Below are 57,671 nucleotides of genomic sequence, written 5' to 3' on the forward strand. Positions count from 1 at the left end.
TCGAGGGTATCCCGATGTTCTTCGCTTTTCACATTCCAATACCTCCAAATTCGGAGCCCTTGCCTTGATAATGTTAGAGCATGGGCAGGTCTTAACTCTTGGATATTATGAAAAACACCGGAACCTGGCTTTCGGGATGGGCCCACACCAAAAACTTCAGCCAACCCGTCGCGGTCGATCTCCGTTTTAACATCCGGGTGGGCTAAAATCGCCTTCAATTCAGAGCCAAAAATAAATCCCCCGTCCCTTTCTGCATAAAAGAGTGGCTTTACCCCCATCCGATCTCTTGCAATGAATAATTTCTGTTCCTTTTCATCCCAAATTGCAAACGCAAAAATCCCATTGAACAAGTCAATGCATTTTTCTTTCCATTCTATATAAGAAGTAAGTAAAACTTCTGTATCAGAATGACCCTTAAAGGAATATCCTTTTAATAATAGCTGTTTTCGAATATCTTCGGTGTTATATAGCTCTCCATTATAACAAAGCGTATATCTGCCGTTTTTTTGATCTTTCGACATCGGCTGTTTTCCGCCTTCCGCATCGACAACCGTTAACCGTTTATGACCAAAGGCAACATGGGCTTCGCTCCAAACATTTTCCTCGTCTGGCCCCCGCTTTGCCAACGTTTTTGTCATATTTTCAACTGTTTTTGTTTCCTTCCGTAAATCTTTTTGAAAATGCACCCAGCCTGTTATCCCACACATTTTACACTTCATCCTTTCTATCCGGACTCTCAGAAAAAAATATTGGCTCCCTGTCTTAAAAAGATTTACAGTCCCTTATTTGTAAATTCGAAGATCAAGCAAAGAAGGTTTAAGTATCGAACAGCAACATTCCGTAGGATCCCGCCCAAAACGCCAGGCGTTGATAATGAATTGTTGAGCAAAGCATCCCGTGTTTAACATAGCCTATGCAAAGACGGAAAGATGGTTATTTGTCCATAATATTTTAAAATATACAGTTATATTTTCATTGGATTTTGACTAAAAAGTAGGTGAGGATTCCACTATTGGAGGTATATGTATGAGTCAGCAACAACGAACCAAGTTAATGAACAGGCAAACAAGAGCTTTTACCGAAGGAACAGTGGAAAATATCAATCAACAATGGATTTTTTTCGATGATGAAACAGATGAGGCCTGCTCCATCGAAGACCATGTTGATAGCATCATTGAAGTTTACAGGGGTGGGCGCTGGCAGCAAGGAGTTGTTGAAGAAGAGGGAAAAATCCTGCTTCACCGGGAAATCACCTTCTTAAGGGAAAATGAGCCCATTCGGATCCGCAAAAAGCTGCTTTACTCTTTTGAACGTTTATTGGAAGAATTGAACGACGATTCCTTTTTCCAATTTGTAACGACCTTGAATTCACTTGATTTTTCTATTTATGATTGTATATATAGCTATAATCAGCTCACTTTTTTAAGGGCTGTCCCTAACCAGTCCGGCGTGAATTTCTTCACTTTTGATAACGAGAGCCAAATATGTCTCGTTCAGCACCACTTTTCTTATGGGAAGAAGGATCACGATCGTTTTGAATTCACCCTGAACACCGGAAAAAGGATCGTCATTGAGAAAGTGAATTCACAATAACGGGTAAAAAAAAATGGGTAAATGAGATTTCCTCATTTACCCATTTTCAATTCTGTATTAAAAAAAGTCCATTCCTTGCGGCAGGGAAAGCCCTAAATAAAGGACGAATACAAGCGCAACGATGAACAATATCCACATGGCACTTGTGCTTTTACCTTTTTTCGTACGGACCAACACCATTTCCATCGCCGCAATCACGATGATGCCAACAATCATTTTTACTGCGTAAGCACCAAAATCCGTGATCAGCATTCCGCCAGTAAGGAAAATCAATAGATAGAATAAACGTGTTATCATATGTAGCATTTTCGCTTTCGGATTTCCACCTTTAAGCATCGAATATGTGACAAAGAAAAGAATGATTCCGATAACCCAAGCTGTAATATGCATATGTGTCATTTTTTTGCCCCCTCGTTCAGTTTCCTTTTAATCATATCATAGGCTTTTACAAAATAACAAAACTAAGGATTCATCTGAATAGGTAAAATCAACAATTTAATGAACATCATTTACATTTCTTCTAAACTGGTCCTCTTCGACGCATAACTGGCTTTTTACCATATGTAACAAAACGCCATACATATTCAACCGGTCCGTAATTAAACAGACCCATCCACAATAAGGAAAGCAGAATTTGCAGGCAAAAAAGAGCTATTAGGAAAACAACCCCTGTCGTGTAAGAGACAGATCCATATAAACCAAGGCCATATGAATAAAAAATGACCGTGCATACTATCGATTGGAATAAGTAGTTACTCATCGACATCCTTCCGATATACGAAAGGGGGTGGAACAGGCGGGAAGCTCCTGGCTGTTCCGCCAAAAGCGTTATTGCCGTGATATAAAAAATCGTAAGTAACGGTCCGCCAAAATAATCCTGTACGAATATCGTGCCAAAATGGTATACCGTCACATATGGCAATATCTTCATTGACATGCCCAACAGTAAGCTTACAATCAATATCGCTTTGAATTGTCGTTTATATTGACTTGGATTTTGGAGAAAGCCTTGCTTTGCAACGCCTGCTCCAATTAAAAAAAACGGAAAAATCGATAAAAAAAGGATAATGGCATTAAAGAGGTTGTTCACCATATACCAATCTAGTGCTCTTTGACTCATTATTTCCGTAAATGTACCAGATTGATAAACTTCCAAAGACTGTTTCATCATCGCAGAATCAGTCGTTATCGCCATCCCTTCCCTATCAAATATGCCCATTATAAGAAATAGTGAACCCAATATAGCAAATGGCAGGACATAACAAACCGAGCCTAGCAGAATTAGATTCCTGCCCTTCATCTTATAAAAAAACAAAAATGCAAACCCAAATACAGCATAATTAATGAGGATGTCCCCATGCCAGATGAAAAAAGCATGAATGCACCCAAGCACCAGCAGGAAACTTAGCCTTTTCGTAAATAATAAAGGAAATGAAATACCCTTTTCTGCACTCCTTACAGCAAGTATGATGGCCCCGAAACCGAACAGGAATGCAAATAACGGATAAAAGCTGGCCTGTGCGACAATATCACTGAATCTGTACAAAATCCTGTCCCATCCTTCGGACCATCGCTCAGTACCATCTATGTACAAAAGCGGAGAGTGGAAAGAAGGCATATTCACTAAAAAAATCCCTAAAATGGCTAATCCACGTAAAATATCGATGCTTACGATCCGTTTACTTTCCTGCAATGGTACCATCGTGCCCTTCATTGGTTCACCTCTTTCATCCATACAGATTTAACGTCTCTTCTATAACCTGATTTCATCATCTTTAACCACTATGGCAGCTTTTTGCTTTTTTATTAGTATGACAAACAAGCTACCCAATAAGCAAAAGATTCCCGCAAGGAAGAATGCCCATGTATAGGAGTTGAATATGTTGAAAATTAGCCCTCCACCGTACGCGGCCACCGCTGCACCCATCTGATGCGCCGCGAATATCCAACCGTATACAATCCCACTTTTCTCCATTCCAAAGACTTGTCTTGAAATGCTTATGGTTGGAGGGACAGTAGCTATCCAATCCAATCCGTAAAAAACGGAGAAGATGATCAATAGGGCGATTGAGCCTTCATTTAGTGCAAAAGGAAGTAATACGAGGGAAGCACCCCTTAGACCGTAATACCAAAACAACAACCAACGGTTATCAAAACGATCTGATAACCACCCGGATACAGTCGTACCAATCAAATCAAAGATCCCCATGAAAGATAGCAGTGAGGCTGCCGTAACAACCGGTAATCCAAAACTAATACAATAAGAAATGAAATGTGTGCCGATCAACCCGCTCGTTGAAAGTCCGCATATAAAAAAGCTTCCTGCCAATAACCAGAATTCCTTCACTTTCACTGCTTCAATCAACGACTGAAAAGCCATGGCAATGGGGTTCTTCTTTTGGACTGTAACAGCCTCCTGACTTTCCTCTTCTAATCCATATGGAAGAGTGCCAACTTCCTTCGGATTGTTTTTCATGAATAAAAGGATGATTGCCAGCATGATCAAGCTAAGGACCAAAATTAATCCAATCGCCCATCTCCACGAGTGATTCTCAATGATGATGGCTAAAACCGGAAGTAAAATGAGCTGACCTGTGGCCGTACTTGCCGTCAGTATCCCGACCGCCAGCCCCCGCCTCTTCTCGAACCAACGATTTGCCACATATGGGCTCAATACCGTTAAAAACACTCCAGAACCCAATCCAATGATGATTCCCCAAATTAGAATGAGCTGCCACTCATGCTCCATGAAGAAAGTGAGGAAAATCCCTGCCAATAAAGTGGACATGGCCAATACCATCATTTTCTTCAATCCAAGCACTTCAATTAGGGCGGCCATGAATGGACCCGATAATCCATAAAGAAAAAGACTTATGGCGAAGGCTAAAGAAATGATGGACCGGTCCCACCCGAACTCATTTTCAAATGGTACGATGAATACTCCCGATGATGACCTAACGATTCCGGCTACAATGATCGAGAAGAATGTTATGATTAAAATGACCCAGCTATAATGAATACGTTTCAATTCTCTCCCCCACAATCCAAAACTCTTAGAATCAACAAGATTTAAAAAGAATTATTATAATAATTTGAAATATTTTATAATAGTAACACTTTATCGTTAAACAGGAAGCTTTTTATCGAAACAAATTTGAGTGCTTCTCTTAAAAAGTCAAAATGAATGAGTTGATATCAAACAATGGCATGAGTTCCTGTGGCTGTATTTACGGAAAGGGACACCTGGTCAAATGGAGCTTCCTGACATAAGGTCCCTCTCTCAAGCTTCGTTCCCTATCTTCATAGCTTAATATGAAACCGAATCGACCGGGCAAACAGAAAAAAACGCTGATCATTTCTGAACAGCGTTAACGAGCATCAATTGACGAATCTGCCTGTTTTCCCCTTAGAGTCCCAGTAATCATTACGGAGATGGATTTTTTGTATTTTACCAGATGCCGTTTTTGGAAGCTCACTGACGAACGACACGCTCGTGACTGATTTGAAATGAGCTAAATTTTCCCGTGTGAAGTTCTTTATATCATCTTCCGTTAAATCAGCACCCGTTTTTAGCACAATGAAAGCATGCGGCGTCTCCCCCCACTTTTCATGCGGAACGGCGATGACTGCCGCTTCAAGAATGTCCGGATGTTCATAGAGGATTCCTTCCACTTCTATGGAAGAAATATTTTCTCCGCCACTTATGATTATATCCTTTTTGCGGTCAACGATATCAACATTCCCATTTTCATCGATTGTTGCCATATCCCCTGTATGCAGCCATCCATTTCTAAGTGTCTGGCTGGTCGCTTCTTCATTTTTCCAATAACCTAACATCACTCCATGACTGCGGACGATGACCTCCCCAATATCCACGCCATCATGGACCACTTCCTCACCATTGTCATGGATAACCCTTACCTCACTGCCTATGATGGGATATCCGGCTTTCGCCTTCATTCTGTATTTTTCTTTTTCCGAAAGATCATCGAATTCAGAACGAATCAGCGATATCAGACTAACCGGAGTTGATTCGGTCATTCCGTATATTTGAATGAATTCCCAGCCTAACTCTTTTTCTACCCTTGTAACGAATGCTGGAGGCGGAGCGGAACCTGCAACAACGATTCGGATATCCTGCTTGATCATCGGAACATTCCGTTCATAATATTGAAACAGTGAATTCAGAACCGTTGGTGCCATATGCATTATGGAAACCTTATGATTTTCAAGTGCATCAAATATCACTTCTGGGGTGGTTTTCCTCAAACAAACTTGAGTGGCACCATTAGCCGTATAATAAAATGGGGCACCCCACCCATTCACATGGAACATCGGCAGTACATGCAAATATGTATCGCGGTCATTGACCCTGAAATGATGCATCGCACCTAGGGCATGCAAATAGTTGTTGCGGTGAGTCAGCATCACCCCTTTGGGATTTCCTGTGGTCCCGCTTGTATAAAGGAGGCTCGAAACATCATTTTCATCCACCGACTCCCGATTAAAGATTCTGGTATCAAAAAGGTCCAGCCAATGGTTGTAATCGGTTTCATTTATCTCTTCCTTTTTATAATGTACAATTATGTGTTCCACCGATTCAAGTTCATCCTTGATAGGAGCAATTAAATGATACAATTCCTGATCTACAAAAAGGACCTTGGACTCACTATGGTTCAAAATGAATACATAATCGGCAGGCTTCAAGCGGATATTCAATGGAACGATTACGGCCCCAAGCTGAAAGACCCCATAAAAGCCTTCAAGCATTTCAATTGAGTTTGGTGCCAAATATGCCACCTTATCACCCTTTTTGACTCCAAGATCCCTTAAACCATTTGAAAGCTGGTTTACACGGCCGTTCAACTCTGAGTAGGTTATAACCTTGTCATCACCAATGATGGCTTTCTTATCGCCATATAGTAAGGCTGCTCGATCTAAGAAATGCGATAAAACTAATGGTACGTTCATTTCCTCACCCCTCATTTTATTTGAAAATTCTGAATTAGTAATTATTTTACCATATCTGTTTCCAATTATTCAATAATTTCCACTACTGTTATATAACAATATATTGATAGGCAGATGAATCACATCAATCATGAGTCAACATACAATACATTGAAACTCCCTTCGGTGATAGGCTCATTGCCTAATATTCAAGGGAAAATCAGAATAAAAAAAGGGTGATTTTCTTGCCGGCCATCGTAGGAGTCGTTCAAGTCATCAACGTCGGTAGCAGTGGAATTGTCCATATTGGTGACGTCTTTAAAATTAGTCCATATTCAACTTCAAAGACTTTTGCAGGTGCTGGCTCGTTTAATACAGGTGAATCCATATCCCTTTATAATGCCTATAGCACCACAAATACAAATGATACAGATGGTGTTGATCAGCCACTGGTCTTAAATCTCTAATGTTTTTAAGAAAGGAGTCCGCATGATCTTCAATATTCACCAGACCATACAAATCAATATGATAAAAATTGAAAGCATCGCCAATTCATCCGTTTTTCAAATAGGAAGTGCCGGGGTGATTAAACCATATTCCACATTGGCCAATACCGGTGGATTCACTGAGCCTGCTCCTGAAATCGAAGCTGATGTAGTACCATTAACCAGTTTCGTCCCGTTTACACCTTCCTAGTTCATAGGCATTCACCTACCTCCAACTTTTTCATATACTGTCTTATATGAAATTAACTTATTGTGAAGGCGGGGTGTTGAATCGTGAATCAGGATCTTTATTCATATTCCATACAAATGCAGCGTTTTCTTGAAGCCCAGGATAAACGGATCATGAAACTTGAACACGAACTCAAACGCCTGACAGATGAACTAGCCGAGCTGAAAAATAAACCGCCAATCCATGTTGATAAAATTGAATATAAATTCGATCAGTTAAAAGTCGAATCTCTAGATGGAACATTGAATATCGGTTTAAATCCCAATGATCTTAACAACATTGACGAATTTGCCGTCAACAACCAACCTGTTCAACCTGCCCCTAACCTATTTCCAGGCAGGGAGATCGTCGTCCAGGAAATTCACAACGATATCCTTTCAGACTTGGAAAATATGATTCACGATGCGGAAAACCAGCTGAAAATATCATTGGAACCCTCTTATCATGACTTCATTAAGCAGGACGTCGAACGCCAGCTTCATCAACGGATCAATATGTATTTCGATAATCTTTCGTACGCTGAACGTGCTCCGCAGCAAAGGGATAATATCAAGGAAAAGATCAGGGAAAAGGTGAAATCCGATATTCAAACTGCATTATTACAATTCATTACCCATTCACAAGCCGAGACAGGAGGAAATCCAAATGGAGTTTAATGTAACCAATCACCAGCTTTGTGTAGGTGATATTAAAATTACCGGTGTAGCAAGCTCTGCTTTATTTCTCATAGGGGATGTACAAACGGTCCAGCTATCCTCAGCATTCGATACCCCGCCGGAATCCCTTATCATCGGGCCACTCGTGCCGCTTTCTCCAGGAGGATAAATAACATGTTTTCTAGAATATCAAAAGTAAAATCTTTATTATCCGACACGGTATCATTCAGCTCCACTCTGCAAATCGGGGATACTTCATATATAGACGGTAATTCCCAGGCTTTAGCGGTCCAAAAGAGAAGTGAAACTTTCCAGTCAGTCGATATTCATTTCGAAGATTATGAAATTTTCAAGAGACCATTTTATATTCCGAGATTGACTGAACCAGTCATATCAAGTTTTTCAAATCCGAATCCCTTCATACGGGTCGGCAATATCAATATAATCGGGATATCATCCTCATCTGTGGTTGGTGTGGGAAACGTAGGCCATGCACGTATGGAATCAAGAGTGAAACATATTCGGGAGGTTCCTAAAGAAATCGAAGAGACACCAATCGGGGATTCGACAAACAACAGTTAAACTTTTATAGGAGGGGTTCATATGCCCGCTATTATCGGCCCAGTTCAAATATTTAATGTCGCGCAAGGAAACCTGTTATTCGGTGATTGCGCCGTCATTTCCCCTAAGTCTTCCTCCAAAACCGTTACCGGATCCGGTTCAGGGAACACAGCTGCAATCGTCTTCACGGCCAATGGTCTGAACGGTAGCAATGTCCTTGATGTCAATGGGGTCGACCAGCCCATTACAGGGAATAATTAGTCAAAGAAAAAGCCTCCCAATTCCAGGGAGGCTTTTAAATTCGACCTATTTTTCTATCATGTTAAATACTTGCTCGACATCCTTGTCACCCCTGCCTGATAAATTAACGATCAGTATATCATCTCTTGTTAACTCTTTTGCCAGCTTCATGGCGTAAGCTAAAGCATGTGAGCTTTCGAGAGCTGGAATGATCCCCTCTGTTTTGGATAATACCTGGAAGGCCTCAAGAGCTTCTTCCCCTTTTACCGTCACATACTCCGCCCGCCCGCTATCTTTCAAAAAACTATGCTCGGGTCCCACACTTGGGTAATCCAAGCCGGCTGCTATGGAAAATGTCGGTTTTGGCTGCCCATGTTCATCCACTAACGTCAAACTTTTAAATCCGTGCAATACTGCCGGGACACCTTGCGAAATACTTGGGGCTTCAATTGGTTCTACACCAATTAAACGGACATTTTCTTCTTCGATATAATGTGCAAAAGCACCAATCGCATTACTTCCCCCTCCTGCACAAGCAATGATGGCAGTTGGGAGCTTTCCTTCCTTTTCAAGAATCTGGCGTTTTGATTCTTCACTTATGATCGCTTGAAAATGCTTAACGATCGTTGGATAGGGGTGTGGTCCCACTGCTGAACCAAGCAAGTAAAAAGTATTTTCATAGTTTTGCACCAAATCATTCAATGCCTCATCAACTGCATCCTTTAATCGACCCTGTCCCTTTTCGACCGCTACAACTTTTGCCCCCAACAATTCCATCCGAAAGACATTCAATGCCTGCCTCTCCGTATCCAGCTTACCCATATAGATTACACACTCCAAGCCAAACATCGCACATGCCGTCGCAGTCGCTACACCATGCTGTCCAGCGCCAGTTTCTGCGATGATGCGGTTAGCACCCATCCGTTTAGCGAGCAAGATTTGTCCGATCGCATTATTAATTTTGTGAGCACCTGTATGATTCAGATCTTCACGCTTCAAATATATTTTTGCCCCGCCAATCTTTTTCGTTAAATTCTGTGCATGGGTTAACGGATTTTCGCGTCCGACATATTCTTTCAGATAGTATTGAAACTCCTCAATGAATTCCGGGTCATCCTTATATTTCAAGAATTCCGTTTCTAAAATATCCATTACTTCCTGAAGTTCTCCCGGTACAAAGCTTCCACCGAACTCACCAAAATATCCCTTGCTCTTGATCTCACTCGTCATACTCTACTCTACTCCTTTAAAAAAGGTATTTTTTCTCCCCTAGTATATAGTAAGCTTTTGTATAATTTCAAACTATTCTGTTTATTCAATCAAAAAAAGGAGCGCCCCTCATCAATGGGACACTCCTTCTCTGTTATACTTCCAATAAATGCGATCCGTCAAAGAAAAACAAGTAACGGCTTGTCACTTTCTTATTCATTATCCCTTCAACAGCCCTCGTATAAAGCTGTAGCTGCATACGGTATCGATCGGCAAGAATCTCTTTAGCCCCTTCATACCCGCTAGTAAAACGGCCGGTAATCGTATCCGTTTTATAATCCAGAAGCACAAGACCTTGTTCATCTTCAAAGATACAATCAATCACACCTTGGATAAGGATCTCTTCATCTCCAGCTGCCCAATCGCTGTAAGCTTCCTTTGCAGGCAACGACATCGTAAATGGCACTTCACGGCGAATGCTCTCGGCCCTCTGCATTCTTTGGCCGATTTCAGTGTCAAAGAAATCGACGATCGTCTCAGGATCCACAGCTGCTTTCTGTTCCTCTGTCAACAACTCACGCTGAATCAAGTCAACCATCAGTTCCTGAATCGTTTGAATGGTAATCTCTTTAGATAGATCAATATGCTGCATGACTAAATGTGTAATCGTACCCCTTTCAGCAGGAGTAAGTGACTTTTCTTGCATGAAAGTCGGCCGCTTCGTGATGGGTCGCTTAAATTTACGCAACAACTCTGTGGAGCTTTGCTCGTCCTTGAGTTCATATTGACGTTTAAGTTCAGAAACGGATTGCTTGGAACGATACACCGTCGCCTCATGCTCGGGGTACTCCCATTCGAGCTGTTCTTTGATATCATCATAAAACTCGGAAACGATACCGACCTTCTCCGATTTCTGGACATGATCAAGTATTTGTTCCTGAACTAGTGCCTCTTCCTCATCCAGAACAGCAAGCTCTTCACTTGGAATGACGGAAATGGACCAATTCGATGGATGCGACTCCATTTCCAAGCCTTGGCCAGCAGCACCAAGAGAATCCCGATGTCGGACAAGGGATGGACCAATCCAATCAAGATAGCTTTTTGCACCTGCCCGTACATAGTCCTTTAAAAGCCAATCTCCATGTGCCGCATTACTTGCCCAGTTCTGCTGCGTTTTTTCTGCATCATTGATACTGGCAATTAAATATAGCTTTTCCTTAGCTCTTGTAAGCGCCACGTAGAGGACACGCATCTCCTCGGCAATCAATTCAAGCTGCTTTTTTTTCTTAAAAGCCAATTGAGGGAGGGATGGATATGTAATCCGTAATTCGGAATTCACATACTTTGCCGCAAAGCCATAATCCTTATCCAGTAAATACGGCTTGCGTAAATCCATCATATTGAATTGCTTGGAAAGACCGGCAATAAACACGATCGGGAACTCAAGACCCTTTGACGAGTGAATCGTCATCAGGCGGACTACATCCTCCTGTTCCCCTAAAGCCCGAGCGGCCCCTAAATCATCTCCACGTTCTTGCATCCTTTCTATGAAACGCAAGAAACGGAACAGACCGCGGAACGAACTTGCTTCATATTGCCTTGCCCTGTCATACAACGCTCTTAAATTGGCCTGACGCTGTTTGCCACCCGGCATCCCTCCTGCAAAATCATAGAACTGCGTTTCGCGATATAGAAGCCAGATCAAATCTGATAATGCCTCCTGCCTGGCAAGCTTCCTCCACTTCACTAGTTTTTTATAAAAAGCTGAGGCTTTTTCATAAAGTCCCGGATGTTCTTCGGGGTCACTCTTTCTGTAAAAATCAGCGAGTGCTTCATAGTAGCTCCCTGTATGGAATAAACGCACCTGTGACATTTCTTCTTCATCCAACCCGACGATAGGTGAACGAAGAACGGAAGCCAATGGGATATCCTGTTGCGGATTATCAATCACCTTCAATAAAGAAATCATGATGGCCACTTCGGTCGCTTCAAAATACCCTGTCGACAAATTGGCATAGACTGGAATCCCCTGCTTTTTAAATTCCTCCATGATTTGCGGTGCCCATGGCATCGAACGGAGAAGGATGACCATGTCCCGATAAGTGGCAGATCGATACTGTTTGGTTTTCGTATCATATATCCGATGCTTTTCGCTTATAGCCTTCTTAATGAGCTTGGCCATTTGTCTTGCTTCGAGCTGTGCTTTTTCAAGTTCCTCGGCCTCAAACCCGCCATCCGCCCCTTCTTCCGATTGAGCTTCTGGATCGGCTGTTCCATCAATTAAAAGGAGCTCGATTGGGTTTGGATCGTCTTCGGGATATGGGGCACCTTTTTTCAATTGGGCATCTTCATCATAATCAATCTCACCGACTGTAATGCCCATCAATTGTTGAAACAAGAAGTTCGTACCATCGAGAACTTCCTTTCGGCTCCGGAAATTACGGTTTAAATCAATTTTCAGTCCGGATTCAACACCATCATGGGTGAAACGTGTGTACTTTCCAAGGAAAAGATTCGGTTCCGCAAGCCTGAACCGGTAAATGGACTGCTTGACATCGCCTACCATAAAAAGATTCCCATTATATTCGCCGTCAGCTGTCACCAGTTTTAAAATGGATTCCTGAACAAGGTTCGTATCCTGATACTCATCTACGAGTACTTCTTTGAACTGGTTCCTGTATTCGACGGCAGCCGCTGAAGGTTTTCGTTCACCATCCACAGTTTCCCCTGTCAAAATCCGAAGACAATAATGTTCCAAATCAGCGAAATCCACTAAATTCTTTTCTGCTTTTGCAGCGAAGAATCTTTCGTTAAACCGTTTAACAAGCGTTACAAGTGTATCGACATAACCCTTGAGTTCCCTTATATCACGCAGGTAGCTTTCCGGTTGACGGGAAAATAACTCTTCCTGTAACGATTTGATGATTTTTTTCGCCTTATCACGATACTTGGTAGCCTCATCCGCTACTTCTTTGATAAAATCGGCACCAGTAAGGCGTTTTGCCGTTCCAAATTTCACGTTTTGGATTTCTTCATAAAGTGCATTCCAGGATTGGTCTTTCACTTCGGAAAGTTTAGCAACCAGGGCAAGGTCGGCTAAATAGTTCTCAGCCCTTGGTGCAGGCCCCCCAGGGACTTTTGTCAACGCAAGCGACCGTTCCAATAGATCCCTGGCAGTGTCCAATTGTAAACCAATATCGAATTTCAATGAATCGATAAACGAAAGATCATCAATCCCATCATCATCAGCCAACTCATACATGCTGGCTGCATCCTGGAGCCATCGGTCCGGATCAGGATTCGATTGCGAAAAATCATACAGTGATCGAACTATATTCTGAAGTGCATCATCGTTTCGATCGCTTGTGAAAGCATCAACCAAATTAAAGAACTCATCATTATCACTTTGTCCATACTGCTCCTCGAAAAGTTCTTCCATCACTTCATCACGGAGTAACTGGACCTCTGTAGAATCTGCAATCCGGAAGCCCGGATCGATTTCCGTCAGATAATAATACTTCCTGATCACCTCTAAACAAAAGGAATGAAGTGTGGAAATTGAAGCGCGATTTATCAAGCTCAACTGCTTGCGCAAATGCTGTGAATGCGGATTATCATTGATCGCTCTTTCTAATGCCTCACTTACCCTATGGCGCATCTCGGCAGCCGAAGCATTGGTGAAAGTAACGACAAGAAGTTCATCAACATCGATTGGATCTTCTTCCGAAATGACTTTTTGAATGATCCGATTGACCAGTACCGCCGTTTTCCCTGAACCTGCAGCGGCCGCAACCAGAATATCCTGATCTTTAGCCCATATCGCCTTCCATTGATCTTCCGTCCAGGTCACGTCTCCTGGTAGAGCAGGAATTTTCGTTTTACTCATCGCTCTCCTCCTCCCCCCTTAATAGCTCAAGAACATCATTTTGTTTCTTCTGTGCTAAATTCCTAAATTGATTCTCCTCCAGTGACTGGTCGAATTGGCATACGGATTTAAAGGAACAGAATGTACACGGGGTTTTTTCCTTTAATTTATATGGCGTTATATCCACATCACCATCGACCATTCGATCGCCAGCCTCCTGGTAAACGCGGCGCACATGATGATTCAGAAGCGAAAACTCTTCCCTGCTGGCAACTTTGGAAGCCGCCAGGAGTGATCCATCCTTTTTAAATCCAGCTGGAATGATATCCGACTTACCCGAATTTTCAATATCGAGCGAATTATCCATCATTTGAATGACATTTGAATGATCTAGTACAAGTCCATTCATTTTAAAACTTTTATAAATTTCTTCTTCAATTTTATCCAAACTGAGCATTCCCTTTGATTTGACAACTGGATTATGCACATGAAAATACAAAACGCCGGCTGGAATGGCTTCCTTGCCTATAAGCGATTTGGAATGGGTGACGACGATATCAAGGTATGTCAACATTTGCAGCGCGAGTCCATAATATACTTCACTCATGTTCAGTTCCTTTTCACTCGACTTATAATCGAGCACACGCAAATAGACACCCTCACCTTCTTCCGCTTTATCCACACGGTCGATTCTCCCGATCAATTCCATCTTCGTACCGTTTTTCAATGTGAATGAAAGTGGCGGCAGCTCTCCATTTTTCCCGAATCCGAGTTCTAATCCAATTGGAGCAAAACCGCTCACCTTTGCATGTTCACTTAATACGATTGAGGCCCGTCCAATCACGTGTTCCAGTTTCCTGCGTAAATAGTGATGGCGGTTCGTACTTAACAAAATCTGATTTTGAAGTTTGGGAGCAAGTCTCTCCACAGCAATTCTAGCTAACTCCAAGCATTGTTCCTTTGTCAATGTAGACCAAGGAATATCATGTTCCTTTAAGTAATCGGAAATCATTTTCAACGCTCCATGGAACATCTCGCCAATATCCGGTGCATCCAAACGGAAAATTTGCCTTTCCCTCAATTTCAAGCCATGGGCGGCATAATGGGAAAACGGGCAGCTATTGAACATTTCCATCCGGGATACACTCGTAAGAATGCTCTCACCATATAATTGCTTACTAGTTTCCTCAGATAATTTCTTCGTTCTATTTTGATAAAACAGGCTCGATAAAACCTTGGTTGCCGACGGACCGACCATTTCATCCTCCATAATGGCATTATATACATCCCACCAAAGTGAATGGATTGGATAGTTCCTTTTTTTCAGCTGCAATTGGGCAGCCAGATACGATAGTGCCACATCATAATTCGCCGCATATTTCACCTGTTCCTCGGCAGAAAGATCGGATGGATCGTTCATATAATATACATCTGAAACGTTAGGCAATACGTCCCTTACCCGTTTCAAATAGGATGAGGGTAAAAGTGCCTTTCCTTCCTCGTCGGCAAGCGGATATGATAGATAAAGGGCCTCAGCAGGTGTAGTAAAAGCTTTATACGCTGTAAACTCCTCATCAAGGAGGCGCACTTTTGAACTTGGAGCAACATCAAGCCCACCAGCCAGCAGCATCTCACGATCACTATCTGAAAATATCCCGTCAGATAAAGCTTTTCCTGGCAAAACCCCTTCATTCAAACCGATAACAAAAGCTGTCTTCACATCATCGAGGCGGGATAAATCCAGATTAGCGACTAGGACTTGGTCAATTGCAGGCGGTACCAAAGAAAATTCAAGAGATTCCAGGCCAGCTTCAATGATTGACGCAAACTGTTTCATGGACAGCTCTTCCCCGCTCAGCAGTTCAACGAATTGGTCCAATAGGTCGACAACCGCGTTCCACGTTTGCTCATGCTCTCTAGCCGATACCAAATCACCTGATTCTTCTGCCTCTAGTTTCAGCTTTTCCAATTTTTCCGGTACATGCAATTCTTCAAGATATAGATAAAGGGCTTCACACAATTCCCTGCCATTAGCAGCCTTCTTAACCCGTTTTGAGAGCTTCAAGATGGGCTCGGTAAATAATTGCTTCATCTCATTCAACTCTTGCTCAAGCTTCATTTCCTTATCCGTTTGGTTCCGGTCCTCGAGTTCAAGTCCGCGGAAGCGCCGGTAGGTCCAACGATCTTTGGACGTCCACCTGCTTCCTTTAATTCCACGGGCGAGCACATAGTTTTCCAGCTTATCTACCTGTTCGCGCATCCTATCGTGATTTTTTTGCAGAGGAAATAGAAGCTCCGTCTTGATTGCACGAAATACCGGCTCATAACGCCAATAGCCATTGATGATCTCCAAGGTGGAACGAATCAGTTCAATCAGGGGATGATTCAGCATGGTCCGTTTGGAATCGACGAACAATGGAATTTGATAATCCCTAAACACGGTTTGTAAAATATCTGCGTATGCTTCTCCATTACGGACTAAAATCGCAATATCACGGAAACGGTGCTGTTTTTGTCTGACCAGCGACAAGATGTCCCGGGCAACTCCTTCAATCTCAGCCCTGCGGTTAACTGCCTGGGCAATCGTTACATCAGGTGAATGCTCAAACGTCCGTGCAGGACGAATGGCAAAATAAGTTTCCAGATGATTCAGCCCCGGACTCTTTCCGAACCTCTCAGTCCCTTTTAAGATTCGATCTTCTGTAATTGGTATACCGTTCCTCAATCCAGCCTGATAAAGGTGATGATACAGATTCCCCGTTTGCCTGAACAATTGCAAATCATCAGGAGCATATTGCCTGTAGGGCTGATCTAACGTCAGCGAGATCGTTACACTCCTGCACAGCTTCATCATTTCTTCCACAATCAATAATTCCTGTGGCGTCAAGCTATAAAAACCATCGATATATATATCCGCTTTCCTTATATATGAAGACTCTGACATTTTCTCGATAAGCAAAGTGAAATAGTCTTCGGAATCTAAATATTTATCAACCATTTCATCCTCAAAAGCCTGATAGACCAATTCAAGATCATGCAGTTTATCCTGAATGCCGCTGCCGGACGGTGATGTTTCGGCCAAATAATTTTGAATGTCATCAGGTTGGATGCAATACTGCTTGAACTCAGCCAGCATTAGTTCCATCTGTGCAATGAACCCCTGCTTATCAGCAGAGCGGCGAAACATCTTTAAATCTTCCTTTTTATCATCCATGATCTTCCGTATCAACATATTAACGCCAACGCTGTCCAAATGTAGCCGGCTCATTCCCCCAGTTTCCTGAAGAACGCGCCAAGCCAGCCTGCTAAAACTGAAAACCTGTGTCCGGATCATTCCGGCAAGGCCTGGTGTTTTAATTAATTTATATTCAGATAGAAACGTCATCTGATCAGGAACGAGGTAGATAATTGGATTGCCTTCGGGATCTTCTGCCAATTTGGAGCGAATTTCGTCCAATATATGCGAAGTTTTCCCTGCACCCGATCTTCCCAGTAAAAAACGGAGTGACATCTCTTTTCCCCCTTATACAACATAATATCTAGATCTATCATACCAGAAATACTTTCTTTTTTATGACTAGGTTTCTGTTTCCAATTAGACACACTTTCTATTATTTTACCGTTTCCCTTTAAAAAACACCAATCGTACGTTCGCGTTTTCCCCAAAAGAAAAAGCCCTCATAATTTTCGGGCTTCGAATCATTCACCTGTAAATCTATAATTGAATTCTTTGAGCGGCCAATATCGAACATCGACTTTACCGATAACATTTTCAACAGGTATATAACCAAAGTGACGGCTGTCCGCACTTTCAAGACGATTATCACCCATGACAAAAAGCTTGCCCTCCGGGACTGTGGTCATGTCCGTCAATTCTTTTAAGGTAAAATCACCCGTAAAATCCTGTCCCGGAAAACCTTCCTTATATTTCTCAAGATAAGGCTCATCCACTTTCTCACCATTTACGTAAAGCCAATCATCTTTATAACGAATGCGGTCACCTGCAATCCCTATAACTCGCTTAACATAATCTTCTTGTGAATTCGCATGAAAAACAATAATGTCAAATCGGTTGATATCATGAATCTGGTAATTGATTTTATTCACGACAAGTTTATTGCCATCTTCAAGGGTCGGCTGCATCGATTTTCCTTCAACATCATAACTTGAAAAGAAAAAAGTACGGATTAAGATGTAAATAACAAAAGCTATCATGGCTGCTTTTATCCAATCGGATAAAGTATTCTTGTTTGTTTTTTCCATCTAGTTCAACCCCTACTACATTTATATACTAATTTATTGTCCTTCTTCTCTCTTCATGCTTTTATTTAACCGGACTTCCAGTCTTTTTCCTACATACCACAGGATAAAGATGACAATCCCGATAATGATCGTACGCACAGGCTTATGTATTAAGGACACTAAATCGTAACCTACGAAGCTGATCGTAAAAATCATCACCGCTTTCCCTCCTACGACTGCAAGTCCATATTGCAAAGGACTGACTTTTGAAAGTCCTGCCACGATATTCACGATAGCCGATGGAGTAAAAGGGAAGCAGAGCAGTATGAACATGGGACCGAATCCATGGCTTTCCACCCAAACCATCAACCTCTGCACCTGCTTATGTTTTTGCAAAAATCGAAAAAACCTCATTTGACCATATCTTCTAATAACTAAAAAGATAAAAAAAGAACCAGCTACAGCACCAATCCAAGAAAATAAAAACCCCCACCAGAGACCAAAAGCCGTTGCATTAGCAAGCACGAACACCACTAAGGGCAAAAAGGGCAAAAAGGCTTCCAGCATCGGCAGTAAGATCCCAGGAATTGGACCGAATGAGCGATATTGCTGAATAAGCGCCGAAATATGATCAAGTGTAAACCACTCACGTATAGTATCCAAATCCATAATTATCTCCCTCGACATGCTACTATAAAAGTAGCATAAACTTATTAAAAACCGTTTATTTTAGATATATCACTTTCCCCTGAAATTGCAAGAATTATTATCCATATATCTTCATACTTTCCCTATCTCAGGAAAACATAATCTTGTTAACAAAAATTTCATCATTTATCAAAATTGCTTGCATATGCACTGAAAATGCATTAGGATAAAAAACAAGAACAAACGTTCTCGCTTTTACTAAGTATACATATTAATATTGTAAACGTTCTACTTTAGAAAGGAGCGGTCATGATGACCCGCATTCCAGAAGATGACCGAAATATGATTGAAAAAGCCATCTACCTCCCTATGGTTATTACAGTCTTGAACCGGGATCTCAAGGTCATCGAAATTAGTCCGTTTAAATTAAAAAGGCCCTATTCGGAACTAGTCGAACATATTTTAACGGTGGTCCAGGACGATCTTGCCGAGGTACGGCGCTATTTGCGCAAGGAGAATATTAAAGTAAGTGAAATCAAACGCGATGAATCCTTCACGATGTATTGTTTTTTATATAAAGGATACGAGGAACATCATAATTACTTCAATCCCCGCCTTCGCAACAAAACCGAAGACTTGTTATGTTATTACTTTTTCGAAAAAAGTCTCCGCTCAAGGGAAATTTAGCGGATTATCCCTATTGCAGACATCCTCCATATTGTTTGCCTGTGAATGATGGGTGATTGGAGTCTTTCCGGAAGGATACAGATGCCTGGGGGGAAGGAAGATATGACCATTAAAACGCATCTGATCTTTCCTGCTTCTTAAAGATAAGTGAGTACAATTTTTCCACAGTCCTTAACGAATAATAGGTTGGGCTGGCATGCTCATAATTAATCGTCATTTTAATCACCACTTTAATTCTGTACAAACACAACTATTCCCCAACACTATCATTTTAGAGTCAGCACAGCATTTTTGCAAAAGATTGTTGACGGCATTGTCTGAGTAAAGTCTTTGAAAACCAAATTACTTTAATTAAAGTGTCTCTGACAGCTTATAAAAATAAATCGCCTACTTATAAATTAACCAACAAAAAAGCGGAAAGATTATTATGGATATAAATCCGTATTCGATTGGAATAATTCATAAATGAAAAACGTCAACCAGAACTCTTTTTTTTTAGTCATGTCTATATACTGCCCCTATACCAGTCTAGCCATCTACTACTAACCATCTCTTGATATAAAAAAGAACTTCCAGAAAGATAAGAACCCTTGTGAATAGTTTGTGAAATATTGAACAAAACATTTGAAACATCGTGGATGTCCAATATATTATGAAGTGAATCACTAACAAACTTATACCCCCTTTATTTGATCGTTAAAAGTTTCTCCAACTCTTTTTTCTTATAAAAAACCATGCAATGTTTAACCTCTGCATGGTTTTACTTTTTTATATAATCAATTCGACAATGTAAGACATATTCAGTTATAAGAATCCGAGATGGACTTTACAATATATAGGGTTTTATAGGGTGAATAATAGAATTAGCCACAATTTCAATCGATTCCCCAGGATTTGTGACAAAATTCCAAACTCCCTTCACATATTCTTCACCTACATCATAAAGTCCTACGCCTATTCCCTTTGCAATATCTGCCGTTTGCTTGGAGGTTTCTAGCTGCAAAACATATTGCTGTTGGTGAGCCCTAAGTTTTCATACCCTATCTGATTGGCGATTTTGAGGAACTCATCCGGAATTTAATAGATTTCTTTTATGTAATACTATTATTCACTGTGAAATTTTGAACATAATATATATTCAAAAAATCAGGGAATCTTTAAACAATCATCATAGATACCCAGGACATTTTAACTGGTATTTTGGTGATAATATCTCCATTTCCAAAGAAGGCACTGAAAAATCAAAAAAAGAAATTGACGATCTAATGGATGAATTATTTGAAGATTAATTATGGAACCCTTCTTTAATAAGAAGGGCTTCCATTATTTTCGAGTGAATTCCGTACGCTTGCATCCTTTACTTTCATTCCAATCATGCTTTTATGATTATCCCAGCCTGAATCCCTTTCTAACGTGGTATATACTTTGACATTACCTCTGAAGCCTTGACTCCATTTGCTTCGGTGAACAGATAGAAAGATTTCCTCTTTGTTTCCTCAATCCTCTGGATGAGTTTCGTTTTTAAAAAGGATGTCCGGTGCAGCTGGTTTTCGAAAGAACTGCATGATACTTCTATATCGACGGTTTGTTTATTCCTGAATGTGATGGTTGTATGTTTGGAATCCTGGCGATCATAGGATACTACATGCTCATGTGATATCCAGATGCATTGGGGACGCAACGGAGATGTAGTTGGAAAGAAGAAGATCGAACTCGTCGGATCAATCGCGATCGGTGCTTTATGTGTGATGTTTATGAGCTGTTTCGTGCCTTGCTTGCGTCCTTCATAACTTGATCCGAAGAACTCACAGCTTTTCTTTACTATTTCCAAAGGTTTAAAGGGCGAGACGAATTCGTCCTCCATTTCAACGATACGGGCATATATTTTACTGCCATAATTGATTGGCGAAACCATTAGTGTATATGGCGTGATTTCATACTCCTCGATGATTCCCTGACTGTTTTCCTTCATTATTAATCCACCTCTTCCTCATTGCATTAAACACTTTTTTCACTTTAACAAAGCTTATACTCTTAATTGCTGTTTGTACCCTTCCATTCCCCATTGTCAATAAATAGGTGAAGTCAGATGGGAAATATATGTTAAATTACTCACTATAATAGCACAACCTGTAAAGATAAAAAGCAAGTTCACACAAAGTTAAAAATTCTTATAAATAGTGGTCATTTCGTCATCTAAACGACACATTTTCTATCAAGATTCAAATTTTTTAAATTTTCAGTTGATTTTATCCATTCAAATCCATATACTAATAAAAAGGGTCAGGGGTGGTAACTTTGAAAAATGAAAAATCTTATTCAGAGTCAGTGAAGTCCTTATCAATGAGCGAAATGAAAAACGATGCTGTGGTTCAGGAAATGTTAATTGATATGATTATTCTGGAATCCGTCCTTAATACCAAAAAGAATATCCTTGCGAAACAGATTGATGAAGCCTTGGATATGAAAAATGAACCTTTATTCTTAAAATTAAGTTCTGAAATGAACGTTTTGCTAAAACAGTTTGGAAGCTAAAATGCATGACTAAATAACAGCCTGATAATCAAAAAAGCCTCCCCTAATGTTGGGAGGCTTTTCTATTTATCATCACTCTTTATGAAACATCCCCATGACTTCGGCTGTTTCTGTTATATTGACAAAAGCATTCGGATCCACTTCTTTTATCATCGCTTTTACATCGGTTAATTGATAACGGGTAATGACTGTCATCATCACTTTACTCTTTTCTCCAGAGTATGCACCTTCACCATCCATGACTGTAATTCCTCGATATAGGTTGGTCAGGAGCTTCGTTTTCATTTCGTCACTCTTTTTCGTAACGATCATTAATGTTAATTTAATGTGATTGGAATGAATTGTATCAATCACCTTTCCAGCTGCATATATGGAAATCAGCGTATATAATGCGGCATCCCAACCAAAGATGAAGCCTGAGATAACCACCACAACTCCATTCATCACTGAAAGCAATGTACCAAGTGGGAAATCGCTCTTCTTAGCCAACAGCATGGCAATGATATCGAAACCGCCTGAAGACCCTGAAGCACGAAAAATGATGCCTATACCGAATCCCGATATGATTCCGCCAAATAAAGAAGACAAAATCGGTTCAGTGGATATTCCATGAACTGGAATGAGATATAAACTGACGGATATCACGACAACTGATAATATCGTATAGGTGATAAAGCGTCTTCCTAACTTCAAGTATCCTAGAATCAGCAATGGCAAATTCAAGAGAAAATTCAATATCCCTGTGTTGACTGGGGTAATGATTCCGAACATAATCGCAAGTCCACTAAGTCCGCTGCTTAAAATTAAATGAGGTATCAAAAATAAGTTGTAGGCTACTGCAACAAGCACTGAGCCTATAGTGATAAAAAGTACATTATACATATCTGATCTCCTTAAAACGAACTGGGAATTTAATTTATTATAGTAGAGAACCTAAGAATTTTAAAAATAATAGTTTTTTCTGAAAACAACTTAAAAAACTTACACTTTCCCGATATAAGTAAAGGAAAAAGCCAGCTTATTTGTTTAAATATATATAAGTATTGATAAATGCTGAATATTAAAGCCTGTATCAATAATTACCAAGTAATCATCGATACAGGCTTTTTTTATTAAAGATTCGCTCCTTTTTTTTTCGGAACATTGGAAAAAGAGAAAAAATCCCTAATTAAATAAAGTGTCTAACTTTTTGGGTTCACTTCAATCACAGCTCTCTATAGAACAGCTTTATGAATGAAGTGAAGTCACAAAACGGGAAACATATTTTAAATGAAGCTGAAACCTATTTGCTGCAGTGCAAACTAAGGCGTCAAATCCCCAGAATCTTCAATACTCTCATCCACCGGTACGGATACCGTAATGGCCGGACACGTCTTATCAATGCCAATGGTAAGTTGTTTCTTTATCAACTTTTCCTGCAGACTAGCTTTAAATCATATATATAAGAATAATATGTGAAAGCTTTGGAACTGATTTTGAACTCCCGAACGATTCAATCATTTGAGTACTTCATCAAGAATCATTATCTCCTTCTCGTGCAAATTCAATAGCTTCATAAAGTTGGGCTCTTTGTTTTGTACTTGTTCCAGTTATTTTCTCAACCGGCTTGACTTCCATTATCAATACAGCTGCTGATAATATCGTTAAGGACTATGCGGAAAACATTCAGTTTGCAAAAACAAATGAAAGTTACTGGAAAGGGACAGCGTTAGGGACTCGAATCGATCTTGGGAATATAAATTAACTAAAGAAAATGAACAATAAACTAAAAAGATACAACGGATTTAATGACAGTGAACCAATAGAAGAAACGTTTGAGGAATATTGGTTAGTTTTAACTTAAAATGAAACATCCAAACAATGGATTATAGATGAGGTAAAAGATTATTATTCATATAATGATGAATTCATGAAGGGGAAGGACGTTGTGAAAAGTGATTTTAAATAATAAAAAAGCCTACGATCCTTGCAATTCAAGGAAGTAGGCTTTTTTTACTTTTTCTTTTTAGGCTATGTTAATGAATATTGTTGATATTTATTAAAGAAATGAGTAACTTTTAATTCAAAGAAGTTACTCTTCTTAATCAAATTATTCTTTAACTTTATTTTTGTGTCTATTTGCTAACTTCATAGCGAAGAACTGAGGAATCAAATTCAAAAAACTAACCAAGATTAATAATTGATATGGAGTTAGTGGCTTAAAATAGCCACCCCATCGTTCGTTCCCTGTCATATCGCTTATGAAATAAAATGAAATTATTACAGATAATATATTACCAATAATAAGAGAGATTGAATTATTAAAGAGTTTACCGAAGAAAGCAAGAATTGAAGTCACTACAATCATAATTAAATAGCCAAGCATTGAACGGTTAGCAAAATCTTGGTGCATTGAAAAATAAACAAAAGGAAAACAGTATAAACAGACTATTAGAATACCAATTACTATTTTTCTTAGAACAAGCAAAATCTTATTCTTCATATATCCCCATCCCTATACCTTTGTCTATCTCGATAGTCCCCACAGCCTGTAATTCATTTAAACGACTTAAACTCTCTTCTTTATCAAAAGAACTATGCCAACGATAATCATATTGATCCAATATACGGTAATGGTCACTAATCAAATTTTGTTGCAAACGAAAATCCCCTCTATACTCGAGTTCTTTCCACCATATCTTACCACCCATTGTTTTTTCTTTAGGCGTACCACCATTTTTGCTAGCAATTAACTGAACAAAATCAACTGGATTGTCACCAATTGATGATATCAACAATTGGCTATGATTAAACAAAGCACAAAATGCAACAACGGTGGTCCAATTGGCTTCTGTTCTTCTTTTTTCAATTTGAACTAGTGTTTTTTTTGAAATCCCTAGAATTTCAGACATCTTATCTTGAGAAAAACTTTGTTCTGTTCGGACAAGTTTCATTTTTTCTGATATTAAATTGATGAATTCTTCTTTTTCCATATATACTAAATACTCCTTTTTAGTGTAATTTTACACTAATAGTATTATTTTTCAACAAAAAATACCCTTTTTGAATAAAAAGCAACTTTAAAACACAAAGAAAAAAGCAAGAACGAACCTTGCTCTAAATAAGTTTGAAATGGGAATATTTCTTAATTAAAGCTGTTGAACTAACCTCCCCGTTAGTTGCATAAAGAAAAAGCTGCCTTAAAGACAGCTCCGATCTTCAGCTAACGCACCCTTTAGTTTAACAAGGAACTATCTATTGACATCCAAATAATTACAAAATATAATACATACATATGAATGTATTAATGTGTGGAGGTGATAAATTGGCACGTAATAAATATCCTGAAATAACGGTACAGAGAATATTAGATGCTGCAACTAGACTTTTTCTTGAAAAAGGATGGGACCAGACAACAATCCAAGACATTATTGATGAATTGGGAGATTTAACTAGAGGTGCGTTCTACCATCATTTTAAATCTAAAGAAGATATTATAGATGCCGTTCTCAAACGATTGGCTTCGGAAAATAATCCTTTTGAACAAGCAGAGAAAATGGATGGTTTAAATGGTTTAGAGAAACTAAAAACTGCTTTTCAGCTTTCCTTTACTAATAATCAGGGACAGGTTGATGCGATCAAGTCTATCCCATCTATTTTAAAAAGTCCTACACTTATTGCCAATCAATTAATGGAATGTGTCAGAATAGGAGCACCAAGTATACAATCAATTATTGAGGAAGGTGTAGAGGATGGTTCAATTTCCGTTCACTATCCAAAACAATCTGCTGAAACACTTGTGATACTAGCGAACATTTGGTTGAGTCCAATTATTTTTTCAGTAAATACAGAAGAATATATGCAAAAGGTAAAACACTTGCAAGAACTATTTAACGGTATTGGTTTGCCAATTATTGACGATCAAATACTAACCTCTTTTGAAACTTGTCACAGAGAAATCTTCAATTTAAATAGGCTGTCATAAGGCAGTTTATTTTTTTAAATACATACATACATATATATGTATGTTGAAATTTGATAACTGGATTGATTTGTGTCGGAGTGGGTGCAGCATCAATTATAAGTGGTTGGATGCAGATTCAAATGTTTCAATGATTAAAATATGCTAAAGAAAGGGAGGTAAACATTATGAAGGGCGCTCTAATTGCAGGAGGGGTTTCAGTATTGTTAATAGCCTCAGGAACTATTGAATTTTTTCTTAAAAAAGACTTCGTTCACAAGGAGGACTTAAAAGATGTTTCCAAAATTATTGTGGATAGTGATGTTGTCAACGTTCATCTCAGTTCTGATGGTTCTAGGATGGATCTTGAGTACACAGGTAAAAAATCTATTCTAGGTGATCCCCAAGTTGATGTTACATATGAAGGCGATCAAGTTGTTATTAAGGTAAGAGAAGTAAATAATTGGAGACGAATTGCACCAATTAACACAAGCAGAGGAAACTTAGTTCTGAACGTCCCATCTAAATTAATGGACCAAGTTCAAATTAGGACCGGAGTTGGAAAAATAGATGTTAGATATCCGAGCGAAATTAAAGAACTAACCCTAAATTCAGATGTAGGTACAATTAATGTAGATTCTTTCAAAGGTGAATCTCTAAATGTATCATCAAATGTTGGTACTATTAATTTAGGAACAATCGACGGAAATATCAATGTAGATAGTTTAGTTGGTAGAATAAAAATCGAAGACCTTTCTAATATGAAAGGAAAGAATAATATTAAATCTAATAATGGCACCATAAAAGTAGGAATACCTGGTGAAAAGACTCTTAATGAGGTAGGATTAAATATCATAACTAAAACTGGAAGAATAATTTCAGAAAACAATAAACTATCAGGAGAAAACATTTATAATGTAGAACAACTTCCCCCAGGGAAGAAAGTCATTAATAGATACAAAGGAGATAAGGAATTAAATATAACTTCCTTTGTGGGTAATATAAAGATTTATTAAAAAGAAAAAGAAGGAGGATTCTCCTTCTTTTTCTGCTTTTTTAAAAGGTCTTCAATTTTCTATATTTCATTATCTTCCAAGAAAGCATAAAAAGGTCATCCATTTTACATAAATATATTCCATATCATCCTACTTTCCCTTTGGTACTCATCCTTTTTATCTTACCATTTCTTCTTCAACTAACCTGCCCCTTAGTTCATTAAGGAAAACCAAAATCAAGTATTGATTTCGGTTTATCATTTTTATAAACGATTAAACTTTATTCAAAACGTTACGACTTTATTTTAAAACTACTTCTTTAATTATCAAACGGTTATATGTAAAACTTAGTTACTATAATACAAATTAAAGGTATGCTTTTCAGTGAGCATACCTTTAAATAATTTTTTTATAGATCTTTTATTTAATAAAATACATTTTTCCATTTACTTCAATGGATACCGAAGACTGTTTCATTTCTTTTTTAAGATTTTTTGCATAAGCTACAACTTCATTAATTTTATTCTTATCTAACTTTTCAGTGAAGCTATAAACAATGGTTACTTTTTCTTTAACTAATTTTTCATTGTCTCCTATCCAAGCTCCTGTTCCATCGTAAGAAGTAGCACCTCCAAACATATTAGAGAACTTCTCTAAAGACTGGTCAACATATTTGCTGTTATCAATAGGTTGATCAATATTGTAGGTAGATGGAACATAAATTTTTACAACATTGTCAAGATGGAATTGTCCTTTCAAAACATTTGATTGTTGTTCTTGAGTTGTTGATGTTTGTTTAGATGGGAGTTCAACATATAATGTATAAACAAATAACCCAATTAACATAAAGAATGCTAATACTTTAATTACTACTTTATTCTTCTTCAGTTTTATCACTTCCCCTTATTTAATAATTCCTACTCAAAAATAACAAATATAGGAAATTTATCTTTATAATATCAAAAAGGTGTATTGACGTATATATACTTTTTTGTCGTTTTTTAGGTTGTATATGGTATGCAAAGCTAGCTAAGATAATCACTCTTTAAGGAATCCATCAAAAATAAACCCCCTTGGTAGCCAAGGGGGTTTCTCATCTTCGAAATTATCGATTATGCTGTAGCTTTGAAACAAAGTTTGATCATTTTTGTGTTCCTTAATCAACTAACGCACCCGTTAGCTTCATAAGAAAAGAGTTGCCAAAGCAACTCCCTATTTGAAGTAAAGCACCCGTTATTTCAAAAAATCAAAAGTTATAGATTTATGCTAGTTTAATTTATTTCTTTTTGTCTTTGCTGTATACATTAATTTTGTAGGAATCGTTTTTAACCATTTTTTGCATTTCTTTAGAATTCGAATTCAAATATTCTTTAAGGACCTTTTCGATATTATCGCCATGTTCCCTTGAATCGGGTTCTGAGCTTTTTAAAGAAACCCATATATCTATTCTGGTTCAGGGTTAATAGAATATCCAGTCAAAGTAATTTTGTAATCCTTTTTACCGATTAATTCATCAGTAATAGAATCTAGAATCATCATCCATCTTTCAATCACCCTTTGTATCTGCATTTTCAACAGTGGAAATCCGCTCGAGCATGGTTGGATGGGAATACCGTAGCCATTTTACCAGGAATGGTGGATTGACCTGACTCAAACCCGACCTTGTGAGTTCCTGGAAAGTGGTGATTGCTGATTCTTTATCCCCGGTCATTTCGATGGCATAACGGTCAGCCCTTGTTTCTTGATATCTGGAAACATAATTGGACACCGGGCTGGAAGCAAACAACAGCACAGACGTTATTAAGAAAAATAATGGAAGAGAAGCGATGCTGTCAACCGTACGCACCTTTAACAGGTGGCCCCAGCGCCTTATGATATAATTCATGATTTTCGATGTCAGCCATAAGCCGATTAAAGTCATTCCTAAATATCCTGCAATCCCTATATAAATGTGCTTTTCAACATAATGAGCCATTTCATGTGCCATGATAAAAAGGATTTCATCTTCCTTTAGTTTATTGAGGGTCGTATCCCAAAGGACTATCCTTGAGTTGGAACCTATGCCGTTCACGTATGCGTTTAAGGCATTTGTCTTTTCCGCCATATTTACTTCATATACGTGATCGGCCGGAATTTCAGCCTGTGAGGCAAGTGCCAATATTTCCGTTTCCAGCTCTTTATTTTTGAGCGGATAGAATTCATTATACAGCGGATCAATCAAAACAGGCTGAACAAACATAAGAAACAAGGTAAATGGAATGGACAACATCCAAGCATAGAGCCACCACTTCTTCACACTTTTCTTCATTAACCAATATAAGACGGAAACGATGATGAACATCAACCCAAAATTCACCCAAAATTCGATGACTCCATCCTTCATCCACGAGGTGAAACTTTGTGTACTGATATGGTAACTTTTACTCATCCGGTAACCAATGAAGCTGATTGGAAATAGTGCCAGGTAAGAAATTACAGAAAGCCAGAATAAGTAAATGCCTGTTTGGATCACTTTCCGTTTCGATACCGTCATGGAAGACTTTTCAAATGCTTTTGAAAAACCAAATAATAAAATGAAGAAATACAGCAGCCATTCATATGGTGTAGAAACGAAAAAAATAAAATTCCTCAGACCTGAATACTCTTCGCTAAGTTTTAGTTCCCTTGCATTCAAAAATGTTGCAGGGTCTGCTGCAGTACCACGCAATGCTTCGGGAATGGAAGTATCTGCCCCATAAAAAATATACCAATACATCACTGCTGCATAAAAGATATATAATAGAATCGCTCTTCCTGCCCATTTTCTAACCATGATGCCCCTCCTTATAACGAAACTCCCTCTTATTAGTTTAATCCAAAATGGACAGGTTAGAACTGCATTTCTCCCTTCTATATTATTTATTCCATAAATATTCAAACAATCTCGATCATTTTGTCTGGTTTTAATCCTTCTTTTGTTTTATCAACTTTCAATTATTAGTATTGCACAGAATCCCGTCAGTCAAAAATGCACTCATGAAACTACGGTCCGGCTTTGGAATTCGGGTATGTTCAAATGCAGAAGATAAGGGATGAACTGAGGTGGAATTTTCCAATCACATTCGATTCGGAAAAGAACAGCGGAAGGAGTGGATGCATATGCAGAGACAGTTAAAATAAAACGGATGGCTAGGAGGTATTACGAGGAACAGTTAAAGATATGAAAAGGCTCATTGACCAATTTGAATTCCTTTTTCGAGATTCAGGCACCGGCGAATTCATCTATCCTACCGCCACCTTGTTGCCCGATGATAAAAATCATGTCATCATCAAAGTATTTGGAATGGTTTAAATATAATTCCTATAAAGAATCGGGTGTATAAGGCCATTATGAAAAATCTATGAAAGGAGCGAAGGGCTTAAATAGTCACCCCTTCATGCTGCTATTTTGAAAACTATACAAAAGTGCCATAAGCTCAGGGCGATTACTAACATTCAGTTTTCTGTAAATGCGGCTGATATAGTTTTTTACCGTGCCGATGGATAGAAAAAGTGTTTTTGAAATTTGCTGATTCGTCTGGCCTTCGTTGAGTAGAATAAGCAGTTCATACTCGCGTTTAGAAAAGGCCCCTAATTTTTCAATTGCCTTATCCAAAGATACTGGTGATTTTTCAACACCATCCTGCTGCAGCTTCTTCATTAGAAAAGATTTGAATGAGGCAGGATAGACTATTTGACCATTGGCACATTGACGGATTGCCGACACCACTTGTTTCATTCCACTATCCTGTAACACATAACCTGCTGCACCATGGCATATTGCTTCGATAAGATAGTGGTCTTCTGAACAGGCAGTAAGAATGACGAAAGGAATGGATGGGTGTCTTTCCTTTAAGATTGGCATTACTTCCTGTCCATACTTCCCTGATGACTGGACATCAAGAAGAATGACATCAACTGATACTGTATAATCAAGATCAAGAAATTCCATTTCATTCCCCGTTGTTCCTATGACCTTAATGTCTTCTTCTTTTTCGATGATTCCCTTTAGCCCCCCTTTGCCACCATATATCATTAGCTTAATCGACTTCATAACTTCACCTGTTCTTTTCATTATTTGTTAATAATCCGATGATTTTTATAATTGCGGCCACCACGAATAGTTCTATTGGTCTATATATTACATCATTAATTCACTTGATAACAATATAAATGAAATAAATTCAAAAGCAAAATTTAAACTGTAAAATATGCTTTAAAAAAGTGCACGGTAAAAAGGCTATCTACCTGTTTGCCTTCAGGAAGATAGCCTTTTTCTTTGTTCCTCGTCTATGAGTGTATCAAGTTTCATGATGCTTTCCTTTGCCCGGAGAAAATCAATTTTACGGTAATGGTGTTTTCCACCTTCTTCTTCATCTTTTTCGTCGGCCCATTTGACGACCTGCTGAAGCGGTGTTCGAATAATATCATTTGAAGGTAAAAACGAATCGGTGTGAAATAAAATGGCGAGGGAAATTGTCTTTGCCTTTATCGGGTTCTCTCCCAAACGGATTAATAGTTTATGTGCTCGTTCTGCACCTTTAATGGGATGGATATCATTTTGTTTGTACAGATCATAATCCCATTTACCGTTGCGATACCAGGTAAAATGACCCATATCATGCAAAAGTCCAGCTTTAGCTGCAATATCAGGGTCTATCTTATATTCGTTTGCTAGGTGAAACGAATGGTATGCTACCGCAATCGCATGAGCCAGACCTGAACGGTTCAAGTATTTTTGAGCAATGGGATGTGTAAAAATATCTAAAAGCTTTACATCTCTCATCTAACCCCTCCTTACAATTATGTGGAAATTTTTAATGACAATCATAACTCTTTTCGAAACAAGAATCAAGGTTTTAAGCTTCCCCTCCTGATATATTTTATGCAGCCTGATACACTTTGTTTGTACAAAAAAGGACCATTGCAGGTTATAGGCAATGGTCCCCTCATGATCAACCAATTTCAGTTTTGTATTACATGTTTTTTTAAGGAACGCCGTAAAATTTTACCAGTTGTATTTTTTGGAAGTTCATCCAAAAACTCAATTTTTGCCGGAACCTTATACTTAGCCAAGTGTTCCATGCAATAGGCAAGTAATTCTTCCTCGGTCAATGCATTGTTTTTCTTTACCACGAAGCAATGAACCACTTCTCCCTGATTTGGATCCGGGATGCCTATGGCTGCTGCCTCGACTACTTCAGGATGGGCGTACAGAACCTCCTCCACTTCACGTGGGTAGACATTATAACCCCCGACGATGATTAGTTCCTTTTTACGATCTACGATGAAAAAATACCCTTCATCATCCATCCTCGCTAAATCGCCTGTATACAACCAGCCATTTTTCAAGACTGCCGCCGACTCTTCAGGCATTTTATAATACCCCTTCATTACATTCGGACCCCTGACAATCAATTCTCCTACCCCATTGATCGGCACTTCTTCACCAAGCTCATTGACCACTTTGTTTTCCACCCCAAGGATCGAGGTTCCGATGGATCCCGCCTTCCTTGGACGATCCAAAGGGTTGAAGCAGGTAACGGGAGATGCTTCGGATAAACCATACCCTTCCGAAACACTGACATTAAATTTCCGCTCGAATGATTCAAGCAGTGACACTGGCATGGCGGATCCACCTGAAATGCATATGCGCAACGACTTCAGATCGTCTTCTTTCGCATCGGGAAATTGGAAAAGAAAATTGTACATCGTTGGCACCCCAGCAAAAACGGTTGCATCATATTTTTTGATTTGCCTGAATATTTCCTTTGGACTGAATTGCGGGACAATTAAAAGCGTACCTCCGCTCATCAATGGGGCATTAACAACTACCGTTAAACTGAACACGTGGAACATTGGTAATGTCGTAATGACACGGTCACTTTCCGTGATTTTCAAATAATCACCAACATCATGAGCATTGGAGAATATATTGGCATGTGTGAGCATGGCCCCCTTCGGTTTCCCCGTTGTCCCTGAAGTGTAGAGTATGATTGCCGTAGCATCAGGATCCAGGTCAGGACCTTTAAAACCGGCATGCCCCTTTTCGACCATTTTTGCAAACGATTTCATTTTTGGGTAGATGTTAAATTTGCTAATATCCCCATTATCCGGCTGCGTTTCACAAATCACATACTGTTCTACGCTTGAGAGGATCGGGTTCATTTTCTCGAATAAGGGTACAAGCTTATCTAAAGTCACGACGACCTTTACATCGCCATTATTCAGGATGTAACCAATCTCATCAGGTGTGTAAATTGGATTTACGGGAATTACGGTCGCCCCTGCTCGCAAAGCTCCATACAACGAAATGATGAAATGTGGAGAATTGCCTAATACCAGCGCAACATTATCACCTTTTGAAACACCAAGCCTATGTAATTCGTCTGCAAACTTTGTAACGGCCATATCCAATTCCCCATATGAGGTGGATTGATCCATAAAATAATAAGCTGGCTTATCGGCCTTTCTTAAAGCCGTTTGATGAAGCTGTTCAGATAAATTCATCGTTCTCCCTCCCCTGTAAATAGCATGAATGAACAGTCATTCATTTTTATAAAAGACTAAATACATTTTTATTATATTAAAAGAATACGTTTACAGCAACAATTTTATCCATATTCAAGCAATTACTGTCATTATTAGACACAAAAGCCGTCCTATTAAATCGGGACGGCTTTTCAGGCTTAATATATTAAAGCCAATATTTCTTCTTTCGTTACATTGCCAAAATAATGCCGAACATCTATCTCATCTAGTACACTGCTGATGGCTTCCTTTTCATAGCGTATTCCAGTAAGCTTTTGTTCAATATCCGCAACCTCTCCGACCCCGAAGAAGTCACCGTAGATTTTACAATTCTCAATGATTCCCCTGTTCACTTCAAGACGGATATCAACAGAGCCCACCGCGAATCTATGTGAGTTTTGCAAGTTGAATTTAGGCGATTTTCCGTAGTTCCACTCCCAGTTTTGATACCTTTCTTCCGAGATTTTATGAATTTCCTCCCAATCGGCCTCCGTTAAAACATACTCTGTAACTTTGCCGCTACCTTTGAATATATTTTGCAGAAGGAATGAACGGAATTCTTCAACAGACATCGGTTCTTTTAAGAAATCAGCGATATTACCGACACGGCTTCTTATCGATTTAATTCCCTTGGACTCGATTTTATCCTTTTTCACTTTTAAGGCGGATACAATGTGATCCATTTCTGATTGAAACAACAATGTCCCGTGACTGAACATTCTGCCCTTCGTTGAAAACATCGCGTTGCCGGAGATTTTCTTTCCTTCGGCCAGGATATCATTACGTCCGCTTAATTCAGCATGTATTCCAAGTTTCTCAAGCGTTTCCACGACAGGCTGGGTGAACTTCTTGAAATTATGGAAGCTATCTCCATCATCTTTCGTAATGAAACTGAAATTGAGATTTCCTAGGTCATGATAAACAGCCCCGCCCCCTGAAAGGCGGCGAACTACTGTAATGCCATTTCCCTCTACATAATCGGCATTGATTTCTTCAATCGTATTTTGATTCCTTCCAATGATGATTGAAGGGCGATTTATGTAAAATAGGAGATAGGTTTCATCTATATTTAAATGTTTAAGCGCATATTCTTCAATGGCCAGATTAATTCTCGGATCTGTAATTCCCTTATTATCAATAAAAAGCACAGTTGTTCCTCCTTGTAGAGTCCCTTCATTACCCTAATGTTTCATTTATAGTTGGAATTCGAGATTGGTTTTAGCTACAGCTATTTCCCTTTTGAATACCTCGGATGCTTCTTTTTTCAGTTGATCAAGATCCCCATAATGAGGAAGATGAGTTAACAGCAAAAGCTGGACGTCGGCCTTGGCTGCTAGCATGCCCGCTTCTCTAGCCGTCATATGCCCCGCCTTTGAACCATCCATATCACTGTAAAAGTTACTTTCACACAATAAAACATTTGCGTCTTTAGCGAAATCTGCTAACTCATCCATATAAGAACTGTCACCTGTATAAACAATCGAATGATTTTCAGCTTCAATCCTCATAGCAAAACAAGGGACTGGATGTTTTGTTTTCATGAACGTAAATTTACACGGTCCTATGGTTAAGGGTTCATCAGCAGAGTAGGCTATGCCCTTTGTCACGTCTTTATAAGTTAACTTTCCAAATTCGGCTTGGTCTAAATCATGACCATAAATAGGTATGGTCCTTTTTTCGCTGCCCAATAACTGCTGTATGAGCGCAGCGTGCTGCAGGACACCAATATCCGCAACATGATCCGGATGATAGTGGGATAATACAACTGCACCTAGGTCCTCCGGCTTCATATGATTTTGCAGCTGTGATAGAACACCACTGCCACAATCAAGCAGAATGCGAAAATCTTCATATTCAAGCAAATAGCCAGAACTTGCCTCATTTTTAGCTGGATATCCGCCCCAGCAGCCAATTACGGTGATTTTCATGCTTAGGCACTCCTTTTTTCTCTCAATGACTTCCCCATTAATATAAACTATTCTTTCCCTCATTTCACCTTTTTTACTTATGTTATAAAACATCGATTGACAATCTATATCTGTTATAATACAATGGAGTTATAGAAAAGCGAATAACAAAAAAATTCAGGAGATGATGTTCATGATTCAAAGTAGCGTTGAGTTCTTTAAAAACCTGCCTCCGAAACAATGCACGGAATGCGGAAAAAAAATTGAAGAACAGCACGAATGTTATGGAAACCACTGTGATCATTGCCTTTCTGGAGAGTAGTAGTAATGTGTTTCACCATCCTCTGCGGCAGGATGATCCCATATAAAGTTCGGTTTAACAGCTGAAAACAATATAAAGAAGAGATACCGATCATCGGTATCTCTTCTTTTGGTTTTTTACGATTCATTGCATTCCAGCCAAAAAAATAGAATTATCACGGAGCGGATAATCCTTTGAATAAATATATTTTAAATAGTTCAGCAATTTCATCTTTCTCTAATGGGGCATGGTTCCTTTCCCAATCAAAAATGAGGGCAAGGTACATCTTTAACATCAGGAAAGCTGTTATCTCTGGATCGCAAGGCTTTATATAGCCCTTATCAATCGCTATTTTAAGTTTGTCCTTAATGTAAGATACGACAGCTTCTTCCATTTCATTAACCATTTCCTGAACGGCCGGCGTACCAATTTCCCGCTCTTCCTGAAAAAGCTTTAAAGATAACTGATGCTCCTGCCTGAACTCCAGGATTCGATAAACGGCCCGATGCAGGTTTTCAAAAAAGGAGAGCTGATCATCCAAAGATTGTTCCGCCTCATATTTCATTTCCTCTATCATCCGCTGAACGATTTCTCTAAACAGCTCTTCTTTATTTTTATAAAAGGTATAAATGGTCCCTTTTCCCACATTGGCAATTTTAGCGACTTGATCCATCGTCGTTGCCTTATATCCAAAAAGTGAAAACGACTTGGTCGCGGCTTCTAAAATTAATTTTTTACGATCAACAGACATTTCCCACCTCAATCCTGACCAAACGGACAAAACAGTCATTATGTTCAAAAATATCATACCAAAAATATTCAGTCTTTTCAATTTAATTTTAAATTTTCTAGAGAAATAATGGCCATCCTCATTACTGGACAGCCACCTTTTCGAAAATTGGGTATTTAATTTTCCACAGTAAAAACAAAAGTGCCGCTTATTCAGATGTATAGCATGAAAATATGTAGAGGCACATTACAGAATGGTTAAACTGAATATCCCATATAACTATTTTTCCTGTAATCTGTTTAAAATGATTGTGGCCACAGCATCGATGAATTCAGGTTTAACATTGGGCATATCCGGCCTGTAGTAAGCTGCACCAATATCTTCCGTCACAACCTTACATTCATAATCGTTATCATAAAGGACTTCAAGATGCTCGGCCACGAAGCCTACAGGAATATAAATGAAAGCTTTATACCCTTTTGCTTGATGAAGATCTCTGGTTAAATCCTGTACATCCGGCCCAAGCCATGGTTCAGGTGTTTGTCCAGCGCTTTGCCAGCCTACTGCATAATTGGTGACACCCGCGCCTTCAGCAATCATGTCTGCAGTTTCTTTCAATTGATTTGGATACGGATCTCCAGATTGCAAGATTTTCTCAGGGAGACTATGTGCAGAAACGATCAAAGCGAAATTATCGCGTTCTTCCGAGGTCATTTTCCCGATTACACCTTTTACTTGATCTACCCAATATTGAATGAATTTCGGCTCATCATACCAGCTTTCAACAGAAGTGATGGTCATGTCACCCAATTTAGCGGCTTCATCCTGTGCACGTCCATTATAAGACTTCACGCTGAATGTTGAAAAATGCGGTGCCAATACTATACTGACAGCTTCTTTGATTCCATCATCATGCATTTGTTTCACTGCGTCTTCAACAAAAGGTTCAATATGTTTCAGTCCCAGATATGCCTTGAATTCAATTTCTTCCTGAACGGAATTCAATTGCTTTTCAAGGGCTTCAGCTTGTCCCGCCGTTATTTTTGCAAGCGGGGATAATCCACCGATCGCTTCATATCTGCCTTTTAGATCGGCAATCAATTCGTCGCTTGGTCGTCTCCCATGACGAATATGTGTATAATATCTTTCAATATCCGCTTCAGTGTACGGAGTACCATAAGCCATGACTAGAAGGCCCATTTTTTTTCTTGACATGAAATTACACCTCTTTTAAAGATTTCGTTCTTTTATTGTGCATCCAATTAAGGATTTTTAGCACATGGTTCGTTCACCTTACTTCATTTTTGATGAATATTCATGAATGAAAGCGGTCAGTCTCTTCAGTGTTTCCGGATTTACGGAAGGGAAAACCCCATGTCCAAGGTTAAAGATGTAGCCATCCTGTTCCATGCCCTGATCCAGGATCCTTTTCGTCCGTTCTTCTATAACATCCCATGATGATAATAGCAGTGCAGGATCAAGGTTACCTTGAACCGTTTTCTGTATTCCCATTTGTCTTGCTTCTGTAATCGGAAGTCTCCAATCCAGACCGACTACATCAATCGGAAGGTCATTCCATTCCAGTGCCAAGTGACTAGCACCGACCCCAAACATGATTAGTGGTACATTTTCTTCACGTAATGAAGAAAAGATACGAGTCATGATTGGCTTGATGAATACGCGGTAATCCTCAACGTTCAATGCACCCACCCATGAATCAAAAATTTGGACGGCTTTAACGCCAGCCTTAATTTGGGACTTGACATAGATGATGATCATATCCGCTAACTTATCCATTAAAGCAAACCAGGCCACTGGCTCGGAATACATGAATGCTTTCGTCTTATTGTAGTTTTTGGAAGGGCCGCCTTCAATCATGTATGAAGCAATGGTGAATGGTGCACCGGAAAAACCAATCAAAGGAACGGACAATTGCTCCGTGGTCAATAATTTAATCGTGTCCAACACATAAGGGATGTCTTCATCTGGGTTCAATTCACCCAATTTTTCAACATCCTTTACTGATTTGATCGGATTGGAAATTACTGGACCGATTCCCGACTTAATCTCGACATCGACACCAATGGCTGGTAGCGGTGTCATTATATCTTTATATAAAATCGCAGCGTCTACATCATATTGCTCAACTGGCAATCTAGTCACATAAGCGCATAATTCCGGCTGATGAGTGATCTCGAATAGGGAGTACTTCTCTTTCAGTTTACGGTATTCCGGCTGTGAACGGCCAGCCTGACGCATATACCAAACAGGCACATGATCCGTTTTCTCTCCTCTCGCAGCTTTTAAAAATGTATCATTCGTAATTTCCTTAGACATTAATATCCACCTTTCAAGCAATCACGTTTCTATTTTCATTCATACTTACCTAGAATATCAGAAGGATGTTGAATTTCAAATCGAATCTCCTTAAACTATAGCTTTTTATATAATAGAAGTATAGCCAACCTATATATTTGTCAGAAAATCGACGTTTTTATAAAAATCTTACCGGTTTCCAAGCCCAATGGTTTGATTGGAAATGGTAAAAGCACGATTCATTGGGTAAAATGGGTATACAGGTACTATATAGAAATTGGAGGGGAATTTATGAATGTATTCATCACATCAGGCACTTACGATTTTTTGAAAATCAAAAAAGATAAGCACCCGAATGAAAAAATATTACTTATGCAAAACCCTGACACTACAGTCCTTTTACATGAAACATCAGGTAAAACGATCTTTAGCTCGCCCCGTAAATATGAAGTAGTCGATGGGAAAGGAAACCTTCAAGATCATGGCTATGTAGTCATGAACAATATCCCTGTCAGTGAAGAAGGACGACCGGTATTCGAACATCGTTTTAAAAACAGGGCCGGATTCATAGAAAATGAACCAGGTTTCGTCGCCCTTCGTGTCCTGCGGCCCATCAACTCTGAAACTTATGTAATCTTAACGATTTGGGAGAAACAAGCTGATTTTCTGAACTGGAAGAACTCCAGTTCCTTTCAAAAAGCGCATAACAGCGACTCCAAAGCTCCAGTTACGAATTCCAGCCAGAAGATGTTTTCAGGTGAAGCCTATGTAACGCAGTATACATTGGTGAAGGATTCCGAAGAATGATCCATTCCTGCTCAATAAAAGGCCCATCCTCTCAAGGATGGGCCTCTTTGAAATAATCGCAATCCAGATCGTTATTTTTGGACAGCCAAAAATTTATATAAACCTATCCCAATCCGACAAATTCCTTCTTTATTTCCGGGGAAATGCAACGGATATATACATATATTTCATCTATGAATCCTTTTTCAAATGATTCTCCTCCTAAGTAACTTATACAAATTAAACAAGGTTAAACTATATGCGACTCCTAATGCATAACCTGCCAAGATATCAGTTGGAAAATGAACGTTCATAGCGATCCGGCTGACCCCTATTAGCAGAACCAGACAAACGAAACCTATTCCCACTACCCATTTCAATGAGTTTCCCTTAACTTCTTTTATGATGAAATAAGTAACCATACTAAAAAAAATAAGGCCGACCATTGCATGGCCGCTTGGAAAACTGAAGCCACCTGCCTCCATCAAATGATTTTCAGGCCGCATTCTTTGAATATGATTTTTTATCCACCTGTTTAAAACATCGCCCCCAGACACTCCGATAGAGAAGACGGCCATGGTCAAATAATCCTTCTTTATTACCCATAAATATAGGACACATAGTAAGCTTCCAAAACCAATGACTTTGGATTTCCCAAGATATGTGATGAATTTGAAGAAAGTGAATGAAAAAGTATTCTCACTCACGGCAAAAAGTTCTGCAATATATGTATCGAACGCTAAAGTCTTCTCACTCTGGACTTCATGCATCAAAAAAAAGAATAGCAACAAGCAAAGCAAAACCACAACGATCCAGGAATATTTAATCATAGATATAACTCTCCTCGAGGTATTTAATTTACTTTTGATTATTCTGAATATGATATACTATTTACAATTAAACCAATCATTGGGAGGTGCAAAATGATACATCGATTACACAAACTTCTAGATGGTTCATATGAAGAAATGGTTTCCATCAGGCGTTATCTTCATCAACATCCTGAACTTTCTTTTCAAGAAACCCAAACAGCGGCCTTCATCGCTGAATATTATGAAAAACTCGGAATCGAACATCAGACAAATGTAGGCGGTAATGGTGTTATTGCCAAGATTACAGGCAGTAAGCCTGGTAAAACGGTAGCATTGCGTGCTGATTTCGACGCCTTGCCCATTCAAGATGAAAAAGAAGTTTCCTATAAATCTTCCGTACCCGGGGTAATGCATGCGTGTGGACACGATGGCCATACAGCGACTCTCCTCGTCCTTGCAAAAAACCTTAATGAACTGAAGGATGAGCTGGAAGGTCAATATATATTTATCCACCAGCATGCTGAAGAATATGCTCCAGGTGGCGCCAAACCGATGATCGAGGCCGGCTGCCTTGATGGGGTGGATGTAATTTTTGGCACCCATTTATGGGCTACAGCCCCTACCGGAACGGTCCAATACGCTTATGGACCTCTTATGGCTGCAGCTGACCGATTTGAGATCATCATTCAAGGCCAGGGTGGACATGGAGCCCAGCCGCATAAAACCCGCGATGCAATCGTAGTCGGCTCCCAGCTAGTCATGGCACTACAGCAAATCGTAAGCCGACGCCTTAACCCAATAGATTCTGCAGTTATTACCGTCGGTTCCTTTGTAGCCGATAATGCATTTAACGTCATTGCAGATAAGGCTAAAATAATCGGGACCGTCCGTACTTTCAAGGAAGATGTCCGTTCATTTATAAGCGAGGAAATAGAGCGTATTGTTAAAGGAACCTGCCTAGCTGCAAACTGCACCTATGAATATCAATACATTCAAGGTTATCCAGCTGTTATCCCACACGATGAGGAAACTACATTCCTCATCGAAAGCACTGAGTCCATCGAGGAAGTTCTGGTTACAGAGGAAATTGACCCGGATATGACAGGTGAAGATTTTTCTTATTATTTACAAAATGTGAAAGGTACATTCTTCTTTACAGGGGCCAGGCCAAAAAATGAACATACATATCCGCATCATCATCCTTTGTTTGACATCGATGAAAAAGCGATGCTCATTGCAGCCAAAATTTTGGGAACGGCAGCTGTAACCTATCATAATAAGGAACAACCATCTCCAAAGGTGAATGAATCTTTATTGCGGTAATGGTAAAGGGACGGGTTTTCGCCGTCCCTTACTCTTTGAGCAGTCTGATTCGGTAACAATTGACAGCAGTCTCCCCAAGCTGTTCCAGCAAATGATGGTTTGCATATGCACCGACAGCCGCCCCAAATCCCGGGACGAGTTGGAACATTTTGATGACATCGATGTGATCACGATATTCCTGCTGAAATTCTTGCCAGTCTATTTCCGGTAAATTCCCCGAATCCCATTTTTCTATTACCCTTAATGTTTCCAGCTTTTTTTCCTCGCTTGAAAACGCCATCTGGAAGATATGGAGAATGAACAGGCGTTCCTCATAATTATTTGGATCGAAACCGTATAAACGGGATATTTCGAATAATAACTTCATCTTGATGCTTAGCAGTAAAGGAAAATCAGCCAATCCGATTAAAAGCCCTGCCGCTCCGGTTCCCACACCTTCTATAACGGCGGTTTTCCGATATGCCGTTACAGTTTCCGCAACCCATTCTTCTTTTTGCTGCAAGGATAGAAGCACTACATTTTTTTCTTTAGACATATATTTCGAACCGGATAATACTGCCTCTATCATCCCTTTAATACTATCAGTAATCATTTTATGCACTCGGGCTGGAATATAACTGTTCATTTTGTTTTGCGCCTTTTTGGACATCCGCTCAAACCTGCCCGATTTCTTAGCTACTTTCTTTTTCCATGTTACTAGTTCCAATAATGCCTTTTGCTCATATTCATCCATCTTTTAACACCTCCGTTAAATATGTATATACCCCTTTAAAGGCTTTTATTTTCAATTTTCATTACTTAAAAGAAAAAGCTGATTTTTTGAAAAATCAGCTCCTGCTTAAAAGTTTTTAATTTTCTTTGTTGCATAATTTTTAAAACCGAATAAGAAAACAAGACCCATTGCCAGAGCCGCTAAAGCGGACATCCATTCCCCTTTCACTAGCAGGACCATGCAAAAGACCAGGTCCTCAAATAATAGGAAATAGGAAATTAGCTTTATGACTGCAGATTCTCTCATTTTTGCTGGCAATGGATACAGTGAGACCCACACTTTCCATTCATGAGCCTTCCAAACAGGCAGCAGTTGAAGGGCTGTCATGAATAGGAACATGAAAGTCACAATCAAATGTGCCCATATATTAGTGAATACACTTAAAATCACGGAACCAATGATAGTTAAACGAAAACAAAGGCCCACATAATCATTGGATCGCAGCAAAGTACGGGCGTATAGATAGGTATAAGTTGATTTTTCACCATACGGAATGAAGGATAAAAGCCAGTCCATCCATTTCCTTCTTGCTACCTTCCCTTTCAAATGTGGAACATCAGTAAACATGTTCGCTATTCGATAAAAAGAATTCATCCGTTTGTTTTCCAGTTCAACCAGTCGTTCCCACTTCAACACAAAACCTTTAGTTGCGCTTCTGTAATACATGTAAAGCCCTAACAATAATAAAATGGTTATAAGTGCAAACAGGATATTTGCCCTTGAACAGATGAAATAGAGCATCACTCCATTAAGTAAAAAGCGGATGATAGAGTCCCAATGGCTCACTGATGGATCCTGATATTTCAATACCTGCCAGCGCATGGTTAAATTCAAAAACTTCAAAATAAGCAAAACAACCAGGATGATCCCAAAGTCTTTACCGCCTGCACCCGTAACCTTTGTATACATCGGGATAAATGCAATTAGGACAACCAACAGGATAAAGCCCTGCATGACCCAACTTAATACCAATGAATTCTTGAAATAGCTTTTCAAATTCGTTTCAAGCGGAAGCAAGAATACCGTATCAGGTTCTTTCAAAAAAGTATTTATCGGGCTTCTGGTTACCAGGAGCGATAAAACAAAAGCCATGATCAATTCAGCCGGGAAATCACGGTCTAAAGTCTTCACCCAATCACTGTAATAATAAGCTAAACCACCAAGGACCAATACCATGACAAAAACCAGATGGCCGTTAAAAATATAGCGAAGATATTTTTGCGTTTCATTTATATAGCCTAAATATCTTTCCTTCCAGAGATTTTGACTATTCATGTCCAATTTCTTCTTTCGTCAATTGAATATATAAATCGTCAAGAGTTGCCCCCGGCATGGAAAATTGTTCACGAAGCTGCTCAAGATTGCCTTTTGCGCGAATCTCTCCATTATGCAGGATGATGAAGGAATCACAATACCGCTCGGCTGTTGCCAGTATGTGGGTGGACATTAAAATTCCCGCTCCACTCTCTTTCATTTTCCTCATCAAATCAAGCAAGGATTGAATGCCTAATGGATCAAGACCCACAAAGGGTTCGTCGACGATATATAAAGACGGCTGTACTAAAAAGGCGCACATTATCATGACCTTTTGCTTCATTCCTTTTGAAAAATGGGCCGGAAACCATTTGAGTCTTTTCTCCATATGGAATTCCTTTAACAGAGCGTCCATCCTTTCTTTATAGGTCGCTTCCGCCAAACCATGAGCCATGGCCGTCAGCCTTAAATGCTCCTCGAGTGTCAGCTCATCATATAAGATTGGTGTTTCTGGAACATAAGTGAATTGTTTACGATATGTATCCGGGTCTTGGGCCAGTGTTTTACCATGAATCGAGACACTTCCGCCTTTTGGCTCCATGAGACCGATGATATGTTTGATCGTCGTACTTTTCCCAGCCCCATTAAGCCCGATTAACCCTACTAACTCATTTGGTTGAATGTCGAAACTTATTCCTTTTAAAACGGGCGTTTTCGTATATCCGCCCACTAATTGCTTGATTTCCAATAAGGACATATAAACGATCCTTTCTATATAGAGGTTCTTATTTCCATTTTAGCAAATTCTCCTGCTTTTATATAGTCGAGTGTTCCCGGACTAAAATTTCCATAAATAACTAATTATAATTTTCCTGCTTAGTGGCCATCATAAATAAGGAAGAAGGGGTTAGTCATTACGTGTGATTCACATCATATTGTAAATGAGGTGTCAGTTAAAGACGTATTACACTGAAATGCCCAAAAGTTTTATTACAAATGATTTACATCATATTTGTAAATGAGGTGTCAGTTAAAGACGTATAACTGAATTAAAAACCAGAAGCTTCATTTAAAAAAATCGTTTCGAGCAAGGAGATGGTTCTCTTGCACGTAAAAGCAGAAAAATCATTCAATAATTATCAATTATGCTTTGAAAGTTGATGAAACTTTAAAGATATAGGAGATGGTTGCTTTGAATGGAAAATCTCTAAACAGATAATAACCATATTTTACTCCAATGTAGATGAGGTGTTTGTCGCAGAGAATTTATGCTAATGCGAATTTTTGAAGCAAAACCCCCTTTTTCGAACAGGCAGGGTGCAACTTAATGTTGCATCCTGTTTTTATGATTTTTCCTTTTCCCAAGGATTCATGCTATGGTACGATTAACCAAATACATTAACTTCTAAAAGGAGCGTTTTAAATGAGTGATTGCATTTTTTGCAAGATAATCGATGGGGAAATTCCAAGTACCAAAGTTTTCGAAAATGAACATGTACTGGCCTTTCTCGATATCAGTCAAGTAACAAAAGGCCATACCCTGGTAATTCCTAAAGTACATAAGGAAAATCTTTATGAGTTAACACCTGAAATAGCCAAGAATCTTTTTGAAGTGGTGCCGGAAATTGCCCGCGCCGTGAAACAGGAATTCCAACCTGTAGGCCTGAATCTTTTAAATAATAATGGTGAAGCCGCAGGACAGTCCGTTTTCCATTTTCACATGCATTTAATTCCGCGACATGGAGAAGGTGACGGCTTTGGGGCTGTTTGGAAAACGAATACCAGCGACTATACACCTGATGACCTGAAACAAATCGCTGACTCCATTGCCCAGCATTTAAAATGAGACGGGAATAGTAAGGTTTTTAGCCCCTTCCTTTCATATACTTTATAGTCCAGCAACTGAACTTTTTCCAAGTGCTGGTTGTACGAAATACAATTGGTCCTCACTCAAAGTGCAGGACCTTTTACTTTGGCCATCATTAAAATGAATTGTCACTTAAAATTCTTAATTTTCCTCCTATTGAATTTAGTTTTCTGGTAGGATATATGAATAGTCTCAAATACTTTATCACATAGTCGTATAGGAGGAAAAAAATTGAAACGTGCACGCAATTTTAACGCTGGGCCAGCCGCCCTTCCCTTAGAAGTTTTACAAAGAGCCCAAAACGAATGGCTGAATATTGAGGATTCCGGCATGTCCGTCATGGAATTAAGCCATAGAAGTTCGGAATTTGAAAAAATTCATAACCATGCCATTCAATCATTAAAAGACCTTATGGAAATTCCTGAAAATTATGAAGTTCTTCTGCTGCAAGGAGGAGCAAGCCTGCAATTTTCCATGATTCCAATGAACATTTTGAATGATGGAAAAGGAGCAGATTATGTTCTCACTGGTTCTTGGTCGGAAAAAGCATTAAAAGAAGCCAAGAAGGTAGGTAAAACGTCAGTTGTAGCTTCATCCAAAGATGAAAAATATACGTTCATCCCTAAAGTCGAAGACATTGAATTGAATGATGATGCTGCATATCTTCATATCACAAGCAATAATACGATTTACGGAACGCAATGGAAGGATTTCCCCGAAACAGGCAACGTTCCTTTAGTAGCTGATATGTCAAGTGATATTCTCAGCAAAAAAATTGATATCAGTAAATTCGGAATCATATATGCAGGTGCACAAAAGAATCTAGGACCATCGGGAATCACAGTCGTTATCATCCGTAAAGATTTAATAACGGATAATGAAACAATCCCATCCATGATGAACTATTCTATCCATTCAAAAAATAATTCTTTATACAACACCCCTCCGACATTGGCCATTTACTTATTGTCCCTTGTGTTGGATTGGGCAAAAGAACAGGGCGGCGTGGAAAAAATTGCTGAAATCAATGAAGAAAAGGCAAAAGTCATTTACGATGCGATCGACGGCAGCGATGGTTTTTATAAAGGCCATGCCTTACCGGACAGCCGTTCATTAATGAATGTAACTTTCACGCTTCCGTCTGAAGAAGCTGAAGTTCAATTCCTTAAAGAAGTGAAGCAAGCCGGATTCGTAGGACTGAACGGTCACCGTTCCATCGGTGGCTGCAGAGCATCCATCTATAATGCTGTCCCTCTATCCCATTGCCAGGACCTTGCCGATTTCATGAAGAAATTCCAGGAATCGTATAAAGCGCAGGAAGCTAAAATCCTTTAATTCGAACAAATATAACTTCTAAAAAAATAGGTCTTATGATATACTGTTTTAAACTTCTTGCAACAGGCAATAGTGCATTGTTGAAGAAAAGATGTTAGTTGAGATGAGAATAGGAGAGATGAGTAAATGAAAACGAAAACCCTTGTGTCACTGTCCCTATTAATCGGGATTGGGGCTGCCCTGCATTTTATCGTTCCTGGATTCTTCCTTGGAATGAAACCGGATATGATGCTGTTGATGATGTTTTTGGCGATTGCACTGTTTCCCGCGAAGAAAAATGTATTCATTGTTGCCTTGGCTGCTGGAGCCATCTCTGCCATGACAACTACATTTCCTGGAGGACAGATTCCAAATATCATAGACAAATTGGCAACAGCCTTTCTTTTTTACCTTTTATTCATCAGTCTTAAGAAGTTTTCAACATCCGTTGTCACCGTTAGTATTTTGACTGCCGTAGGAACAATCATTTCCGGCGCTGTCTTCCTTGGTTCGGCTTATTATATCGTTTCCCTTCCAGGTCCTTTCGTTGCACTTTTCGGCGCTGTTGTACTTCCTGCCGTACTGCTAAATACAGTTGCGATGGTCATTATTTATCCAATTGTGAACGGCATCGTAAGAAAATCTAATATACCCATTAATGCTTAAGCAGCAGGATCATCATACTTAAAAAAGCACCGGAATGTCCGGTGCTTTTTTTTTCCAATCTTATGAATCTGGGATTCTAGTCAGACTCATCCTCCAAGGGTCAATGAATCAATATCAACATAAACCAAATGAAAAGCAGTAAAACCCCGGGAAGACCCATAGCGAAGGCTCTAGCCTGGAGCACCCTCTTTGGCGGATAGATGCCCGGAGTTTTCGCCTTCCTTAGAAAATACCCCATTCCGCACAGGCATATAAGGCCTAATAAAAAAATGATTTTCATTATTAACCCACCAGTGCCATCCATGTTCCGACAGCTTGTTTTTACTATCTATATGCCGCTCTTTCCTTTATATGAAGCATTTTGAATAAAGCTTCAAGTTATTTTTAAATATTATATATTTACTATATAAGTTTAAAAAAATATTTTTGTGATATAAAGATAAAATGGTCGATATGCTTCCATAAGAATGAAAATTATGGTATTTTGATATCAATAGTATTTCTATCCCTATTTATCATAATTTCCAATTGATTTTTACAGCAGGGATTCCGACCATGTAAAGCGAAAACAATATTATAAAATGAGGTGATCCTAATGAAAGCAAAATCATTACTAATTGGCTTTTTAACCGGGACAGTCGTAGCAGGTGCAGCAACCTTACTTTCTACACCAAGTTCAGGTAAAGACTTACGGACTCGCATCAAAACGAATACGGACGAAATTAAGAATATAATTGATGAATTAAAGGTAAAAATGCTAAATATTAAAGATGACACGATGGAAGCTACAGAAATCAGCAAAGAAACGGTAAAAACCTTCATTTCGGATGTCCAGGTCGTCATCGAGAACTGGAAGCAGGAAATCGAACCCAATAAGAATGAATTATTGAAGAACGTTCAAGAAATTGAAAATTCATTAAAAGAATTGGAAACGGTCATTCCTGCTTCGAAAAATTAATAGCTGACATCATCACAAAAGCTTGATTCTCCATTTTTCCCAATAAATTACATGGTTTATTGGAGGAAAATGGAGAATTCCTTAAAAAAACTAAAATTTTCTAAAAATTTCGCAAATATTATCTTTATTAATTTTTATTTTATTGTCATAATAAATATATAGAATCTTATAAGTAGGTGAGCCCATAATATGCAGAATAAAAATTATTCTATGAAAGAAGCAATGATTTTTAGTCAACGAATTGCACAATTAAGCAAAGCATTATGGAAATCGATTGAAAAAGATTGGCAGCAATGGATTAAGCCCTATGATTTAAATATCAATGAGCACCATATTCTTTGGATTGCCTACCATCTTAATGGCTCTTCCATTTCAGATGTTGCAAAATTTGGGGTCATGCATGTTTCTACGGCATTTAACTTTTCAAAAAAATTAGAGGAACGCGGGTTTTTAACATTTTCAAAGAAAGAAAATGACAAAAGGAATACGTATATAAAAATCACCCCTGAAGGTGAAAAGCTTCTGCTTGATTTAATGGAGACATACGACCCAAGTAAGAACTCTGCTTTCTCAGGTGCACTTCCACTACGTGAGCTTTATGGGAAGTTTCCGGATATGATTGAAATGATGGCTGTCATCCGTAATATATACGGTGAAGATTTCATGCAAATCTTTGAACGATCCTTCGATAACATTGATCAGGAGTTTACTGACGTGGAGGGTAAAATCACCAAAAAAAAGATAGAGAAAGAAACTGAGCCAGTTTAATTTCACACTCTATCCATTTCCTTCATGAAAGATACATATAAACCTTGTGAGAGGCATGCATCAATGCAATCCTTTATGGTTATTTTGGGATTAATCTTTCTTTCAAATTGATTAAAAAGCGGTCGAAAGTTCATGTAACCTTCCGCTTTTTCTATTTCATAGCGTTTGCTCAAGATATCACATGTTTCCAATAATTCTTCCGCTTCCTTCTTCGTGAAATTTTTTTCCACAAATAGAAAGTCCAACTTGGCCTCCGGATTGCGTATCAAGTTTAATAAAAGCCGTTGATGAAAACGGAGTATTTCTATTTCTTCATTTATATTTTTCATACATCATTAATCCCCAATCAATCATTCAAATTTAACAAATAAGGCTTATAACCAATTTGATTTTCATGCTTAAGACCGCCCTGGTCCTTTGTTCAAAACCCGGCCTTAAACTCCTTTAGCATTCTTCCACACTAAAGTGATTTTTATCTTAAAACTAATCCAAGAATTCCATTGCTTTTTCCACCCATTCATCGTAATGTATGTAAGTATATTCAACGGTCTTTGGAGGGCTGATTTCGAAATGAATTCGTGGAAAACAATTGACGTGGCAAAACAATATGGGAATTGCCGCCTGATCTTCTTTTCAGTTTTTACTATATTGATGTCTTTTGTTCTGATCTATACATTATTAAGTGCCTTTTCATCCCATGTTGTTTTGTATGGCGATCAAACAATGGTATTTTTTAGCCTATTACTCTTATTATATCCTGTTCACAAACTATTACACTATTTACCTTTACGATTATTGTGTAAAAAAGTAAAAACTTCATGGTCCTTGAAGTGGAATCTTGTCCTTACATGCAAAGTCAATGTGCATTATCCGATTCGAAAGCACCTATATCTCTTGATTCTTGTGTTGCCTTTCTTCATTATGTCTGTCATATTGATTGGTTGTGCCCTTAGTTTTCCACATTACATCCATTATTTCACTATTTTATTATCCCTGCACACAGGATTATGCGTATCTGATTTTATTTATATAAAAAACCTGGTTGGTTCCCCAAGGCATTCTTTTATCGAGGAACACCTCGAAGGATACGATATACTTATTCAAAAGTGATTTCTTATCTATTCATAAAGATGCCTGATGAGATTTTTAGGTATCTTTTTTCATTATAATTTGGTATCGTATTTATACATGATGTTTTGCAAGGAGGGATTTTAGGTTTTGATCTCGTTCTGGTTTATTATTTTTGCTATTTTGATCCTTTATAATATTAATAGAATGACAAACTCTTTATGCATTCAAAAGGAAATTGCTGAAGACCGGCAGCCAAAAGTATTCAGGACCATTAATGTATTAATTACTATTATGTTATTATCCTCCTATATTGAAATTTTGTATACGTAGAGATGAGCAACAAATGATGGCCATCATTTGTTACATACATTGGTGATATCCGGCGCATTATCCACATAAAGAAAAAGGGCGAAGCTGATTGCTTCGCCTTTTGTTTATGAGTTTAACACCAAGAAGCTCCAATGATGATTAACAGGATGAAAAGAACGACAATTAGAGCAAAGCCTCCACCTATTCCTCCAGACATTGATCTTCCTCCTTTCCATTCTTAAGTAATGGTAATTTCATGCACACTCTTATATCCGCCAAAAGGAATCCATTCCTTTCATAGCTTGATAATCACTTCAATCTTTTTTGTTGAGCGGCTACCCTATCCTATTCAACTCCACGGCAAAAGGAGTGGGCTCTTTCCATTATTAATTTTGCAACCGATTAGCAGAAGGCTGCTCCTACAATTATTAATAAAATGAATAACACCACCAACAAAGCGAAACCTCCGTTAAATCCATTACTCATTATGCTACCTCCTTTTGATGTCCTCGATTTATCATATGTAATGGTTTATTATCTGGGTAGGCGTTCACCCATTTTTCAAAAAATTCTTATTCATACACCAATATATTATTTTTTGTAAAGTAACCAGAATATGTTATAGTTAATTTTGTGGAAATACGCAAAATAGCAAACCAGAAACTTAAAACTAGGAGTTGTTTTTATGAAGAAGTGGGCATTATCGATTGCTGTTACTGCAGGGCTGATTGGACTTACAGCATGCAACAGCGACAAGGAAGCAGTCGTGGAAACTAAAGCGGGAGATATATCCAAAGAAGAATTTTACAATGTAATGAAAGATCGTTATGGTGAAACCGTTCTTCAAGAACTTGTTTATGAAAAAGTTCTTTCTGAAAAATATACAGTGACGGATAAGGAAGTTAAAGCTAAAACCGACGAGCTTAAAGCACAAATGGGTGAAAATTTCGAAACGGCCTTGGCATCTTCCGGTTATAAGAGCGAAGATGATCTTAAACGTGCACTTAAAATCGGCATGCTTCAAGAAAAAGCAGCCGTTGCTGATATTAAAGTAAAAGAAGCTGACGTGAAAAAAGCTTATGAAGACTATAAACCACAAATCAAAGCGAGACATATTCTAGTAGAAGACCAAAAAACTGCTGACGAAGTTAAAGCTAAATTGGACAAAGGCGAAGACTTCGCTAAACTTGCAAAAGAATATTCAACAGACACAGGTACAGCTGAAAAAGGCGGAGAGCTAGGCTGGTTCGGTCAAGGTGAAATGGTTCCTGCATTTGAAGAACAAGCTTACAAAATGAAGAAAGATGAAATCAGCAAGCCGATTAAATCAGATTATGGCTTCCATATCATCCAACTTCTTGATACAAAAGAAAAAGAATCATACAAAGATATGAAAAAAGATCTTGAATATGATTTGAAAGTCGCTCAAATTGACCAAACAAAAGTTCAAGATATTTTGAACTCGGAAGTCAAAAAAGCGGACGTGAAGATTAAAGATAAAGATCTAAAAGATGCCCTCACTTCTGGTGACGCAACTCAAGCTGAAAAATAATTGGATAGTAAAAAGCGACAGGACTTTGGCCTGTCGCTTTTTTTCATCATACAAGCTATGCTCCCTGATTTATATCCTTTTTACGCCTCTCGCGCTCTTCCTCCATACGTTCAATGTACTTCTGACCTTCCTTCTCAATCCAAGCATCATCTATGAGGCGTTCCTGCCTAGCTGTCCAAATTGACATGACTGCACTGACAATTATTCCAATAAACACGAACCAGATCCAAATTGGCATGTCCATTCCCTCCCTAATAATCTACTATTCATTTACTAGAGAATATGCATGAACAAAAAAAATATGCTTCTTTCTCCGTCGGGAAAGAAGCATATTTGATTAAAATGTTGGTTTATAGAATGAACGATTATCGAGCGCGAAGACTCTCTCCGTAAATTCACCCGGTTTCACTTTTTCCAAGGCACGGTCCATCATGTTTATCTTGGCATCCATATTATCAATATAATGCAGCACTTCCGCTTCCCTCACCATTGGCGGTTTGGGACTGCCCCATTCCGCTTTACCATGGTGGCTTAATATCAAGTGCTTGAGAATCATGATTTCTTCTGCTTCAATGCCTAATTCCTCTGCTGCCTTACCGACTTCATTTACCATGATGGTGATATGCCCCAACAAGTTCCCTTCCACTGTATAAACAGTCGATACAGGCCCAGATAGCTCATGTACCTTACCAAGGTCATGCAGAATGACTCCTGCATACAAAAGATCCCTATTGAGCGAAGGATATAGGGTTGAAATGGCCTTAGCCAGCCCTAGCATCGATACAACGTGATAGGCGAGTCCAGACATATACTCATGATGGTTCTTGGTGGCAGCAGGAAACGTCAGGAATTCATTCTGATATTTTTTAATGAGATGCCTAGTCACCCTTTGGATATTCGGATTCCTCATTTCAAAAATGAATTGAGTGATGGTTTCCATCATTTCTTCCTGACTTAAAGGGGCCGTTTGAATTAAATCGGCTTTCGTGACGCCATCAGCATCTGAAGTAATTCTGATATTACGGATTTTCAATTGGCTGCGTCCTCGATAATTCTGGACTTCCCCTTGAACTTTCACCGTAGCTTCCGCACTGTATGTTTTCTCATCAGCCTCGGAAACATCCCATAGCTTTGCCTCGATCTCCCCGGTTTTATCACATAAAATCAATGTTAAAAACGGCTTTCCATTACTTGCAACCGCTTTTGTACTCGTTTTAATGTACATATATATATCTACTACTTCACCAATTCCGTAGTGTATGATCCCATTTCCCATGCGACTGCCTCCGTTCAATTAAATATCAACATTATAACATATCAACCTCGTCAGTGCGTTTAGTTTTCGTTAATAAGTGATAGTCAATGAAAGTTAAGCCTAAGCTGCGTTCACTTATCTCTCCACAAGAAAACCAGGCTTGAACCCAAGCCTGGCTCTCCAATCGAATCTATCTCAACAGTTCTTGTTCGGACAATACGCGCATTTTTCATGGCCCTCAACTCGGTAATATAAACAGCATGTCACCCGTTTATAAGGATTCATGGATTCCTGAACACTTTTTTTCCCAATGAATCGTTTAAAAGGGGACCTCGTTTCAATATTCAGCCATACTTCATCATCAAGCAGCCTATCAATGTCCTTTTCAACTCGCGTCTTTATATCTGTCTGCCTCAGTAGCTCACTATACATCCATACCGTATAGCCCCAAATATTTTCCCAAAGTACAAGTTTCGATATTTTAGTGGTTCCAGAAAATAAGCGAATGGCATCCGCACCAAAGCTGCTTAATATGGAATGTAGGGCGGAAGAGCTTTCCTTTTCCCTAACACTGCTCCACCTGTTATTTTTCAGCAAAAAATCCGGAAGCCACTGTTCATCTTCCGGATCATCCAAAACGCCAATGTCCTGAAGTGTGCCTTCCCAGATAAGCCGATGTTTGCTGAACATGTAAAATTGTGCCGTGACAAAAAAAGCATAACGTCTGAACCACATTGAAATTGCTATTCTTGCCGTTTCCGCCCCAGAGCGGGCTTGTGCATACTGAATCAGGTTTTCAACATGATTGAAGGTCTTGGAAACGTTGGCTTCATCTCGAAAGGATATGCGATATCCTTTCAGCTCTTTTTCAATAGTTGGTGAGAGGTTATGCATTAGCCAGCGCTTTCATATGACGTTGAGCGTATCGGCCTTTACCAAACGGGATGCACATGGGAGTGCCGAAAATTGGATCAAAAGAAATTTGACATTCCATGCTGAATACATGCTGCACCAATTCAGGCGTAATGATATCCTCTGGCCGACCTTGAGCATGTATCGCTCCATCTTTAAGTGCCACCAGATTATCCGCATAACGGCAAGCTAAATTCAAATCATGAAGCACCATCACGATCGTTCTGTTCTCAAACTCATTCAAGTCGAACAATAAGTCCAAAATCTCGATTTGATGGGTCATATCAAGATATGTAGTCGGCTCATCCAACAAAATGATGTCCGTATCCTGAGCCAGCGTCATAGCTATCCATGCCCGTTGCTTCTGGCCTCCCGATAATTCATCGACTGCCTGATCCTTCAATTCGGTCAGGTTCGTTGCTTCAATTGCCTTTTGAACTTTTTCTTCATCCACGGAACTCCACTGTTTCAACCAACTTTGATAAGGATATCTTCCTTGTTTAACAAGTTGATAGACTGTAAGTCCTTCAGGAGCAACCGGCGATTGTGGAAGAATCGCCATCTTTCTTGCTACATCCTTCGATGACATGGTTGAAATCGCTTTGCCCTCGAGTAAAACTGAGCCGGATTGAGGTTTTAACAAGCGGGCAACCGACCTTAGAAGTGTTGATTTTCCACATCCATTAGCACCGATGAACACGGTGATCTCCCCATCGGGTATTTCTATATTCATATCATTTATTATTAATTTATCACCATAACCGAGCGATAAAGACTGTGTGTTAATAGCTGGTCGCATAAAAATACTCCCCTTTTAGTCTAATAATACCAGTTTAATGAAAATGATTCTCACTGTCAATCTAAAAAAAGAATATAAACCAAAAACTCCGTGGCCCATACCTCTCAAATGATTCATTAAAGTGAACACTCGATTAAAGATATGATGTTTCCTTTGGAAACATTAATGTAAAAAAATTTAGTCCAGTGTATTAACTTGCCCTACAAACGATTCAGTCCTTGCTCCCCCTCCGGGAAATCCTTTGTCGAAATCTCCTAACTAGATTGAGCGGAAAATAAAAAAGCCCTCCATTTGGAGAGCCTTTTATCCGACCAGCAGGCGATTTGTACAATGTGCCAGGGATTCATCTCTAATGAAGGTAAATAAATCCTGATCGATAAAAGGGACTAAACCTTCTGCGATGTTCCAGGCATTGACCTCTATTTGATAAAGGATTTCTGATTTTTCTGTACTGTATAGCTCCTCACTCAGTACAGCAAGATCGGGGTCTAGCGCGTGGCCCATCTCATGTGTGAGAATCACCCATGTATATTCTTCAAGCCTTTCAAGAGAGCCTAGGGAGCGTTCACACTGAATTTCGATATCTCTACTATATAAAGTGATGGTATGTCCTTTGGCAGAATATTTTCCCCCAACACATCGTTTATCAGAAAACTCCTTTTCGATGATTAACTCTAAAGAAAAATCATGGTGGCTTACAAACTCATTCATATTCAATGACTTCACTCTCTTTTTTTATGGTATAAATCCCATTATATTTCGGGGATGATCAAATCATTCATATTTTGGCGCAATACGGGAGTGGGTAGACGAATTACTTGATTTTCGGTAAAATGTTCCATTGCATATCGATGACAAGTAAAAAAGAAAATTTGCCGCTTTTCCGATACTTTTTTCAATAACTCAAGCATCCGTTTTGTCCTTTCCGCATCAAAATTGACGAAACTATCATCAATGATGAGAGGGAATGAATCATTTTCAAAAGTATGATCAGCAAGTGCAAGCCTTAGGGAAACATATATTTGCTCTGCTGTCCCGCGGCTGACCTCTTCAACCCTGAAACTCAAGCCATCACTGCGCTGTACCCAAATTCCTTCTCCCGACTGATCAAGGATGATTTTCCGATAGCTCCCATTCGTTAAAAAGGCAAAATGCCGCTCGGCATCAGCGATGACCTTCGGAAGGCGTTCCCTTTTATATCGGTCCAAAGTCTTATTCAATAGGCTTTTGGCTATTGCCAATTTCGTCCATTCCTTTGCTTCTTCGTTAAAAGCAGCTTTCTCTTCATAAAAACGATGAAGTAAGTCATCATGAATCCCTGAAGCTTCAAGCTGTTTTATCCTATGCTTCGCATCCGACTGCTTCTCTAATAAAAGTGATTTCACCTTTACAGAATCCTTCCGTTTCCGTTCCAAGTTTTCAAATGTATATGTGGTGATCCCTTGTTTTAAGTATGTTTGGATTTGTTCTGGCTGCATTCCGGATTGCCCAATTTGAATGGTAATCAAATCAAGTTGTTTTTGTAAAGTGACTTTCTTTTCGGACAAGGCAGCGTCATGTCTGAACTCTTCCTCATCCCTGACCTTCGCTAACTTAAATAGCTGTTCCATTTCCGCATCAAGATAATCCTTTTCCATCGTCAGCTGCTCGATTTCGTTCGTCAAACGACTATGTTCCTGCATCCATTGTGCTAGTTGAACGGAGAATTCAACCGTCTTATTCATTTCCCGTTTCAAAAGCCCAATCGCTTCCCGCCATGTGGATGGTTCAAAATCAATGCTGTGTGCAAAATGGAATAAAGCCTTCGATTTACCTTCAAACTCAGCATATAGAAATTGGTATCTCTTGATCGTTTCATATTTCCTGTCAACGGCTTCCTTCCATTTCTCAAGCAGTTCAAATACAGATTCAAGATTGAAATCAGCTCCGGGATAAGACAGGCCCCAACCGCTTAAAATGCCTCTCACCTCTTTATCCAATCGGTCCCTGCCAGCTTCCCATGCGGCATATTCCTGTATGGTCGATTCAAACGCTTCCTCCCTTTCTTCATATTTGAACCTTTCACTTTCAAGCCGCCTTTGAAGTCGTTGGTCCAGTTCAAGCAACTGTCCCATCGACTCTCCTTCACTCCCTCTATTGGTTTCACTCCCAATTGTAGCCCTTTTCCTTTTCAGCTCATCCAATTGCCGGATATACCCGGACAATATATCATCTCCTTTGAAGAGAGACCTGGAAACCGCAAACAGAACAGCCATGGCCAGAAGTATAATTCCCAGCAAAATCTGTTCACTGAAATAACTTCCGATCGCACCTACACATAGAAGGACCATCAAACTGCCATTCATTATACGTGCACGTTTGCGGTGATGCGCTGCCTTCTTCCTCTGTAATGCCAATTGCTTTTCAACTTCAAGTATTTGTTCATCAAGAATATGGCTTTTGGCTGCTTCAAATTCGGTGTTATGCTGCTTGGTGTATAAGGCTTCCAGTTCTTTTCTTTTTTCTTCTGGCATTATCTGGACCTTTATCTCCTTCAAGCGGGCTTCTGACGTTTCCAGACTTCCCTTTTGAAGTCCATATTTCTCATCAAGCTG

Annotated in this window: 61 protein-coding genes (2 of these 61 cut by a window edge); 23 read left to right on the plus strand and 38 right to left on the minus strand. The window is 39.2% G+C overall.

From position 1 onward, the window contains the following. Nucleotides 1-707, minus strand: the 5' end (the start) of a protein-coding gene (gene asnB, locus QUF86_RS26210; protein ID WP_289317498.1) for an asparagine synthase (glutamine-hydrolyzing). It extends 1,141 nt beyond the left edge of the window; only the first 707 of its 1,848 coding nucleotides appear in the window; its start codon is at nucleotides 705-707; its stop codon lies off the left edge, out of view. 319 nt (nucleotides 708-1,026) lie between these two features. Between asnB and QUF86_RS26215 the strand changes: the two genes are divergently transcribed. After that, nucleotides 1,027-1,593: a DUF2777 domain-containing protein gene (locus QUF86_RS26215; protein ID WP_063232220.1), complete on the plus strand. Its 567-nt coding sequence runs from the start codon at nucleotides 1,027-1,029 to the stop codon at nucleotides 1,591-1,593. A gap of 57 nt (nucleotides 1,594-1,650) precedes the next feature. On the opposite strand, the gene QUF86_RS26220 is transcribed toward QUF86_RS26215, so the two are convergent. The 4 genes from QUF86_RS26220 to QUF86_RS26235 form a co-directional block, all read right to left on the minus strand. Then, nucleotides 1,651-1,992, minus strand: coding sequence for a YisL family protein (locus QUF86_RS26220; protein ID WP_076367205.1), 342 nt, complete (start codon nucleotides 1,990-1,992; stop codon nucleotides 1,651-1,653). Between the two features lie 121 nt (nucleotides 1,993-2,113). Further along, on the minus strand, nucleotides 2,114-3,307 hold the full coding sequence (locus QUF86_RS26225; protein WP_289336111.1) for a DUF418 domain-containing protein: 1,194 nt from the start codon (nucleotides 3,305-3,307) through the stop codon (nucleotides 2,114-2,116). A 39-nt stretch (nucleotides 3,308-3,346) separates the two neighbouring features. Beyond that, entirely contained in the window at nucleotides 3,347-4,621 is a 1,275-nt protein-coding gene (locus tag QUF86_RS26230) for an MFS transporter (protein ID WP_289336112.1), read from the minus strand. Nucleotides 4,622-4,971: 350 nt separating this feature from the next. Continuing rightward, complete coding sequence (locus QUF86_RS26235) at nucleotides 4,972-6,564, minus strand: long-chain-fatty-acid--CoA ligase (RefSeq protein WP_289336113.1); 1,593 nt, start codon at nucleotides 6,562-6,564, stop codon at nucleotides 4,972-4,974. Between the two features lie 224 nt (nucleotides 6,565-6,788). Here QUF86_RS26235 and QUF86_RS26240 point away from each other — a divergent pair, with 224 nt between their 5' ends. The 6 genes from QUF86_RS26240 to QUF86_RS26265 all read left to right on the plus strand — a co-directional run bounded on the left by QUF86_RS26240 (nucleotide 6,789) and on the right by QUF86_RS26265 (nucleotide 8,756). Further along, a complete protein-coding gene (locus QUF86_RS26240) occupies nucleotides 6,789-7,010 on the plus strand; it encodes a spore germination protein (RefSeq protein ID WP_063577089.1) in 222 nt (73 codons plus the stop codon). A gap of 22 nt (nucleotides 7,011-7,032) precedes the next feature. After that, on the plus strand, nucleotides 7,033-7,239 hold the full coding sequence (locus QUF86_RS26245; protein WP_137017139.1) for a spore germination protein GerPB: 207 nt from the start codon (nucleotides 7,033-7,035) through the stop codon (nucleotides 7,237-7,239). 83 nt (nucleotides 7,240-7,322) lie between these two features. Continuing rightward, nucleotides 7,323-7,934: a spore germination protein GerPC gene (gene gerPC / locus QUF86_RS26250; protein WP_289336114.1), complete on the plus strand. Its 612-nt coding sequence runs from the start codon at nucleotides 7,323-7,325 to the stop codon at nucleotides 7,932-7,934. Then, the gene (locus QUF86_RS26255) at nucleotides 7,924-8,103 is read left to right on the plus strand and encodes a spore gernimation protein GerPD (RefSeq protein ID WP_283901527.1); all 180 of its coding nucleotides are present in this window, start codon (nucleotides 7,924-7,926) and stop codon (nucleotides 8,101-8,103) included. The genes gerPC and QUF86_RS26255 overlap by 11 nt, the downstream gene beginning before the upstream one ends. Nucleotides 8,104-8,108: 5 nt before the next feature. After that, complete coding sequence (locus QUF86_RS26260; RefSeq protein WP_289336115.1) at nucleotides 8,109-8,516, plus strand: spore germination protein GerPE; 408 nt, start codon at nucleotides 8,109-8,111, stop codon at nucleotides 8,514-8,516. Between the two features lie 21 nt (nucleotides 8,517-8,537). Then, the gene (locus tag QUF86_RS26265; RefSeq protein ID WP_289317505.1) at nucleotides 8,538-8,756 is read left to right on the plus strand and encodes a spore germination protein; all 219 of its coding nucleotides are present in this window, start codon (nucleotides 8,538-8,540) and stop codon (nucleotides 8,754-8,756) included. Nucleotides 8,757-8,801: 45 nt separating this feature from the next. Here the strand turns inward: QUF86_RS26265 and trpB are convergent, their stop codons facing one another. From trpB to QUF86_RS26290, 5 genes are all read right to left on the minus strand, one after another. Beyond that, on the minus strand, nucleotides 8,802-9,965 hold the full coding sequence (gene trpB, locus QUF86_RS26270; protein ID WP_289336116.1) for a tryptophan synthase subunit beta: 1,164 nt from the start codon (nucleotides 9,963-9,965) through the stop codon (nucleotides 8,802-8,804). Nucleotides 9,966-10,098: 133 nt separating this feature from the next. Continuing rightward, nucleotides 10,099-13,830, minus strand: coding sequence for a helicase-exonuclease AddAB subunit AddA (gene addA, locus QUF86_RS26275; RefSeq protein ID WP_289336117.1), 3,732 nt, complete (start codon nucleotides 13,828-13,830; stop codon nucleotides 10,099-10,101). Continuing rightward, complete coding sequence (gene addB / locus QUF86_RS26280; protein WP_289336118.1) at nucleotides 13,823-17,320, minus strand: helicase-exonuclease AddAB subunit AddB; 3,498 nt, start codon at nucleotides 17,318-17,320, stop codon at nucleotides 13,823-13,825. Before addB ends, addA begins: the two co-directional genes overlap by 8 nt. Before the next feature lie 188 nt (nucleotides 17,321-17,508). After that, nucleotides 17,509-18,072: a signal peptidase I gene (gene lepB / locus QUF86_RS26285; protein ID WP_289317509.1), complete on the minus strand. Its 564-nt coding sequence runs from the start codon at nucleotides 18,070-18,072 to the stop codon at nucleotides 17,509-17,511. A gap of 33 nt (nucleotides 18,073-18,105) precedes the next feature. Further along, complete coding sequence (locus QUF86_RS26290) at nucleotides 18,106-18,720, minus strand: TVP38/TMEM64 family protein (RefSeq protein WP_289317510.1); 615 nt, start codon at nucleotides 18,718-18,720, stop codon at nucleotides 18,106-18,108. 291 nt (nucleotides 18,721-19,011) lie between these two features. Here QUF86_RS26290 and QUF86_RS26295 point away from each other — a divergent pair, with 291 nt between their 5' ends. Further along, nucleotides 19,012-19,386, plus strand: coding sequence for a YhjD family protein (locus QUF86_RS26295; RefSeq protein ID WP_289317511.1), 375 nt, complete (start codon nucleotides 19,012-19,014; stop codon nucleotides 19,384-19,386). Between the two features lie 1,408 nt (nucleotides 19,387-20,794). Here the strand turns inward: QUF86_RS26295 and QUF86_RS26300 are convergent. Next, entirely contained in the window at nucleotides 20,795-21,358 is a 564-nt protein-coding gene (locus QUF86_RS26300; protein WP_289324074.1) for a competence protein ComK, read from the minus strand. A gap of 326 nt (nucleotides 21,359-21,684) precedes the next feature. Here QUF86_RS26300 and QUF86_RS26305 point away from each other — a divergent pair, with 326 nt between their 5' ends. Next, the gene (locus QUF86_RS26305) at nucleotides 21,685-21,921 is read left to right on the plus strand and encodes an IDEAL domain-containing protein (RefSeq protein ID WP_289317515.1); all 237 of its coding nucleotides are present in this window, start codon (nucleotides 21,685-21,687) and stop codon (nucleotides 21,919-21,921) included. A gap of 72 nt (nucleotides 21,922-21,993) precedes the next feature. Here the strand turns inward: QUF86_RS26305 and QUF86_RS26310 are convergent, their stop codons facing one another. Beyond that, on the minus strand, nucleotides 21,994-22,803 hold the full coding sequence (locus tag QUF86_RS26310) for a YitT family protein (RefSeq protein ID WP_289317516.1): 810 nt from the start codon (nucleotides 22,801-22,803) through the stop codon (nucleotides 21,994-21,996). 724 nt (nucleotides 22,804-23,527) lie between these two features. On the opposite strand from QUF86_RS26310, the gene QUF86_RS29005 reads away from it, so the two are divergent. Next, a complete protein-coding gene (locus QUF86_RS29005) occupies nucleotides 23,528-23,665 on the plus strand; it encodes a hypothetical protein (protein ID WP_483313940.1) in 138 nt (45 codons plus the stop codon). A 345-nt stretch (nucleotides 23,666-24,010) separates the two neighbouring features. On the opposite strand, the gene QUF86_RS26315 is transcribed toward QUF86_RS29005, so the two are convergent. Then, nucleotides 24,011-24,403: a hypothetical protein gene (locus QUF86_RS26315; protein ID WP_289336119.1), complete on the minus strand. Its 393-nt coding sequence runs from the start codon at nucleotides 24,401-24,403 to the stop codon at nucleotides 24,011-24,013. Next, a complete protein-coding gene (locus QUF86_RS26320; RefSeq protein WP_289336120.1) occupies nucleotides 24,393-24,893 on the minus strand; it encodes a helix-turn-helix transcriptional regulator in 501 nt (166 codons plus the stop codon). The genes QUF86_RS26315 and QUF86_RS26320 overlap by 11 nt, the downstream gene beginning before the upstream one ends. A 332-nt stretch (nucleotides 24,894-25,225) precedes the next feature. On the opposite strand from QUF86_RS26320, the gene QUF86_RS26325 reads away from it, so the two are divergent. Both QUF86_RS26325 and QUF86_RS26330 read left to right on the plus strand, forming a co-directional pair. Further along, nucleotides 25,226-25,885 (plus strand): TetR/AcrR family transcriptional regulator, encoded by a 660-nt coding sequence (locus tag QUF86_RS26325; RefSeq protein WP_289317520.1) that lies wholly within the window; start codon nucleotides 25,226-25,228, stop codon nucleotides 25,883-25,885. Nucleotides 25,886-26,049: 164 nt separating this feature from the next. After that, complete coding sequence (locus tag QUF86_RS26330; RefSeq protein WP_289336121.1) at nucleotides 26,050-26,877, plus strand: DUF4097 family beta strand repeat-containing protein; 828 nt, start codon at nucleotides 26,050-26,052, stop codon at nucleotides 26,875-26,877. A 399-nt stretch (nucleotides 26,878-27,276) separates the two neighbouring features. Here QUF86_RS26330 and QUF86_RS26335 read toward each other — a convergent pair whose 3' ends face one another. The 7 genes from QUF86_RS26335 to QUF86_RS26365 all read right to left on the minus strand — a co-directional run bounded on the left by QUF86_RS26335 (nucleotide 27,277) and on the right by QUF86_RS26365 (nucleotide 35,333). Beyond that, nucleotides 27,277-27,753 carry a DUF3574 domain-containing protein gene (locus tag QUF86_RS26335; RefSeq protein WP_289317522.1) on the minus strand — a complete coding sequence of 159 codons (477 nt, stop codon included), beginning with the start codon at nucleotides 27,751-27,753 and terminating at the stop codon, nucleotides 27,277-27,279. 649 nt (nucleotides 27,754-28,402) lie between these two features. Beyond that, nucleotides 28,403-29,668: a M48 family metallopeptidase gene (locus tag QUF86_RS26340; RefSeq protein ID WP_289336122.1), complete on the minus strand. Its 1,266-nt coding sequence runs from the start codon at nucleotides 29,666-29,668 to the stop codon at nucleotides 28,403-28,405. Nucleotides 29,669-30,262: 594 nt separating this feature from the next. Continuing rightward, nucleotides 30,263-30,928: a response regulator transcription factor gene (locus QUF86_RS26345; protein ID WP_289336123.1), complete on the minus strand. Its 666-nt coding sequence runs from the start codon at nucleotides 30,926-30,928 to the stop codon at nucleotides 30,263-30,265. Between the two features lie 204 nt (nucleotides 30,929-31,132). Then, nucleotides 31,133-31,660 (minus strand): HD domain-containing protein, encoded by a 528-nt coding sequence (locus QUF86_RS26350; RefSeq protein WP_289317526.1) that lies wholly within the window; start codon nucleotides 31,658-31,660, stop codon nucleotides 31,133-31,135. Between the two features lie 179 nt (nucleotides 31,661-31,839). Continuing rightward, nucleotides 31,840-33,384 carry a fatty acid--CoA ligase family protein gene (locus tag QUF86_RS26355; protein WP_289336124.1) on the minus strand — a complete coding sequence of 515 codons (1,545 nt, stop codon included), beginning with the start codon at nucleotides 33,382-33,384 and terminating at the stop codon, nucleotides 31,840-31,842. A 179-nt stretch (nucleotides 33,385-33,563) separates the two neighbouring features. Continuing rightward, on the minus strand, nucleotides 33,564-34,553 hold the full coding sequence (gene lplA, locus QUF86_RS26360) for a lipoate--protein ligase (protein ID WP_289336125.1): 990 nt from the start codon (nucleotides 34,551-34,553) through the stop codon (nucleotides 33,564-33,566). A 45-nt stretch (nucleotides 34,554-34,598) separates the two neighbouring features. Beyond that, nucleotides 34,599-35,333 (minus strand): MBL fold metallo-hydrolase, encoded by a 735-nt coding sequence (locus QUF86_RS26365; protein ID WP_289317529.1) that lies wholly within the window; start codon nucleotides 35,331-35,333, stop codon nucleotides 34,599-34,601. A 172-nt stretch (nucleotides 35,334-35,505) separates the two neighbouring features. On the opposite strand from QUF86_RS26365, the gene yhfH reads away from it, so the two are divergent. After that, a complete protein-coding gene (gene yhfH / locus QUF86_RS26370; protein WP_065310849.1) occupies nucleotides 35,506-35,634 on the plus strand; it encodes a protein YhfH in 129 nt (42 codons plus the stop codon). A 154-nt stretch (nucleotides 35,635-35,788) separates the two neighbouring features. Here the strand turns inward: yhfH and QUF86_RS26375 are convergent, their stop codons facing one another. The 3 genes from QUF86_RS26375 to hemE form a co-directional block, all read right to left on the minus strand. Next, nucleotides 35,789-36,364: a TetR/AcrR family transcriptional regulator gene (locus tag QUF86_RS26375; protein ID WP_289317530.1), complete on the minus strand. Its 576-nt coding sequence runs from the start codon at nucleotides 36,362-36,364 to the stop codon at nucleotides 35,789-35,791. A gap of 258 nt (nucleotides 36,365-36,622) precedes the next feature. Next, nucleotides 36,623-37,558 (minus strand): ferrochelatase, encoded by a 936-nt coding sequence (gene hemH, locus QUF86_RS26380; RefSeq protein WP_289336126.1) that lies wholly within the window; start codon nucleotides 37,556-37,558, stop codon nucleotides 36,623-36,625. A gap of 78 nt (nucleotides 37,559-37,636) precedes the next feature. Then, a complete protein-coding gene (gene hemE / locus QUF86_RS26385) occupies nucleotides 37,637-38,680 on the minus strand; it encodes a uroporphyrinogen decarboxylase (RefSeq protein WP_289336127.1) in 1,044 nt (347 codons plus the stop codon). Between the two features lie 270 nt (nucleotides 38,681-38,950). On the opposite strand from hemE, the gene QUF86_RS26390 reads away from it, so the two are divergent. Then, a complete protein-coding gene (locus QUF86_RS26390) occupies nucleotides 38,951-39,466 on the plus strand; it encodes an antibiotic biosynthesis monooxygenase family protein (protein ID WP_289324063.1) in 516 nt (171 codons plus the stop codon). 185 nt (nucleotides 39,467-39,651) lie between these two features. On the opposite strand, the gene QUF86_RS26395 is transcribed toward QUF86_RS26390, so the two are convergent. After that, nucleotides 39,652-40,275: a phosphatase PAP2 family protein gene (locus QUF86_RS26395; RefSeq protein WP_289336128.1), complete on the minus strand. Its 624-nt coding sequence runs from the start codon at nucleotides 40,273-40,275 to the stop codon at nucleotides 39,652-39,654. Between the two features lie 93 nt (nucleotides 40,276-40,368). Between QUF86_RS26395 and QUF86_RS26400 the strand changes: the two genes are divergently transcribed. Then, complete coding sequence (locus QUF86_RS26400; RefSeq protein WP_289336129.1) at nucleotides 40,369-41,580, plus strand: M20 family metallopeptidase; 1,212 nt, start codon at nucleotides 40,369-40,371, stop codon at nucleotides 41,578-41,580. 28 nt (nucleotides 41,581-41,608) lie between these two features. On the opposite strand, the gene QUF86_RS26405 is transcribed toward QUF86_RS26400, so the two are convergent. The 3 genes from QUF86_RS26405 to QUF86_RS26415 all read right to left on the minus strand — a co-directional run bounded on the left by QUF86_RS26405 (nucleotide 41,609) and on the right by QUF86_RS26415 (nucleotide 44,363). After that, complete coding sequence (locus QUF86_RS26405) at nucleotides 41,609-42,313, minus strand: EcsC family protein (protein WP_289324060.1); 705 nt, start codon at nucleotides 42,311-42,313, stop codon at nucleotides 41,609-41,611. 105 nt (nucleotides 42,314-42,418) lie between these two features. After that, on the minus strand, nucleotides 42,419-43,627 hold the full coding sequence (locus QUF86_RS26410; RefSeq protein ID WP_289317537.1) for an ABC transporter permease: 1,209 nt from the start codon (nucleotides 43,625-43,627) through the stop codon (nucleotides 42,419-42,421). Beyond that, on the minus strand, nucleotides 43,620-44,363 hold the full coding sequence (locus tag QUF86_RS26415; RefSeq protein ID WP_289317538.1) for an ABC transporter ATP-binding protein: 744 nt from the start codon (nucleotides 44,361-44,363) through the stop codon (nucleotides 43,620-43,622). Before QUF86_RS26415 ends, QUF86_RS26410 begins: the two co-directional genes overlap by 8 nt. A gap of 666 nt (nucleotides 44,364-45,029) precedes the next feature. Between QUF86_RS26415 and QUF86_RS26420 the strand changes: the two genes are divergently transcribed. The 3 genes from QUF86_RS26420 (at nucleotide 45,030) to QUF86_RS26430 (ending at nucleotide 47,453) form a co-directional block, all read left to right on the plus strand. Next, the gene (locus QUF86_RS26420; protein WP_289317539.1) at nucleotides 45,030-45,452 is read left to right on the plus strand and encodes an HIT family protein; all 423 of its coding nucleotides are present in this window, start codon (nucleotides 45,030-45,032) and stop codon (nucleotides 45,450-45,452) included. Nucleotides 45,453-45,704: 252 nt separating this feature from the next. After that, nucleotides 45,705-46,808 carry a 3-phosphoserine/phosphohydroxythreonine transaminase gene (serC, locus tag QUF86_RS26425; RefSeq protein ID WP_289336130.1) on the plus strand — a complete coding sequence of 368 codons (1,104 nt, stop codon included), beginning with the start codon at nucleotides 45,705-45,707 and terminating at the stop codon, nucleotides 46,806-46,808. Nucleotides 46,809-46,934: 126 nt separating this feature from the next. Beyond that, a complete protein-coding gene (locus QUF86_RS26430; RefSeq protein WP_289317541.1) occupies nucleotides 46,935-47,453 on the plus strand; it encodes a tryptophan transporter in 519 nt (172 codons plus the stop codon). Nucleotides 47,454-47,553: 100 nt separating this feature from the next. On the opposite strand, the gene yhzF is transcribed toward QUF86_RS26430, so the two are convergent. After that, on the minus strand, nucleotides 47,554-47,757 hold the full coding sequence (gene yhzF, locus QUF86_RS29010) for a membrane protein YhzF (RefSeq protein ID WP_483313667.1): 204 nt from the start codon (nucleotides 47,755-47,757) through the stop codon (nucleotides 47,554-47,556). A 291-nt stretch (nucleotides 47,758-48,048) separates the two neighbouring features. Between yhzF and QUF86_RS26435 the strand changes: the two genes are divergently transcribed. Continuing rightward, nucleotides 48,049-48,411, plus strand: coding sequence for a YtxH domain-containing protein (locus QUF86_RS26435; protein ID WP_289336131.1), 363 nt, complete (start codon nucleotides 48,049-48,051; stop codon nucleotides 48,409-48,411). 189 nt (nucleotides 48,412-48,600) lie between these two features. Then, nucleotides 48,601-49,179, plus strand: a complete 579-nt coding sequence (locus QUF86_RS26440; RefSeq protein WP_289317543.1) for an HTH-type transcriptional regulator Hpr — start codon at nucleotides 48,601-48,603, stop codon at nucleotides 49,177-49,179. A 2-nt stretch (nucleotides 49,180-49,181) separates the two neighbouring features. On the opposite strand, the gene QUF86_RS26445 is transcribed toward QUF86_RS26440, so the two are convergent. Beyond that, on the minus strand, nucleotides 49,182-49,508 hold the full coding sequence (locus QUF86_RS26445; protein WP_289317544.1) for a DUF1878 family protein: 327 nt from the start codon (nucleotides 49,506-49,508) through the stop codon (nucleotides 49,182-49,184). Between the two features lie 394 nt (nucleotides 49,509-49,902). On the opposite strand from QUF86_RS26445, the gene QUF86_RS28775 reads away from it, so the two are divergent. After that, on the plus strand, nucleotides 49,903-50,289 hold the full coding sequence (locus tag QUF86_RS28775) for a DUF3267 domain-containing protein (protein ID WP_353957710.1): 387 nt from the start codon (nucleotides 49,903-49,905) through the stop codon (nucleotides 50,287-50,289). A gap of 108 nt (nucleotides 50,290-50,397) precedes the next feature. Further along, a complete protein-coding gene (locus QUF86_RS26450; protein ID WP_034314696.1) occupies nucleotides 50,398-50,580 on the plus strand; it encodes a hypothetical protein in 183 nt (60 codons plus the stop codon). 112 nt (nucleotides 50,581-50,692) lie between these two features. On the opposite strand, the gene QUF86_RS26455 is transcribed toward QUF86_RS26450, so the two are convergent. Together QUF86_RS26455 and QUF86_RS26460 are read right to left on the minus strand one after the other, a co-directional pair. After that, the gene (locus QUF86_RS26455) at nucleotides 50,693-50,776 is read right to left on the minus strand and encodes a YjcZ family sporulation protein (protein ID WP_076367288.1); all 84 of its coding nucleotides are present in this window, start codon (nucleotides 50,774-50,776) and stop codon (nucleotides 50,693-50,695) included. 185 nt (nucleotides 50,777-50,961) lie between these two features. After that, on the minus strand, nucleotides 50,962-51,045 hold the full coding sequence (locus QUF86_RS26460) for a YjcZ family sporulation protein (protein WP_285767821.1): 84 nt from the start codon (nucleotides 51,043-51,045) through the stop codon (nucleotides 50,962-50,964). Between the two features lie 199 nt (nucleotides 51,046-51,244). Between QUF86_RS26460 and QUF86_RS26465 the strand changes: the two genes are divergently transcribed. Next, nucleotides 51,245-52,111 (plus strand): peptidylprolyl isomerase, encoded by an 867-nt coding sequence (locus QUF86_RS26465; protein ID WP_289336132.1) that lies wholly within the window; start codon nucleotides 51,245-51,247, stop codon nucleotides 52,109-52,111. Between the two features lie 55 nt (nucleotides 52,112-52,166). Here the strand turns inward: QUF86_RS26465 and QUF86_RS26470 are convergent, their stop codons facing one another. From QUF86_RS26470 to QUF86_RS26495, 6 genes are all read right to left on the minus strand, one after another. After that, entirely contained in the window at nucleotides 52,167-52,349 is a 183-nt protein-coding gene (locus tag QUF86_RS26470) for a sporulation YhaL family protein (protein ID WP_053344914.1), read from the minus strand. 99 nt (nucleotides 52,350-52,448) lie between these two features. After that, nucleotides 52,449-53,387 (minus strand): 3'-5' exoribonuclease YhaM, encoded by a 939-nt coding sequence (gene yhaM, locus QUF86_RS26475; RefSeq protein ID WP_289336133.1) that lies wholly within the window; start codon nucleotides 53,385-53,387, stop codon nucleotides 52,449-52,451. A gap of 174 nt (nucleotides 53,388-53,561) precedes the next feature. Then, on the minus strand, nucleotides 53,562-54,260 hold the full coding sequence (locus QUF86_RS26480) for a (2Fe-2S)-binding protein (RefSeq protein WP_289336134.1): 699 nt from the start codon (nucleotides 54,258-54,260) through the stop codon (nucleotides 53,562-53,564). After that, on the minus strand, nucleotides 54,253-55,077 hold the full coding sequence (locus QUF86_RS26485) for an ABC transporter ATP-binding protein (RefSeq protein WP_289336135.1): 825 nt from the start codon (nucleotides 55,075-55,077) through the stop codon (nucleotides 54,253-54,255). Before QUF86_RS26485 ends, QUF86_RS26480 begins: the two co-directional genes overlap by 8 nt. A 303-nt stretch (nucleotides 55,078-55,380) precedes the next feature. Further along, entirely contained in the window at nucleotides 55,381-55,788 is a 408-nt protein-coding gene (locus QUF86_RS26490) for a hypothetical protein (protein ID WP_289336136.1), read from the minus strand. Nucleotides 55,789-55,829: 41 nt separating this feature from the next. Continuing rightward, a protein-coding gene (locus tag QUF86_RS26495; protein WP_289336137.1) for an ATP-binding protein crosses the window boundary here: on the minus strand, nucleotides 55,830-57,671 show its 3' portion. 1,179 nt of this gene lie beyond the right edge of the window; the window shows 1,842 of its 3,021 coding nt (coding positions 1,180-3,021); its start codon lies off the right edge, out of view; it ends in the stop codon at nucleotides 55,830-55,832.

The sequence above is a fragment of the Peribacillus sp. NJ11 genome, assembly GCF_030348405.1.
GTDB lineage: Bacteria > Bacillota > Bacilli > Bacillales > DSM-1321 > Peribacillus.

Bases quoted from the DNA above. Each gene is read 5' to 3' on its own strand.
- QUF86_RS26215 (WP_063232220.1), top strand. From the start codon at position 1,027: ATGAGTCAGCAACAACGAACCAAGTTAATGAACAGGCAAACAAGAGCT.
- QUF86_RS26220 (WP_076367205.1), bottom strand. From the start codon at position 1,992: ATGACACATATGCATATTACAGCTTGGGTTATCGGAATCATTCTTTTC.
- QUF86_RS26225 (WP_289336111.1), bottom strand. From the start codon at position 3,307: ATGAAGGGCACGATGGTACCATTGCAGGAAAGTAAACGGATCGTAAGC.
- QUF86_RS26235 (WP_289336113.1), bottom strand. From the start codon at position 6,564: ATGAACGTACCATTAGTTTTATCGCATTTCTTAGATCGAGCAGCCTTA.
- QUF86_RS26245 (WP_137017139.1), top strand. From the start codon at position 7,033: ATGATCTTCAATATTCACCAGACCATACAAATCAATATGATAAAAATT.
- QUF86_RS26255 (WP_283901527.1), top strand. From the start codon at position 7,924: ATGGAGTTTAATGTAACCAATCACCAGCTTTGTGTAGGTGATATTAAA.
- QUF86_RS26260 (WP_289336115.1), top strand. From the start codon at position 8,109: ATGTTTTCTAGAATATCAAAAGTAAAATCTTTATTATCCGACACGGTA.
- QUF86_RS26265 (WP_289317505.1), top strand. From the start codon at position 8,538: ATGCCCGCTATTATCGGCCCAGTTCAAATATTTAATGTCGCGCAAGGA.
- trpB (WP_289336116.1), bottom strand. From the start codon at position 9,965: ATGACGAGTGAGATCAAGAGCAAGGGATATTTTGGTGAGTTCGGTGGA.
- addA (WP_289336117.1), bottom strand. From the start codon at position 13,830: ATGAGTAAAACGAAAATTCCTGCTCTACCAGGAGACGTGACCTGGACG.
- addB (WP_289336118.1), bottom strand. From the start codon at position 17,320: ATGTCACTCCGTTTTTTACTGGGAAGATCGGGTGCAGGGAAAACTTCG.
- lepB (WP_289317509.1), bottom strand. From the start codon at position 18,072: ATGGAAAAAACAAACAAGAATACTTTATCCGATTGGATAAAAGCAGCC.
- QUF86_RS26290 (WP_289317510.1), bottom strand. From the start codon at position 18,720: ATGGATTTGGATACTATACGTGAGTGGTTTACACTTGATCATATTTCG.
- QUF86_RS26295 (WP_289317511.1), top strand. From the start codon at position 19,012: ATGACCCGCATTCCAGAAGATGACCGAAATATGATTGAAAAAGCCATC.
- QUF86_RS26300 (WP_289324074.1), bottom strand. From the start codon at position 21,358: ATGAAGGAAAACAGTCAGGGAATCATCGAGGAGTATGAAATCACGCCA.
- QUF86_RS26310 (WP_289317516.1), bottom strand. From the start codon at position 22,803: ATGTATAATGTACTTTTTATCACTATAGGCTCAGTGCTTGTTGCAGTA.
- QUF86_RS26315 (WP_289336119.1), bottom strand. From the start codon at position 24,403: ATGAAGAATAAGATTTTGCTTGTTCTAAGAAAAATAGTAATTGGTATT.
- QUF86_RS26320 (WP_289336120.1), bottom strand. From the start codon at position 24,893: ATGGAAAAAGAAGAATTCATCAATTTAATATCAGAAAAAATGAAACTT.
- QUF86_RS26330 (WP_289336121.1), top strand. From the start codon at position 26,050: ATGAAGGGCGCTCTAATTGCAGGAGGGGTTTCAGTATTGTTAATAGCC.
- QUF86_RS26340 (WP_289336122.1), bottom strand. From the start codon at position 29,668: ATGGTTAGAAAATGGGCAGGAAGAGCGATTCTATTATATATCTTTTAT.
- QUF86_RS26345 (WP_289336123.1), bottom strand. From the start codon at position 30,928: ATGAAGTCGATTAAGCTAATGATATATGGTGGCAAAGGGGGGCTAAAG.
- QUF86_RS26350 (WP_289317526.1), bottom strand. From the start codon at position 31,660: ATGAGAGATGTAAAGCTTTTAGATATTTTTACACATCCCATTGCTCAA.
- QUF86_RS26355 (WP_289336124.1), bottom strand. From the start codon at position 33,384: ATGAATTTATCTGAACAGCTTCATCAAACGGCTTTAAGAAAGGCCGAT.
- QUF86_RS26365 (WP_289317529.1), bottom strand. From the start codon at position 35,333: ATGAAAATCACCGTAATTGGCTGCTGGGGCGGATATCCAGCTAAAAAT.
- yhfH (WP_065310849.1), top strand. From the start codon at position 35,506: ATGATTCAAAGTAGCGTTGAGTTCTTTAAAAACCTGCCTCCGAAACAA.
- QUF86_RS26375 (WP_289317530.1), bottom strand. From the start codon at position 36,364: ATGTCTGTTGATCGTAAAAAATTAATTTTAGAAGCCGCGACCAAGTCG.
- hemH (WP_289336126.1), bottom strand. From the start codon at position 37,558: ATGTCAAGAAAAAAAATGGGCCTTCTAGTCATGGCTTATGGTACTCCG.
- hemE (WP_289336127.1), bottom strand. From the start codon at position 38,680: ATGTCTAAGGAAATTACGAATGATACATTTTTAAAAGCTGCGAGAGGA.
- QUF86_RS26390 (WP_289324063.1), top strand. From the start codon at position 38,951: ATGAATGTATTCATCACATCAGGCACTTACGATTTTTTGAAAATCAAA.
- QUF86_RS26395 (WP_289336128.1), bottom strand. From the start codon at position 40,275: ATGATTAAATATTCCTGGATCGTTGTGGTTTTGCTTTGCTTGTTGCTA.
- QUF86_RS26400 (WP_289336129.1), top strand. From the start codon at position 40,369: ATGATACATCGATTACACAAACTTCTAGATGGTTCATATGAAGAAATG.
- QUF86_RS26405 (WP_289324060.1), bottom strand. From the start codon at position 42,313: ATGGATGAATATGAGCAAAAGGCATTATTGGAACTAGTAACATGGAAA.
- QUF86_RS26410 (WP_289317537.1), bottom strand. From the start codon at position 43,627: ATGAATAGTCAAAATCTCTGGAAGGAAAGATATTTAGGCTATATAAAT.
- QUF86_RS26415 (WP_289317538.1), bottom strand. From the start codon at position 44,363: ATGTCCTTATTGGAAATCAAGCAATTAGTGGGCGGATATACGAAAACG.
- QUF86_RS26420 (WP_289317539.1), top strand. From the start codon at position 45,030: ATGAGTGATTGCATTTTTTGCAAGATAATCGATGGGGAAATTCCAAGT.
- QUF86_RS26430 (WP_289317541.1), top strand. From the start codon at position 46,935: ATGAAAACGAAAACCCTTGTGTCACTGTCCCTATTAATCGGGATTGGG.
- yhzF (WP_483313667.1), bottom strand. From the start codon at position 47,757: ATGGATGGCACTGGTGGGTTAATAATGAAAATCATTTTTTTATTAGGC.
- QUF86_RS26435 (WP_289336131.1), top strand. From the start codon at position 48,049: ATGAAAGCAAAATCATTACTAATTGGCTTTTTAACCGGGACAGTCGTA.
- QUF86_RS26440 (WP_289317543.1), top strand. From the start codon at position 48,601: ATGCAGAATAAAAATTATTCTATGAAAGAAGCAATGATTTTTAGTCAA.
- QUF86_RS26445 (WP_289317544.1), bottom strand. From the start codon at position 49,508: ATGAAAAATATAAATGAAGAAATAGAAATACTCCGTTTTCATCAACGG.
- QUF86_RS28775 (WP_353957710.1), top strand. From the start codon at position 49,903: ATGGTATTTTTTAGCCTATTACTCTTATTATATCCTGTTCACAAACTA.
- QUF86_RS26455 (WP_076367288.1), bottom strand. From the start codon at position 50,776: ATGTCTGGAGGAATAGGTGGAGGCTTTGCTCTAATTGTCGTTCTTTTC.
- QUF86_RS26460 (WP_285767821.1), bottom strand. From the start codon at position 51,045: ATGAGTAATGGATTTAACGGAGGTTTCGCTTTGTTGGTGGTGTTATTC.
- QUF86_RS26465 (WP_289336132.1), top strand. From the start codon at position 51,245: ATGAAGAAGTGGGCATTATCGATTGCTGTTACTGCAGGGCTGATTGGA.
- QUF86_RS26470 (WP_053344914.1), bottom strand. From the start codon at position 52,349: ATGCCAATTTGGATCTGGTTCGTGTTTATTGGAATAATTGTCAGTGCA.
- yhaM (WP_289336133.1), bottom strand. From the start codon at position 53,387: ATGGGAAATGGGATCATACACTACGGAATTGGTGAAGTAGTAGATATA.
- QUF86_RS26480 (WP_289336134.1), bottom strand. From the start codon at position 54,260: ATGCATAACCTCTCACCAACTATTGAAAAAGAGCTGAAAGGATATCGC.
- QUF86_RS26485 (WP_289336135.1), bottom strand. From the start codon at position 55,077: ATGCGACCAGCTATTAACACACAGTCTTTATCGCTCGGTTATGGTGAT.
- QUF86_RS26490 (WP_289336136.1), bottom strand. From the start codon at position 55,788: ATGAATGAGTTTGTAAGCCACCATGATTTTTCTTTAGAGTTAATCATC.